At 50.6% G+C, this 56907-nt stretch carries 58 protein-coding genes (2 of these 58 cut by a window edge); 31 read left to right on the top strand and 27 right to left on the bottom strand.

The window, feature by feature from the left end; genetic code table 11:
- On the top strand, positions 1-427 hold the 3' portion of the coding sequence (locus J9260_RS03650) for an efflux RND transporter periplasmic adaptor subunit (RefSeq protein ID WP_246499617.1). It extends 359 nt beyond the left edge of the window; only the last 427 of its 786 coding nucleotides appear in the window; the start codon falls outside the window, past its left edge; it ends in the stop codon at positions 425-427.
- On the opposite strand, the gene mtgA is transcribed toward J9260_RS03650, so the two are convergent.
- Positions 424-1119 (bottom strand): monofunctional biosynthetic peptidoglycan transglycosylase, encoded by a 696-nt coding sequence (gene mtgA, locus J9260_RS03645; protein ID WP_210219701.1) that lies wholly within the window; start codon positions 1117-1119, stop codon positions 424-426. The two genes, J9260_RS03650 and mtgA, sit on opposite strands and share 4 nt — an antisense overlap.
- Before the next feature lie 112 nt (positions 1120-1231).
- On the opposite strand from mtgA, the gene J9260_RS03640 reads away from it, so the two are divergent.
- Complete coding sequence (locus J9260_RS03640; RefSeq protein ID WP_210219700.1) at positions 1232-2158, top strand: ABC transporter ATP-binding protein; 927 nt, start codon at positions 1232-1234, stop codon at positions 2156-2158.
- Entirely contained in the window at positions 2155-2928 is a 774-nt protein-coding gene (locus J9260_RS03635) for an ABC transporter permease (RefSeq protein WP_210219699.1), read from the top strand. Before J9260_RS03640 ends, J9260_RS03635 begins: the two co-directional genes overlap by 4 nt.
- Here the strand turns inward: J9260_RS03635 and J9260_RS03630 are convergent.
- The 3 genes from J9260_RS03630 to J9260_RS03620 form a co-directional block, all read right to left on the bottom strand.
- On the bottom strand, positions 2896-4458 hold the full coding sequence (locus J9260_RS03630) for a tyrosine-protein kinase domain-containing protein (RefSeq protein WP_210219698.1): 1563 nt from the start codon (positions 4456-4458) through the stop codon (positions 2896-2898). The two genes, J9260_RS03635 and J9260_RS03630, sit on opposite strands and share 33 nt — an antisense overlap.
- Before the next feature lie 11 nt (positions 4459-4469).
- Positions 4470-6125: an EAL domain-containing protein gene (locus J9260_RS03625; RefSeq protein WP_210219697.1), complete on the bottom strand. Its 1656-nt coding sequence runs from the start codon at positions 6123-6125 to the stop codon at positions 4470-4472.
- An 85-nt stretch (positions 6126-6210) separates the two neighbouring features.
- A complete protein-coding gene (locus J9260_RS03620; RefSeq protein WP_246499615.1) occupies positions 6211-7866 on the bottom strand; it encodes a hypothetical protein in 1656 nt (551 codons plus the stop codon).
- Between the two features lie 140 nt (positions 7867-8006).
- Here J9260_RS03620 and J9260_RS03615 point away from each other — a divergent pair, with 140 nt between their 5' ends.
- From J9260_RS03615 to J9260_RS03600, 4 genes are read left to right on the top strand one after another with little or no spacing between them, the layout of a single operon-like run.
- Positions 8007-8609: a Uma2 family endonuclease gene (locus J9260_RS03615; protein ID WP_210219695.1), complete on the top strand. Its 603-nt coding sequence runs from the start codon at positions 8007-8009 to the stop codon at positions 8607-8609.
- 2 nt (positions 8610-8611) lie between these two features.
- Positions 8612-9193, top strand: a complete 582-nt coding sequence (locus tag J9260_RS03610; protein ID WP_210219694.1) for a Uma2 family endonuclease — start codon at positions 8612-8614, stop codon at positions 9191-9193.
- A 1-nt stretch (position 9194) separates the two neighbouring features.
- Positions 9195-10388: a multidrug effflux MFS transporter gene (locus J9260_RS03605; RefSeq protein ID WP_210219693.1), complete on the top strand. Its 1194-nt coding sequence runs from the start codon at positions 9195-9197 to the stop codon at positions 10386-10388.
- A gap of 33 nt (positions 10389-10421) precedes the next feature.
- Entirely contained in the window at positions 10422-10664 is a 243-nt protein-coding gene (locus tag J9260_RS03600; protein ID WP_425520114.1) for a SixA phosphatase family protein, read from the top strand.
- 79 nt (positions 10665-10743) lie between these two features.
- Here the strand turns inward: J9260_RS03600 and J9260_RS03595 are convergent, their stop codons facing one another.
- Complete coding sequence (locus tag J9260_RS03595; RefSeq protein WP_210219691.1) at positions 10744-13197, bottom strand: ABC transporter permease; 2454 nt, start codon at positions 13195-13197, stop codon at positions 10744-10746.
- Positions 13194-13862 (bottom strand): ABC transporter ATP-binding protein, encoded by a 669-nt coding sequence (locus J9260_RS03590; protein ID WP_210219690.1) that lies wholly within the window; start codon positions 13860-13862, stop codon positions 13194-13196. Before J9260_RS03590 ends, J9260_RS03595 begins: the two co-directional genes overlap by 4 nt.
- Before the next feature lie 19 nt (positions 13863-13881).
- Here J9260_RS03590 and J9260_RS03585 point away from each other — a divergent pair, with 19 nt between their 5' ends.
- Complete coding sequence (locus tag J9260_RS03585; RefSeq protein WP_210219689.1) at positions 13882-14502, top strand: arylesterase; 621 nt, start codon at positions 13882-13884, stop codon at positions 14500-14502.
- Here the strand turns inward: J9260_RS03585 and J9260_RS03580 are convergent.
- On the bottom strand, positions 14496-15086 hold the full coding sequence (locus J9260_RS03580; RefSeq protein WP_210219688.1) for a DUF938 domain-containing protein: 591 nt from the start codon (positions 15084-15086) through the stop codon (positions 14496-14498). The two genes, J9260_RS03585 and J9260_RS03580, sit on opposite strands and share 7 nt — an antisense overlap.
- Positions 15083-16033, bottom strand: a complete 951-nt coding sequence (gene rluD / locus J9260_RS03575) for a 23S rRNA pseudouridine(1911/1915/1917) synthase RluD (RefSeq protein WP_210219687.1) — start codon at positions 16031-16033, stop codon at positions 15083-15085. Before rluD ends, J9260_RS03580 begins: the two co-directional genes overlap by 4 nt.
- A 63-nt stretch (positions 16034-16096) precedes the next feature.
- On the opposite strand from rluD, the gene J9260_RS03570 reads away from it, so the two are divergent.
- The 8 genes from J9260_RS03570 (at position 16097) to J9260_RS03535 (ending at position 22791) form a co-directional block, all read left to right on the top strand.
- A complete protein-coding gene (locus J9260_RS03570) occupies positions 16097-16909 on the top strand; it encodes an outer membrane protein assembly factor BamD (RefSeq protein ID WP_210219686.1) in 813 nt (270 codons plus the stop codon).
- Positions 16910-17101: 192 nt separating this feature from the next.
- Complete coding sequence (locus J9260_RS03565; RefSeq protein ID WP_210219685.1) at positions 17102-17710, top strand: outer membrane beta-barrel protein; 609 nt, start codon at positions 17102-17104, stop codon at positions 17708-17710.
- A 36-nt stretch (positions 17711-17746) separates the two neighbouring features.
- A complete protein-coding gene (locus J9260_RS03560; protein ID WP_210219684.1) occupies positions 17747-18454 on the top strand; it encodes an outer membrane beta-barrel protein in 708 nt (235 codons plus the stop codon).
- 23 nt (positions 18455-18477) lie between these two features.
- Entirely contained in the window at positions 18478-19083 is a 606-nt protein-coding gene (locus J9260_RS03555) for an outer membrane beta-barrel protein (protein WP_210219683.1), read from the top strand.
- A gap of 96 nt (positions 19084-19179) precedes the next feature.
- Positions 19180-19878, top strand: a complete 699-nt coding sequence (gene rpe / locus J9260_RS03550) for a ribulose-phosphate 3-epimerase (RefSeq protein ID WP_210219682.1) — start codon at positions 19180-19182, stop codon at positions 19876-19878.
- Between the two features lie 70 nt (positions 19879-19948).
- Positions 19949-20623 carry a phosphoglycolate phosphatase gene (locus J9260_RS03545; RefSeq protein WP_210219681.1) on the top strand — a complete coding sequence of 225 codons (675 nt, stop codon included), beginning with the start codon at positions 19949-19951 and terminating at the stop codon, positions 20621-20623.
- 90 nt (positions 20624-20713) lie between these two features.
- Positions 20714-22195, top strand: coding sequence for an anthranilate synthase component I (gene trpE, locus J9260_RS03540; RefSeq protein ID WP_210219680.1), 1482 nt, complete (start codon positions 20714-20716; stop codon positions 22193-22195).
- An 11-nt stretch (positions 22196-22206) separates the two neighbouring features.
- A complete protein-coding gene (locus tag J9260_RS03535) occupies positions 22207-22791 on the top strand; it encodes an anthranilate synthase component II (RefSeq protein ID WP_210219679.1) in 585 nt (194 codons plus the stop codon).
- 42 nt (positions 22792-22833) lie between these two features.
- Here the strand turns inward: J9260_RS03535 and J9260_RS03530 are convergent, their stop codons facing one another.
- A complete protein-coding gene (locus tag J9260_RS03530; protein WP_210219678.1) occupies positions 22834-23364 on the bottom strand; it encodes a hypothetical protein in 531 nt (176 codons plus the stop codon).
- Between the two features lie 18 nt (positions 23365-23382).
- Positions 23383-24447, bottom strand: a complete 1065-nt coding sequence (locus J9260_RS03525; protein WP_210219677.1) for an OmpA family protein — start codon at positions 24445-24447, stop codon at positions 23383-23385.
- Positions 24448-24697: 250 nt separating this feature from the next.
- On the opposite strand from J9260_RS03525, the gene J9260_RS03520 reads away from it, so the two are divergent.
- On the top strand, positions 24698-25114 hold the full coding sequence (locus J9260_RS03520) for an RDD family protein (protein WP_210219676.1): 417 nt from the start codon (positions 24698-24700) through the stop codon (positions 25112-25114).
- 7 nt (positions 25115-25121) lie between these two features.
- Here J9260_RS03520 and J9260_RS03515 read toward each other — a convergent pair whose 3' ends face one another.
- The gene (locus tag J9260_RS03515; protein ID WP_210219675.1) at positions 25122-25667 is read right to left on the bottom strand and encodes an NUDIX hydrolase; all 546 of its coding nucleotides are present in this window, start codon (positions 25665-25667) and stop codon (positions 25122-25124) included.
- Positions 25668-25766: 99 nt separating this feature from the next.
- Between J9260_RS03515 and J9260_RS03510 the strand changes: the two genes are divergently transcribed.
- The 5 genes from J9260_RS03510 to J9260_RS03490 all read left to right on the top strand — a co-directional run bounded on the left by J9260_RS03510 (position 25767) and on the right by J9260_RS03490 (position 32218).
- Positions 25767-27248: a leucyl aminopeptidase gene (locus J9260_RS03510; protein WP_210219674.1), complete on the top strand. Its 1482-nt coding sequence runs from the start codon at positions 25767-25769 to the stop codon at positions 27246-27248.
- Positions 27245-27673: a DNA polymerase III subunit chi gene (locus tag J9260_RS03505; protein ID WP_210219673.1), complete on the top strand. Its 429-nt coding sequence runs from the start codon at positions 27245-27247 to the stop codon at positions 27671-27673. The genes J9260_RS03510 and J9260_RS03505 overlap by 4 nt, the downstream gene beginning before the upstream one ends.
- A 17-nt stretch (positions 27674-27690) precedes the next feature.
- On the top strand, positions 27691-28023 hold the full coding sequence (locus J9260_RS03500) for a hypothetical protein (RefSeq protein WP_210219672.1): 333 nt from the start codon (positions 27691-27693) through the stop codon (positions 28021-28023).
- Between the two features lie 89 nt (positions 28024-28112).
- Positions 28113-29156: an efflux RND transporter periplasmic adaptor subunit gene (locus tag J9260_RS03495; protein WP_210219671.1), complete on the top strand. Its 1044-nt coding sequence runs from the start codon at positions 28113-28115 to the stop codon at positions 29154-29156.
- The gene (locus J9260_RS03490) at positions 29153-32218 is read left to right on the top strand and encodes an efflux RND transporter permease subunit (protein ID WP_210219670.1); all 3066 of its coding nucleotides are present in this window, start codon (positions 29153-29155) and stop codon (positions 32216-32218) included. The genes J9260_RS03495 and J9260_RS03490 overlap by 4 nt, the downstream gene beginning before the upstream one ends.
- A gap of 58 nt (positions 32219-32276) precedes the next feature.
- Here J9260_RS03490 and J9260_RS03485 read toward each other — a convergent pair whose 3' ends face one another.
- Positions 32277-32939, bottom strand: a complete 663-nt coding sequence (locus J9260_RS03485; RefSeq protein WP_210219669.1) for an SH3 domain-containing protein — start codon at positions 32937-32939, stop codon at positions 32277-32279.
- A 186-nt stretch (positions 32940-33125) separates the two neighbouring features.
- Between J9260_RS03485 and miaB the strand changes: the two genes are divergently transcribed.
- A complete protein-coding gene (gene miaB, locus J9260_RS03480) occupies positions 33126-34487 on the top strand; it encodes a tRNA (N6-isopentenyl adenosine(37)-C2)-methylthiotransferase MiaB (RefSeq protein WP_210220703.1) in 1362 nt (453 codons plus the stop codon).
- A gap of 19 nt (positions 34488-34506) precedes the next feature.
- On the top strand, positions 34507-35037 hold the full coding sequence (locus tag J9260_RS03475; protein WP_210219668.1) for a GlcG/HbpS family heme-binding protein: 531 nt from the start codon (positions 34507-34509) through the stop codon (positions 35035-35037).
- A 75-nt stretch (positions 35038-35112) separates the two neighbouring features.
- On the opposite strand, the gene J9260_RS03470 is transcribed toward J9260_RS03475, so the two are convergent.
- The 14 genes from J9260_RS03470 to J9260_RS03405 form a co-directional block, all read right to left on the bottom strand.
- Positions 35113-35751: a tetratricopeptide repeat protein gene (locus tag J9260_RS03470; RefSeq protein ID WP_210219667.1), complete on the bottom strand. Its 639-nt coding sequence runs from the start codon at positions 35749-35751 to the stop codon at positions 35113-35115.
- Positions 35752-35769: 18 nt separating this feature from the next.
- The gene (locus J9260_RS03465; protein WP_210219666.1) at positions 35770-36525 is read right to left on the bottom strand and encodes an SDR family NAD(P)-dependent oxidoreductase; all 756 of its coding nucleotides are present in this window, start codon (positions 36523-36525) and stop codon (positions 35770-35772) included.
- Entirely contained in the window at positions 36515-37186 is a 672-nt protein-coding gene (locus J9260_RS03460) for an iron-containing redox enzyme family protein (protein ID WP_210219665.1), read from the bottom strand. The genes J9260_RS03465 and J9260_RS03460 overlap by 11 nt, the downstream gene beginning before the upstream one ends.
- 2 nt (positions 37187-37188) lie before the next feature.
- Positions 37189-38574, bottom strand: coding sequence for an AMP-binding protein (locus tag J9260_RS03455; RefSeq protein ID WP_210219664.1), 1386 nt, complete (start codon positions 38572-38574; stop codon positions 37189-37191).
- The gene (locus tag J9260_RS03450) at positions 38571-39278 is read right to left on the bottom strand and encodes a thermostable hemolysin (protein WP_210219663.1); all 708 of its coding nucleotides are present in this window, start codon (positions 39276-39278) and stop codon (positions 38571-38573) included. The genes J9260_RS03455 and J9260_RS03450 overlap by 4 nt, the downstream gene beginning before the upstream one ends.
- 199 nt (positions 39279-39477) lie before the next feature.
- Positions 39478-40779 (bottom strand): NAD(P)/FAD-dependent oxidoreductase, encoded by a 1302-nt coding sequence (locus J9260_RS03445; RefSeq protein WP_210219662.1) that lies wholly within the window; start codon positions 40777-40779, stop codon positions 39478-39480.
- Positions 40780-40791: 12 nt separating this feature from the next.
- Positions 40792-41091, bottom strand: coding sequence for a c-type cytochrome (locus tag J9260_RS03440; RefSeq protein WP_210219661.1), 300 nt, complete (start codon positions 41089-41091; stop codon positions 40792-40794).
- A gap of 144 nt (positions 41092-41235) precedes the next feature.
- A complete protein-coding gene (locus J9260_RS03435; RefSeq protein WP_210219660.1) occupies positions 41236-42546 on the bottom strand; it encodes an ATP-binding protein in 1311 nt (436 codons plus the stop codon).
- A 1-nt stretch (position 42547) separates the two neighbouring features.
- Positions 42548-43216, bottom strand: a complete 669-nt coding sequence (locus J9260_RS03430) for a response regulator (RefSeq protein WP_210219659.1) — start codon at positions 43214-43216, stop codon at positions 42548-42550.
- Positions 43217-43225: 9 nt separating this feature from the next.
- The gene (locus tag J9260_RS03425; protein WP_210219658.1) at positions 43226-43837 is read right to left on the bottom strand and encodes a cytochrome b/b6 domain-containing protein; all 612 of its coding nucleotides are present in this window, start codon (positions 43835-43837) and stop codon (positions 43226-43228) included.
- Between the two features lie 12 nt (positions 43838-43849).
- A complete protein-coding gene (locus J9260_RS03420; RefSeq protein WP_246499610.1) occupies positions 43850-44398 on the bottom strand; it encodes a diheme cytochrome c in 549 nt (182 codons plus the stop codon).
- 11 nt (positions 44399-44409) lie between these two features.
- Positions 44410-44823 carry a DUF1924 domain-containing protein gene (locus J9260_RS03415; protein WP_210219657.1) on the bottom strand — a complete coding sequence of 138 codons (414 nt, stop codon included), beginning with the start codon at positions 44821-44823 and terminating at the stop codon, positions 44410-44412.
- A gap of 95 nt (positions 44824-44918) precedes the next feature.
- Positions 44919-46169 (bottom strand): NAD(P)/FAD-dependent oxidoreductase, encoded by a 1251-nt coding sequence (locus J9260_RS03410; protein ID WP_210219656.1) that lies wholly within the window; start codon positions 46167-46169, stop codon positions 44919-44921.
- Positions 46170-46218: 49 nt separating this feature from the next.
- Positions 46219-47247, bottom strand: a complete 1029-nt coding sequence (locus J9260_RS03405; RefSeq protein ID WP_210219655.1) for a c-type cytochrome — start codon at positions 47245-47247, stop codon at positions 46219-46221.
- Positions 47248-47485: 238 nt separating this feature from the next.
- Between J9260_RS03405 and J9260_RS03400 the strand changes: the two genes are divergently transcribed.
- The 3 genes from J9260_RS03400 to J9260_RS03390 all read left to right on the top strand — a co-directional run bounded on the left by J9260_RS03400 (position 47486) and on the right by J9260_RS03390 (position 50307).
- On the top strand, positions 47486-48010 hold the full coding sequence (locus J9260_RS03400; protein ID WP_210219654.1) for a helix-turn-helix transcriptional regulator: 525 nt from the start codon (positions 47486-47488) through the stop codon (positions 48008-48010).
- A 102-nt stretch (positions 48011-48112) separates the two neighbouring features.
- On the top strand, positions 48113-49729 hold the full coding sequence (locus J9260_RS03395; RefSeq protein WP_210219653.1) for a phosphoethanolamine transferase: 1617 nt from the start codon (positions 48113-48115) through the stop codon (positions 49727-49729).
- Between the two features lie 53 nt (positions 49730-49782).
- Complete coding sequence (locus J9260_RS03390; RefSeq protein WP_210219652.1) at positions 49783-50307, top strand: helix-turn-helix transcriptional regulator; 525 nt, start codon at positions 49783-49785, stop codon at positions 50305-50307.
- Here the strand turns inward: J9260_RS03390 and J9260_RS03385 are convergent.
- On the bottom strand, positions 50304-50846 hold the full coding sequence (locus tag J9260_RS03385) for a cytochrome b (protein WP_210219651.1): 543 nt from the start codon (positions 50844-50846) through the stop codon (positions 50304-50306). The two genes, J9260_RS03390 and J9260_RS03385, sit on opposite strands and share 4 nt — an antisense overlap.
- A 179-nt stretch (positions 50847-51025) precedes the next feature.
- On the opposite strand from J9260_RS03385, the gene J9260_RS03380 reads away from it, so the two are divergent.
- The 4 genes from J9260_RS03380 to J9260_RS03365 all read left to right on the top strand — a co-directional run.
- Positions 51026-51529 carry a helix-turn-helix transcriptional regulator gene (locus tag J9260_RS03380; protein ID WP_210219650.1) on the top strand — a complete coding sequence of 168 codons (504 nt, stop codon included), beginning with the start codon at positions 51026-51028 and terminating at the stop codon, positions 51527-51529.
- Positions 51530-51642: 113 nt separating this feature from the next.
- A complete protein-coding gene (locus tag J9260_RS03375) occupies positions 51643-52698 on the top strand; it encodes an efflux RND transporter periplasmic adaptor subunit (RefSeq protein WP_210219649.1) in 1056 nt (351 codons plus the stop codon).
- A 3-nt stretch (positions 52699-52701) separates the two neighbouring features.
- Positions 52702-55806 (top strand): efflux RND transporter permease subunit, encoded by a 3105-nt coding sequence (locus J9260_RS03370; protein WP_210219648.1) that lies wholly within the window; start codon positions 52702-52704, stop codon positions 55804-55806.
- Positions 55806-56907, top strand: the 5' portion of a protein-coding gene (locus J9260_RS03365; RefSeq protein ID WP_210219647.1) for a TolC family protein. The gene runs 149 nt beyond the window's last position; only the first 1102 of its 1251 coding nucleotides appear in the window; its start codon is at positions 55806-55808; its stop codon lies beyond the right edge, outside the window. Before J9260_RS03370 ends, J9260_RS03365 begins: the two co-directional genes overlap by 1 nt.

The following is a 56907-nucleotide window of genomic DNA, read 5'->3' as shown; positions in this document are numbered from 1 at the left end:
ATTAAAACAAGCCGTGGTAAAAACTGAAGCCGAATCCGCCAAAGCAGCGGAAGAAGCCGCTCAAGTCGCGTTGGATCATACCGAACTCAAAGCCCCGTTTTCCGGTATTGTCGCTGCCAATAACGCATGGCAAGGCGCGGTGGTATTTGCCAGCAAACAAGATCAGCCGCTGATTAGCCTCGCACCCGACGACCAAATGTTAGCGCGGGTCTTGGTAACAGCCGATGTTTTACGTCAATACCCGGTCGGAGCCGCCGCGCAAGTCTTGGTCAATGGCAACTCACGCAGCGGTAAGGTTTACAGTCGTGGCGTTGAAGCGGTACGCATCGAACCCGAAGGCGCGATTTACGAACTGGATATTATTTTCCAGCGTAACGCTAAGGAATTGCTGCGCCCGTCGGAATCGGTCAAAGTGGTGTTGCCTTAATCCAATCGCTGCAAATAACTCGCACCACCAATCGAGCGCATTTGCCGCAAAATGCGATTCTGCCGAGCGCGGACATACCCCGAAGGTTTTTGCACATTGAAACGATTGGGTGCGGGCAAAACTGCCGCCAATAACGCTGCATCCGTTGCACTTAATTTAGTCACGGGCTTGCGCAACAAGTTTTGCGCTGCTGCCCCCACCCCGTAATCTGCTGTGCCAAACTGCGCAGTATTAAGGTAAACCTCTAAAATGCGTTCTTTCGACCAAAATACTTCGATCAGGCTGGCAATGCTCCACTCCAAACCCTTGCGCACGTAACTACGCCCCTGCCACAAGAACAAGTTTTTAGCTAATTGCTGGGTAATCGTACTGCCACCGCCTTTACCACGCCCGCGCATTTCATTCGCAATGGCTGCACGTGTCGCGTCCACATCAATGCCCCAATGTTCCGCAAAGCGTTGATCTTCCGAAGCAATCACCGCAATTTGCACATGACGCGGAATCTCGTCCAAGCTCACCCAATCGTGACGTACAAACGGCACTTCTTTACTGAAAATCGCCGTGACATCCTGCGTCAGCATAAACGCCGAAGTCGGCACGGGCAGCCAACGAAATACCAATAATAATGCGCATAAAATAACCACAGAATACAGCGGAATGCGCCACAACCAAGACCAACCTTTTGCGAACATCGCTTCACTACACCACGAGGAGACAATGCGGGGTATTATGTCACAAGCAAACCACACTCGTCAGAGACATGGTAATATCAATACGCTTTTTACTCTTAGCCGGTAGCAACACATGACCGCAGCATTGGATATTCAAAATTTACACAAAACCTACCATAACGGCTTTACCGCGCTGCAAGGTATTAACTTGCGGGTTGAACAAGGCGATTTTTTCGCGTTGCTAGGGGCAAATGGCGCAGGAAAATCAACCACCATCGGCATTATCAGTTCCCTAGTCAATAAAACGTCGGGACAAGTCAGCATCTTCGGCTACGATCTTGATACCCAACGCGAGCAAGCCAAAGCGCAAATCGGTTTAGTGCCACAAGAATTCAATTTCAATATTTTCGAGCCAGTCGAAGAAATCATTGCCAACCAAGGCGGTTTTTACGGAATACCACGCAAACAAGCGTTTGAACGTGCTGCTAGTTTACTCAATCAATTAGGCTTGTGGGACAAACGCCGCGAACAAGCACGCAACCTTTCCGGGGGGATGAAACGTCGCCTCATGATTGCCCGCGCCTTGGTGCATCAACCGCGTTTGCTGATTTTGGATGAACCTACCGCCGGAGTCGACATTGAAATCCGGCGTTCCATGTGGGACTTTTTGGCACAATTAAATGCCAATGGCACGACCATTATTCTCACCACCCATTATCTGGAAGAAGCCGAAAGCTTATGCCGCAATATTGGCATTATTGACCGTGGGGAGTTGATTGAAAATACCAGCATGAAGCAATTACTCAACCGCTTGGATACGGAAAGTTATGTATTTGACTTAGCAAGCCCGATTACGGCACTGCCGGTTGCCAGTAACTTGTGTCACTTTCACTTACGTGATTCATTAACGCTGGAAGTCACGTTCCATAAAACCCATTACTCACTCAACAAAGTATTTGATTTTTTGAATACACACGCCGTTGAAATTCGCAGTATGCGCAATAAAACCAATCGTCTGGAACAATTATTCATGGACGTGCTGGAGAACAACAAAGTATGAATGCCTCACAAATCTGGACAGCTTATTACACCATCGTGGTGCGTGAAGTCTTACGCTTTAGCCGTATTTGGTTACAAACGATTATTCCACCCGTGATTACTACTGCATTATACTTTGTTATTTTCGGGAATTTAATTGGCTCGCAAATTGGTAATATGGATGGTCATACCTACATGGAATTCATTGTTCCGGGTTTGATTATGATGAGCGTGATTACCAATGCCTATGCGAATGTAGTGTCTTCGTTTTATGGCTCAAAATTCCAAGGGAATATTGCAGAAATGCTGGTATCGCCCACCCCTAACTGGATTATTTTGCTGGGCTATGTCACAGGTGGTGTGGCTCGCGGTATCGCAGTGGGTGCGGCAGTCACTCTAGTATCTTTATTTTTCAGCCACTTGCACATTGAACATCTCTGGGTAACAGGCACTATTATTGTGTTAACCTCTGCCCTATTTTCACTGGCAGGTTTAATCAATGCAGTTTACGCAAAAAGCTTTGATGACATTACCATTGTTCCCACCTTTGTGTTAACACCATTGACGTATTTGGGCGGGGTGTTTTATTCGATTAGTTTATTGCCACCTTTTTGGCAAAGTGCATCGTTAACTAATCCTATTTTATACATGGTTAATGGGTTTCGCTACGGCATTTTAGGCACTGCGGATATAAGCATCTGGGTCAGTTACAGCGTAATCATTGGGTTTATCGTATTGCTAGGCGGCTTTGCCATGTATTTATTGCACCGTGGCATTGGTATTCGGAGTTAATGCCAGATTTAAACCTTTACGCTTATTTTTAACAACTGCTGGCAAGCTATGCTGTTCGCTGGCGTATTGCTGATGTAAGCGATAATGGCGGTAATCCGGGGCATTTTCCGGTGACTTCAGCATTAAACAACCCACAATATTAGATTTTACCCGCTGCAATTGTTCAACCGTGTGCAATAATCGCATGGGATTAACATTTTCTGCATTGGTTACAATCAAAGTAGCATCGGCTAACGCGCTTAAATACAGCACATCGGCAAACCCCACCAAGGTTGATGCATCAATCACAATACTGTCAAAATATTGCGTCGCACGTTGCAATAACAGCGACAAACTGGGTTGTGAAAGCAAATTCGCCGGGTGTTGCACTTTGCCTCCAGCCGCCAGAAAATACAGCCCCTTCACCTGTGGTATCACCTGCGTCATCGCTGCCACTTCCGCATCGCCGCGTAAGTAATCACTTAAACCACGCCGATTCGCCACGCCCAAATAGCGATGTAACGATGGTTTGCGCAAATCCGCATCAATTAATAGCACTTTCAAGCCCTGACGCGCTTGCTGAATCGCAAGGTAGGCCGCCGAAGTCGACTTGCCTTCAGCGGTATTTACACTGGTCAACAGGGTAATCCGTGGCGCATGATTTGCCCCGCTAAAATGCAAATTTGCAGTGGCAACACGGTACGCTTCGGCGGCAGGCGAACCCACATTGCGCAATGCCGCCTGCACCAAACGGCGTTTCGCAAACCCACGCACACGCGGAATCGAACCCAATACCGGCAAGCCACTCATGGCCTGCAATGCATTGACTGACATCGGTTTTTTACCAAAACGTTCGCGCAATAATGCGAGGATTACTCCCAACAACAAACCACCGAGTATTGCGGCGATAATCGCCCCTGCGTACTGCGTATACCAAGGGGCACGCCACAAGCGGGCGCGTTCCACCACTTCCAGCGACGGCATGAAGGTATCGCTAACCACCCGCAAGGTTTGCATTTTACGCAATAAACTAATCGTCGGCGGCTGTGCTTCCTGATTTAACTGAATAAGCGTATCCACCACCCCATTCACCACCGCTACCGCTAGGGCAGAATCGGTACTTTCGTAATGAATTTTCAGCAATTGCGTCCGCGCAACCGGCTCAATGTGTAATCGCGATAACAAATCTGCCACCGGATCAGCCGCTGCTAAAGCCGTTACCGGCAAATTAACTTCGCGAATGACTTTTTCTGCCAACGCACGGCTTTTCAATTTCTCATACTGGGTATAAAGAAACGGGTCATCTAAAGCCATGCTGACTTTGCTGCGTTCCAGAATATTTGCTTCAGTAATCTTAACCCGCTCTTTTTCAAGCTGTAGGGTAGCAACCGCGCGGTAAACCGGCTCAGTCTGTGACACCCAATACATCACCGCGACGATTGCCAGCAACGCGCAACCAACGATTACCCAAGCTTGACGGAAGAGTCGCGCCCTCAGCGAATACGTCGGCAACACCGGGTGGTTGCGTGCCAAAAATATCGGGTCAGACATTAGCGGAATCGTCACTTCACACCTTCCTGTGCGACTTGCTGCTGCACGATACGTCCTTGTAAATATGCCGCCGAGGTCGCACACACCAGATTCAGGGTCGCAACATCGTGAACACCACTGATGATAACGCGGCTCCCGGCTTCGCTTATTTGGTGAGTTAATTTATGTAAATACCGCGCATCTTCAGTATCCACTGCAACATTCGCCGCCCATTCCGGTGACAACCGCACCAAGGCAGGTTTCACCGCCCGAATAAACGGCAATAAACGCGCGTCATCCACCACATTATCAATCGCCAGTAACACCCCTGCTTGCTTTAACAACATAACCACTTTGCCAACCGCACGCACGTCCAGCAAACAATCCCGATATTCCACTGCCACCACGATTTTGGCAGCAACTTGCGAGGCTGCCGTTAATAACCGTGCCAAACGTTTACAAGCTTCGTCTTGTTTAAAAATCCAACCTCCAACGGCTACCAAAACCCAATAAGGCGCACTGGTGGGTTGACGCGCCGCCACATGCACCAATGCCTGCCCGACATTCCAATAATCCAAGCGAAAACGGGCATTATTGGCGCGTAAACGCCGTACTAACGACGGATAACTAAATCGCCGCCCCGGTTGCGGTTGAAATACCGGCTCGGCAAAACACAAAGTGGGCAAACTCTCGCGCAACTTCATCGCTGGGGTAAACATCTCATGCATTCCATTCAAGGCAGGCATGGATACTTTCGGACGCGGCGGCGGCGCAACAGGTGTGGATAAAGCAACTGGCGCAATCGGTGGCGGCACCACGGGCACAACAGGTGGAGCTAATGGCACGGACGTTGCTGCAACTGCGGTCGGTGTTACCGCCTGATCCCACGGACTAACTGGAGTTTGCACCACCGCAGCCACTCGTGTGGGGCGTTCCAACGGGCGCACATGCAATTGATAACAACGTTTGCCTTTTAACACTGCCGGAATAAAGCGCACTTCTGCCCGCATGGATTCACCCGCCAAGGTGCGCAATGAAATCAACAAACGGTTTGACGGGCGACTGCCCACATCGGCTGCTCGCCCCAAGGCTTCAAAGGTTTTACGTTCATCCGTCGCCACTAATTGCGACACTGGCAACGTCCGCATCGCCGCAGGTGATGCAAAACCAAATAACGACAAATAAGCATTATTGGCGTAAAGATGTACGCCTTGCGCCACATACGCAATCGCTTCCCACGAATAATCGACCAGCCAATGACAGCGTAATTCCGCTACTCCCAACAAATGTTTGGATTGCCGAAATTCGTGTTTAAGCGTGGCGTAATGCAGTAAAAAATCAATGTATTGCGCGAAATAATCCACATCACGTATAGGCAACACGCACGATTCAACCCCCGCCAGCCAAGTGGTTAAACCTTGCCACTCATCACGAGCCACTTGCACTAATAGGGTATCAGGGGAATGACGTTGCAGCGTTTCCAGCAACACCGAAGCGGCCTCGGCATGGGCGGGCGGACAGAACAATAAATGCGGTTTTTGCTGGGTTAATGTCGGAATAAGCTGCTGCATGGATGCAATCCGCTGTAACTCATGCGGCGTATTGGCGTGACGCAACGCAGCGTCCAGCGACGCTGTTACCTCCACATCCCGGTCAATCACTAAACATTGTAACGTCTGTTTTTTCATACCCCGACAATACGCATTCATCGGGGGGAAACCTACATAGAGCCTGATTATCGAGTGGAAGCGGTTGACGAACTGCGACTACACCCTACAAAGACTGCCACAGTGCGGTAAAATCATCCTCAGCATCCACCGCTGGCTTCTCCGCCAAGGTGGTAAAACGAAAATACGCAAACACCCCCATGCACTCATCCAGCAACACCAAACGCACCCGCTCCTCACGTTCCGCAAACTCCAGACGCACTTCATCGCCCACCTGAAACATATACGCAGGCAATACCAACGCCGGATCAGGGCGCACCCCGGCAATACTGGGCAACATCAAACCTTGCACCGGCAATTTCTGACGCAATCCACGGTTCAGCACTTGATGCACCGTCAACACCATCGCCTTGGTGGATAGCAATTCCACTCCGCAACACAAACCCGTGCCGCGCACAAATTCCATCCACTTGATCACACCGATCATCCACACTGACATGTCTTTGGTTAAATCGCGCAACGCCACGATTTCCCCAACCCGCGCCCCGGACTCTTCCTTACCATCCCAACATAAACCGTAACCGCCCACGCTGCTGTTCAGCACCTGCCAAGTCTGAATCCGCGCACCCGCCTGCTCATCGGCTTGGGCGGCAACTGAATATTTCACATCCTCTTCGGTCGCATAATCGCCGGATACAAACACATTGAACAACATATCCTCTTCTTCGCTGTCCACCTCCTGCTTGCTGACTTCCTGCACAACTGCAAGTACATCGCTCATCCGCGTCACCATTCCAATCTTTTCCTTTTTCGGGAAACGATTAAAACTGCGGTTACGCACCGTGGTTAGATGAAAAATCATGCGTTTCGCCAGATTACGGCTCAAACCTTCGTGCAACACCAGCACCGACGCACCCACTTTATCCAATTGCCGAATGCTGGCATCCATCGTCGCGAGTAACGCATTCAAGTGCAAAACCCGCACCGTCGGCGATAACGGTAAATCACTTACCGGCATTAGCACGGCGGGTTCATCGCTGTTTAACATTGCAACGTGGGCATTCGCACCCACATCATCGCCCGCTTCACCGGAAATCCGCACCGCTGCGGTATGCGTGATGAAATAGTGCATCACGCGCTCGACTTCACCTTGGCGCAAGCTGTAAGGCTTGACCAACGCCAGCAAATTCATTTGCACATAACGCGCTTCAATTGTCGGCGCACCAGGGCTGGGGTCACGCCCCTTGATTTGATCAACGGCATTTTCCACCGCCAATAAATACAAATGGTGAATATCATGCCACAGGGTTTCACGGGTACGCGCATACACCGAATACGTCAGCAACAACACCCGCCCCATGTAATCCAAGGCTTGATAAATCGCCTGTTGCAACTGCTTTTTGTTGCCTTCCTTGCGGGTGAGAATATCGAGCGCGGTCACTTGCCACAAACCCGCGAATTCCAGCATCAGGGATTGGGCTAACTCAAAGATTTTCTGGCTTTTTTGGGTCAATGGAAAAGCGCGAGCCACCAAATGCCGTTGCAGATTTTCCAGCACCATATCCACCACTGGGCGCAATGACTCACCAATGGCTAAACGGGTTTGCGGCGGCACGGCACGGCGGTTTAAATCCACCAAACCGTGGAACAAGCGGCGCGTGGTTTCACCGGGGTCAGCCAGCGGCAACGCTGCCACCCACTCACGCGCTTTACTTTCCGACAAGGGAATACTCTGGTATTCGGAAACAGTTGCTGTTGCCATAGTTAATACGTCCATTATTATTTTTACAATGTCGCCAGAGTGTAGCAGCATCGGCTAAACGAGACGATAAGCAGGTGATAATCGCGCTGTTTTACCCCAATATGCTAACATCAGCACTAAATAAACCAGCGGGTGACGTTATGGCAGCAGTGGCAGAAAAATGCGATTACCTTTCCGTAGAAGACTATCTGGCGGGCGAAGAAGTTAGCGACATCAAACACGAGTATGTGGATGGTCAGGTTTACGCAATGGCTGGCGGTAGCCTCAAACACAACCTGATTGCCGCTAATATTTCTGGGCTATTGTGGAGTCATTTACGGAACACTGCTTGCGTTCCGCTCAGTAGCGACATGCTGGTAAAAACCTTCGGCAAACGCTTCCGCTACCCCGATGTTGTAGTGGTGTGTGATGATGATGCTTCAGACGATGAGCGTGTCAGGGAAAACCCCATCCTCATTATCGAAGTGCTATCCAAAAGCACCCGCAAAAAAGACAAAGGTGAAAAGCGTCTGGAATACCTCGCTATCCCCAGCCTGCTGGAATACGTGCTGATTGAGCAAGATTTTGCGGAAATCGAAGTGCAACGCCGCAGTGCCAGTTGGCAATCCACCTATTACTTCCTAGGGGATGAAGTGGTATTGGAATCGGTCAATGCCACGCTATCTGTCGAAACCATTTACGAACGGGTTCAGAATGACGATGTGTTGGCGTGGATTGAGCAGCAACAGAAAGAAGGAGCATAACAATGGGTGCAGCAGAAAAATTACAGGAACACTTTACCTATGCCGATTACGCCAAATGGCCGGAGGATGAGCGTTGGGAGCTGATTGAGGGTGTCGCATATGCAATGGCTGCTCCGTCACGGCAACATCAAAAGATTGTCCTGAAAGTAGGTAATCAGATAGACCGTTATCTGGAAGGCAAATCTTGCGAAGTTTATCCCGCACCGTTCGACATACGCCTCCCCAACCACAACGAAGCCGACAACGACGTAGACACCACCGTGCAACCCGACCTTGCCGTAATCTGCGACAAAAATAAGCTGGATGACAAAGGCTGTCGGGGTGCGCCGGACTGGATTATCGAAGTGCTTTCGCCTTCCACCGCGCTCAAAGATATGGACAAAAAACGCTGGTTATATGAGCGTCATGGGGTGAAAGAATATTGGATTATCCACCCCATTGACCGCTGGGTGATGGTGTATACGCTGAAAGATGACGGGCAATACGGCTTGCCGCTGATGTTTGGGATGGATGAGCCGACGGCGGTGGGGTTGTTTCCCGAATTGCTGATTGATTGGGGGTTTATGCAGGAAACCACTACCTAAAATGCCAACCAACCTCCCCCGCTTCGGCGAGTTCGTCGCCCTCATTGCCATGCTCACCTCCCTAACAGCACTGGCGATTGATGCAATGCTGCCCGCACTCGTCACCATCGGGCGCGAATTAGGCGTGCAACACGACAACGATGCGCAATTAATCCTCACCACCTTATTTCTGGGCTTGGCGTTGGGGCAGGTATTTTTCGGCCCTTTATCCGACGCGACCGGGCGCAAACCGCTGATGTACGTGGGCTTGGGTATCTTTATGCTGGGCAGTTTGCTCTCAATGTTCGCACAAGACTTTTCGCACATGCTGATCGGGCGCTTTTTGCAAGGGGTGGGCGCATCTGCCCCGCGTGTGTTAACAATGGCACTGGTGCGCGATTGCTATTCCGGGCGGGCAATGGCGCGTGTCATGTCATTCACCATGAGTATTTTTATCCTTGTCCCGATGATTGCACCGTCATTAGGGCAAGGTATTTTGCTTGTAGCAGGCTGGCGCAGTATTTTCACACTGTTTTTTGTGCTGGCGCTCAGCGTAGCGTTATGGTTTTGGTGGCGAATGCCGGAAACCCTACCCGCCGCGAAACGCCGCGCTTTCAATTTCCGTGAATTTTGGCAGGGGCTAAAAGAAGTCATCAGCAACCGTACCAGCATGACCTACACCCTCACCACCGGCATTGTGTTTGGCGCATTTCTCGGCTATTTGAGTTCCGCGCAACAAATCCTGCAAATCCAATACGGCTTGGGGGAACGCTTCCCGCTGTATTTTGCGCTGCTGGCACTGGCGATTGGCGGCGCATCGTTACTGAATGCCAAGCTGGTAATGCGCTACGGAATGCACTGGATTTCAAAGCGGGCATTGCTGCTGTTCACGCTGCTATCAGGCGCATTTTGGCTCGCCACTTACAGCAGCGCCGGACACCCCGCACTGCCATTGTTGATGGCATATTTCATGCTGGCATTTTTGGCATTAGGCATGTTGTTCGGCAATCTGAATGCGCTGGCGATGGAACCACTGGGGCATATTGCCGGAATTGGTGCATCGGTCATCGGCTCGCTATCCACCCTGATGGCGATTCCGCTAGGAACGTTTGTCGGGCAAGCCTACGATGGCACAATATTACCTCTAATCAGCGGCTTCTTAATTTTTGGAGTAGCCGCCACCGTCGCCCTATTTTCACAGCGAAAACCCGCATGACAACCACACTGACTTTTTTACGCCACGCCACCGCTGAAGATCACACCCGATGAAGCACGCCCCCTCACCCCCAAAGGTCACAAGCAAGTGCAACGGGTTGCCCGCTTTTGCCAACGCCACGCCTTACTGCCCAGCCACTTGCTGTGCAGCCCACTGGTAAGAGCGTTAGAAACTGCGCTACAAGCCGACTTACGCATCTACACCGGGATGCTAGGTGAAATGGCTGGCGTAGAAGACGACCTAGTACTACTAGAACAAGTCGGATCAGAAAACTAAAATCATTAGTAACTTACCGATCTTACCCCCTCGCCCCGGGGCTGGGGGTGAGAGGTAAAGCGAAGCGGCATAAATAACGTCAGGCTTTCAACAACCCCAACGGCAACACATCCAACAACCCACGCAGATTCCAATACCCCGCCACCCCAACCAACACACTGCCGCTCACGCCGCCCACCAATACCGGCCAAACACTCAAATGTACCGGCAAATCAAACAAGAAATACCCCACCACAATCCCCACGCTCATTGCCAAAGCCCCTGCGAGTATCCCCGCCAAACCACCCAGCAACAAGAATTCCCCCCAAATCCGCCGTTGCAACAACCCGCGCCGCGCCCCCAACGATTTCAAAATGGCAATTTCGCGCCGCCGCTCGGCCTGTTGTGATTGCAATGCTGCCACCAACACCACCACGCCGGATAACAGGGTAAATACGAAAATACCCTGCACTGCCATGCTCACTTGCTCAATTAACCCGCGTATTTGCGCCAATACCGCGCCCACATCAATCACCGTCACACTCGGAAACTGCCGTATCAACGCTGTCACCAACGGCTTTTTTTCACCCAAATGAATGCTGGTAATGTGAGTCTGCGGCATGTTATCGACACTACCGGGTGCGGCAATCACGAAGAAATTCGGCTGCATACTGTCCCAGCGCACTTCGCGCACGCTAGTAATCGGCTGCGTCACCTGTTGCCCCGCAATATCAAACGTCAGGGTATCGCCCATCCCAAACTTCAAGGTTTCGCCAATGCCTTTTTCAATCGAAAAACCACTAACGCCCGTATCAAACCACTGCCCTTGCAGCAATACATTACTGGCTGGAAAATCCGCCGACGACGACAAATTAAACTCACGCTCTAACAAGCGTTGCGCACGCTGGTCTTCCAAGGCTTGCGGCGTAACCGGCTTGCCATTCACCGCCACCAAACGCCCGCGAATCATCGGATAAAACGCCGCATTCACGCTTTGCGCAGCTAAAAATTGCTGCAACGGGGCGACTTCTGCCGGTTGAATATTGATGAGAAAATGATCCGGCGCATCTGCTGGTAAAGTTTCCTGCCAGCGTTCCAGCAAATCGGTGCGCACCGTCGTCAGCAACAGCAAGGCAAACAACCCCGTCGCAAACACCACCACCAATAAAATGGCACGCCGCGAACGCCCCAACGCAGGCATCCAACCCCAGCCAGCACGTTTCCCCAAGCGTTGCGCCGCCGTCAGCAACCACACCGCCAACACCCAAAACAGCGTGACTCCAGCCACCAAGCCCAGCAACACCATTCCCGCTAACGCTATATCGCGTGCCTGTAACCACAGCAAACCCAACACCGCCAGCAACACACTGACCACTGCTACCCACAAGGCTTGTGACGGCTGTTGCAATGCCCCCTGCAAAATCTGCATCGGCGAGGTATTCACCAAGCGCAACAACGGCGGCAACGCAAACCCCAGCAACAAAATCACCGCCGTCAGCAACCCATTTAACGCAGGCATCGCCCCCGGAGCAGGCAACACCTTACCCAAACTCTGCGCCAACCACAGCCCCAAACCCCATTGCAATAACAGCCCCAGCAACACCCCAACCGCTGCCGCCAGCAATGCCGTCAACAACAACGAAACAGCGTGATCCCACAACACCTGTTGCCGCGACATCCCCATCGCTTTCAACACCGCCACCGCCGACAATTGCCGCCGCATCAAACTGGTTGCGGTCAACACCACCGCAGCTCCCGCCAGCACCACACTCAACACCGCCGCCAAGCCCAAAAACCGGGTGGAACGCTGCAAGGTTTGCTGCACCGAAGCCAAATCCTCTTTCACCGTGCGAATCCGCTCCGTCGGTTTCAGCAAAGGTTTTAACGTCGTTTGCCACTGCTGAATTTTTCGCGCATCACCCGCAAACAATTGGCTAAAACTCGCACGACTCGCGGGCGACAACAATTGCGTCGCAGGCAAATCTTCCGCGTTCATCAACACCACCGGGGCTAACTGAAACAGATTATTGCCGCGCTCCGGCTCATGCGTTAACACCTGCGTCAAGGTAAAATTGCTACGCCCCACCTGCACTTGCGCACCGGGCTTTGCCCCCAATGCCGCGAATAAACGCGCTTCTGCCCACAATTCACCGCGCCCCGGCAACTGCCCCGTCACGGTGATTTCGGGTGAATCCGGTGCAGGTGCAACGCGCAATTCACCACGTAACGGATACCCACCAGAAACCGCTTTAAGCTGGCTCAATTGCAACTGTTCACCGAAAGACACCATCGTCGGAAAACTGGTGGTGTGCGCCGTTTCCAAACCCAATGCCTGCGCTTGCTGCAAATAATCGGGTGTAATCGGGCGCGAAGACACCAGCACGACATCCCCTCCTAACAATTGCCGCGCCTGTTGTTGCATCGCATTTTCCACCCTACTGGCGAAAAAGCCGACCGTCGTCACCACCGTCACTGACACAATCAAAGCAATAAACAGCAACCGCAATTCCGGCATCCGCCAACGTTGCCACCAATGACGCAACAACAGTTTCATAACAAACGCCCCGCTTCCAAACGGTAATGCACTTGGCAACGCGCCGCCAGCGACTCATCGTGTGTCACCAGCACCAGTGTGGTTTGAAATTTTTCCTGCAAGGCAAATAACAACGCACTGATTTCATTACCCGTAGCCCGATCCAAATTGCCGGTCGGCTCATCTGCAAACAACAACTCCGGGCGCGTCACGAACGCCCGCGCCAATGCCACCCGCTGCTGTTCGCCCCCCGAAAGCTGGTTGGGGTAATGACTCAAACGTTCGCCCAAACCCACCTGCTGCAACGCCTCCACAGCCAATTGCTCCTTCCCGCTTTGCGTCCCCAATTCCAACGGCAACATCACATTCTCCAGCGCGGTCAAATGTTCCAGCAAATGAAACGCCTGAAACACAAATCCTACTCGTCCCAAGCGCAAAGCCGCACGCTGATCTTCGTTCAAACCGTGTAACGTTTGCCCAAATAACACCACCGAACCGCTGGTAGGCGAATCCAATCCCGCCAGCAAACCCAGCAAGGTACTTTTACCCGACCCCGACAAACCGGTAATCGCCACCGATTGCCCGCTGTCAATCGTCAGGCTTACGTCACGGAGAATTTGCAATTCACGCCCCGCTTGAGGGATAGTTTTCACCAAATTGATGGTCTGAATGGCTGTGTTATTCATTTACTAAGGAATCCGCTAGATGTTGCGTGTACTTTACCTGATCTTTGCGTTAAGCGGCTTTTTACCGTCTGCGACTGTGGTTATGGCGGCTGACGCGCCGACCGTACTGGTGTGGGGCGACAGCTTGAGTGCCGCGTATGGCATTCCTGTCGACAAGGGCTGGGTCAATTTATTGCAAGAAAAACTCAGTGATAACTACCGCGTAGTTAATGGCAGTATCAGCGGGGAAACCTCAGCCGGTGGCCTGACACGTTTACCGGAGGCACTCAAAACCCACCAACCCGCCTACTTGCTGCTGGAACTCGGCGCGAATGACGGCTTACGTGGCATCGACTTACCCACCATGCGCAGCAATCTGGAAGCCATGCTTAAACTCGCGCAAGCCGCGAATGCCAAAGTGATTTTGCTCGGCATCCAATTGCCGCCCAATTACGGCAGCACTTTTACCGAAAAATTCGCCGCCATTTACACCGATCTCGCCACGCAATACAACGCGCCGCTCGTGCCTTTTTTGCTCGACGGCGTAGCGGATAACTGGGATTTAATGCAAGCCGACGGCTTACATCCCACCGCAGATGCGCAACCTAAAGTGCTGGAAAACGTCTGGAAGGTGTTGGAAACGGTACTGCCCGCTCACTGACGTTGCCACACCAAAACCCGGTTATTAACAGGCATTTCAATATCGTGCAGCAACACCATGCTCGCTTGCTGCGCGAGTTGCGTCAAATCAGCCACATCGCGAATGCCGCTTAACGGGTCGCGTTGTTTTAACCACTGATCAAATCGTTCATTGCTGGCACTGGTGTACGCACCGTCATAGTTAAACGGCCCGTATAACACGCACAAACCACCCGCCGCCAAACATTTCCCCACTCCTGCAAAAAATGCCTGCACCGCCACCCACGACATAATATGCAGGGTATTGGCAGAAAAAACTGCATCCACCAACAGTTCAGGCCAAGGATCACTCAATACGTCCAAGCGCAACGGCGGTTGCACATTAGGCAATGCTGCCTCATCCAACCAAGCTTGAATCCCCGCATGATGCATCGCCCTATCGCTGGTATACCACACCAAATGCGGCAGATGCGCGGCAAAATGCACCGCGTGTTGCCCCGTACCGCTACCCACCTCCAATACCGCACACGCTTCACGCAATAACGGCGTAAGCACACTCAAAATCGGGGCTTTGTTTTCTTCGCAAGCATCAGAAAACGGTTTCATGGCTGCTCATCCCTCAATACAGTTAACAGCGTTGCCATGTCTTCCGGCATCGCCACTTCCCACTGCATCGCTTCACCACTGACCGGATGCTTCAAGCCCAAACGGGTGGCGTGCAGTGCCTGACGTGGGAAACTTTGCACTGCCAAGCGTTCGGTTTCGGTAGCTCCGCGCGGCACACGCGGTCGTCCGCCATAAACCTGATCACCCACAATCGGCATGTGCTTTGAGCTTAAATGCACCCGAATCTGATGGGTACGCCCAGTTTCCAACGAAACCCTCAATAAGGTGTGGTGTGCAAAACGCTCTTCCACCCGATAATGGGTAATCGCCTCTTTACCGCCTTCGACCACGGCCTGACGCTTGCGATCTTGGGGGTGTCTGCCTAAATTCGCCACAATCGTCGCACCCGCAACCACATTGCCGTGTACTAACGCGAGGTATTCGCGGCTCACATCACGGATTTGCAAGGCCGCTACCAATGAAGTGTGAGCTTCCAAGGTTTTTGCCACCACCATTAAGCCGGAGGTGTCTTTGTCTAAACGATGCACAATTCCCGCACGCGGCAACATTTCCAATTGCGGATTGTGATGCAATAACGCATTGACCAAGGTTCCCGACCAGTTACCTGCCGCCGGGTGTACCACCAGACCAACGGGTTTATTGAGTACCATCAACGCGGCATCTTCATAAACAATATCGAGGGGAATGTCTTCAGGTGCGAATTCTGTTTGCGGTTCCTGTATCGCATTGATTATGATCTCTTCGCCCCCGGTTAAGCGTTCCTTGGGTTTAATGATTTTATCATCAACGCTCACGTGACCACCTTTGATCCATTTTTGGAGCTGGCTACGGGAATACTGGGGATACAGGCTGGCGACAACCTGATCGAGACGCTGACCATCCATTTCTGGTGGTACTTTACTGACAAACTGTTGGTTTAGGGGCATTCTTAATCCGGTTAAATACGCTATACTTCAAAACTCATTCTATCATCATGTGTTGTTAAGCAAATGTCGATAAGCACAAAAAGATCCAAAGCTGGACTCTATCTGGCAGGTATATTGGCTGTGACGGGTAGCTTCAGCGGTTGCTCGGTGTTCTCACAAGCCACTTCCGTCTTTTCGCAGACTGAAAAAGACCCCACTGAGGGTTGGTCTGCTAATAAGATTTACGGGACGGCGAAAGAAGCACTGAATGGCGGCGATTATGAACGCGCCATCACGCTCTACGAAGCCCTAGAAGCGCGTTACCCGCTCGGTCGCTTTGCCCAACAAGCACAGTTGGAAAAAGCTTACGCCTATTACAAATACGACGAATCGGATTCCGCACTCGATGAAATCGACCGCTTTTTGCGGATGAATCCGAGTAGTAAGGATGCCGATTACGCGCTGTATTTACGTGGTCTGGTCAATTTCAATCGTGGCAGCAGCATTGTAGACAAGGTATTCCCGCGTAGCATTGCGGATTTGGATACCGTGCGCCAAAAAGAGTCCTTCCAAGACTTTTCGCACCTGTTAACGCGCTACCCCGACAGCAAATACGCACCGGATGCACGTGACCGTATCCAACATTTGCGTAATAGCCTTGCCGCTGCGGAAGTCAATGTAGCCAATTACTACATGATGCGGGGCGCGTGGCTGGCTGCGTTTAACCGTGCAGAATACGCGATTAAACATTACCAAGGTTCACCGGGCGTAGTCGACGCACTGGAAATCAAGGTAAAAGCAGCTCATAAGTTAGGCAAGCCGGATTTAGCGGCTGATAGCTTGCGCGTGTTGGAAGCCAACTTCCCACAACGTGCCGCCGCGTTAAAGCTCAAGTAAGTCTTAACGCCGTACCTGATGCATCACCTTCCCTGCAACGGGGAAGGTGGTTATTGCGCTCGTGATTACCTTCACCGCTTGTCGGATGCTTCCCGCAAACCCTTCCAATACGTTTACTCCCATAAGCTATATCTATATCATAAACCTCAACTGATAGACCCACATTACAATAAATAACAAGCAAGGGGCTTTATGAAAACGATCAATATTATGGTGTCCGGCATCCTCATCGCAGGCTTATGCTCGGGCCACGCCGCAATCGCAGCAGGCAATTCCCAAGCCTTTTCACCTATCGCACCAAGCAGTACCGCAAAACCGGATAACTACATCGGTGGCAGTATCGGAACTAGCAATTCAGACGGTTTTTGCACCACTCTCGGCAACTGCGATGCGGATGGCAAAAGCTGGAAGCTGTATTCCGGCATCCGCGTCAATGACAGCGTATTGTTTGAAATGGGTTATGCCAACCTTGGCGAACAGCAAGGCCAAGATACCAACGGTGCGGTTTCACAAAAATCTACTGCCGTCACTGCTACGGGATTAATGACCTACTCCGTGAATGAGCAAGTCGAATTATTCGGCAAAGCGGGGCTGGCACGCTGGAGCAACACTTACACCGACAGCACCGGTTCCAGCAAAAGCAGCGGTAACGATATGCTGGTTGGTGCGGGCGCGAATTACGATCTCGGCGACAATATGGGCGTGCGTGCCGAGTGGGAACGTTTCAAAGACATTGGCAGTTCAACACATAAGGGCGATGTTGATTTGCTCAGTGTGGGGGTAACTTTTTCTTCGTTATAGTGAAACCCGGCTAACAGGGTTGATTTGGGGGCTTGAATGAAAACACACTTTTCCTACGCATTAGCAGGACTTATGCTATTGGCAAACACCGCTGAAGCGGGCGGCGGCATGGAAGGTTTCGGCGTTCCATCCAATATGGACTTTTACGGCGGTGGCAGCGTTGGCACGACTTCGCAAGATGGGGCGTGCGGGAGCATTGCCAATCCCACGGGTTGCGAAGATTCTGATAAGGGCTACAAAATTTTCGGGGGCGCACGCCTTAAACCCAATACCGAACCCGGTGCATTGCCTAGCCTTGGGGTCGAAGGTGGCTACATCAATTTCGGCGAAAGTAGTGCAACTGGCGATTTAATGAATGTACGAATGGGGCTTAGTGAAGATCAAGGCGATATTACTTCCAACAGTGAACTCAGCGGAGTTTACGCTGCGGGTGTTGCTTTCATGCCAGTTGCTCCAAAAACTGAAATTTTAGCTAAAGCAGGGGTAATGCGCTGGAGTCAAAAAAATACTCGCCAACAAACAGTTATTGATGCTGGTGTCGTTGATCCTTTGGATGAACGCAATATTTCGACCAGCACATCCGACAGCGGTTTCGGCGGTTTGCTCGGTGTAGGGGCACAGTATCAGATGACCGATAACTTAGCCGTGCGCGGTGAATACGAACGCGGCTTCGGTATCGGTAAAGATTCCAACAAAACCGACCCCAGTTTGCTGAGTGTTGGCGCGGTATTTTCCACCTATTAAACGGCATTGCACGGAGCAACTCCATGAAAAAAGCATGGCTATTGCTGCTGCTTGCCAGCAGTGCCTGCGCGGAAAATGCCGCACCCACAGGCGACTTTATGAGCGGAACCAAACTGTACGCAGGGGCAAGTATAGGAACAGGGCAACAGGGTGACACCTGCAATGACCCTTTTTTCAATGGTGCTTGTGACGATGCGGATGGTGCTTGGAAGCTTTTCGGGGGTGCGCGTTTCGACCCTATGTTCGGTGCAGAAGTCGCTTACAACCAACTCGGTAAAACCAGTAAAAGCGGCACGAGTGGTGGCAGTGCCGCCAGTATGAGTAACGCTTTGAGCGGTATTAGCCTTAGCGGGGTTGGTTATGTGCCTGTCACGCCTGAAATTGAAGCTTTCGGTAAAGCCGGGGTTGTGATGTGGGATCGTGAAACCACACAAACCAGTGCAGGCACGACAACCGCCAGTAAAGCAGACGGCACTAGCCCATTGCTGGGTGGAGGAGCGCAATACCGCTTAAATGACAATTTGCACCTACGGGGTGAGTGGGAACACATGTTTAATGTCGGCTCGGACTCCGCCTATGAAACCGATGCTGATTTGTACTCGGTGGGTTTAATGTACTCGACTCTGTAAACCTATCTCTACCGGACTGGCTGCATTAGCGCGGTCTTTCCGGTAAAGTGGCGGCACTTTTGCCTTTTTGATCGCCACGTTTTGAGGAGAATAGTTATGGCACGTCAAGCTGATTTCATCGCACCATCCATTTTGTCTGCTGACTTTGCCCGTCTGGGTGAAGAAGTGGTTAACGTTTTAGCTTCCGGTGCAGACATTGTGCATTTCGACGTAATGGATAACCATTATGTTCCTAACCTGACCATTGGCCCCTTGGTATGCGAAGCCCTGCGCAAGCACGGCGTGACTGCACCGATTGATGTGCATTTGATGGTTAAGCCGGTTGACCGCATCATCCCTGACTTCGCCAAAGCGGGCGCGTCTTACATCACCTTCCACCCGGAAGCATCTGAACACGTTGACCGCACCTTGCAATTGATCCGTAACGAGGGTTGCAAAGCGGGCTTGGTATTCAACCCTGCGACTCCACTTTCCATTCTGGAATACGTGATGGACAAGGTAGACATGATCCTGCTGATGTCGGTCAACCCAGGCTTTGGTGGTCAGAGCTTCATCCCTGCTACACTGGGTAAATTGCGTCAGGCACGTAAGATGATTGATGATTCCGGTCTGGATATTCGTCTGGAAATTGACGGTGGTGTCAAACCAGGCAATATCCGCGAAATCAAGGAAGCGGGTGCGGATGCATTCGTAGCCGGTTCTGCGATTTTCAACGTGGCGAATAAAGCTGACCCGAACCATTACAATACCGTTCTGGCTGAATTCCGCAAGGAATTGGCGGCGGCAAAAATCTAATAAACGCAGAAGCGACAATCCGGTAGAGACGCAAGATTTTGCGTCTCTACGTGTTTTAGGTGACAAGATTATGTTCAAACCAAAAATGGTGTTGATTGACGTGGATGGGACGCTGGTTGATAGCGTGCCTGACCTGACGTTTTGCGTCGATGAAATGATGAAGCAACTGGATATGCCAGTACGTGGCGAAGCGGCAGTGCGCCAGTGGGTTGGCAATGGTGTGCAACGTTTGACCGAACGCGCCTTGACCAACGATCTGGATGGCTACCCCGATGCAGATTTGTTTGCGCGTGCCATGCCGATTTTCATGGAACTGTACGCGGAAAACACCTCAAAGCGCAGCCGTTTGTACGATGGCGTGGTGGAAGGGTTGGATTTTCTGCAAAGCTGTGAAGGTTTGAAGATTGGTTGCGTCACCAATAAAGCAGAGCAATTCACCCTGCCCTTGCTGACTGATTTAGGTATTGTTGACCGCTTTGAAATTATTATTAGTGGTGACACGCTGCCTGAAAAGAAACCACATCCTATGCCATTGTTACACGCGGCAGAAAAACTGGGGGTGAAGCCGGAAGATGCGGTGATGATTGGCGATTCCAAGTCTGACGTAAAAGCAGCGCGGGCGGCGGGTTTCAAGATCATTTGTATGACATACGGCTATAATCATGGCGAAGATATTCGCAACTATTCGCCTGATGCTGTGATAGACTCCATGACCGAATTAAACAACCTGATCAACTGCGCATGATGAAACACTTTCCGACTAAAACGTGGCGATGGCGTTCCTGCTGATACCCTGCTGGAAGTGTTTTGTTGACCGTTTTATTTGGAAGTTCTCATGAATCAGGACATCTTTGATACCTATATCACCCAAGGCTACAACCGCGTTCCTGTCCGCCGTACCATTCTGGCAGACCTCGACACCCCGTTAAGTGCCTACCTAAAACTCGCTGATGCGCCCTATTCCTACCTGTTCGAGTCCGTACAGGGCGGGGAAAAATGGGGGCGTTATTCCATGCTCGGCCTGCCTGCGCAAACCATCATCAAGGTGTTTGGCTTGCATGTGGAAGTACATCGCGCTCATCAACCCGTGGAAAGTTTCGACGTAGCTGACCCGCTGACATGGATTACTGAATTCCAGCAGCAATACAACGTACCCGACATCGAAGACCTGCCGCGTTTTAACGGCGGGCTGGTCGGCTATTTCGGCTACGAAACTATCCGCTACATCGAGAAAAAGCTCGCTAAGGGGCGCGAAAAACCCGACCCGATTGGCACGCCCGACATCGTATTGATGGTATCGGATGAGGTCGTAGTATTCGACAACCTGCGCGGCGAATTGCACCTCATCGTGCTCGCGGAAGCCAACGGTTACTCGCAAGCCCAGCAACGCCTCGACGCACTCGAACGCCAATTGCAAGAAGCCCGCCGCCTCTACCAACCCGCCCCCAAAGCGACACAGGTGGAAGAAAGCGACTTCATTTCCGGCTTCACCGAAGACGGTTTCAAGCAAGCGGTGTTGGATGCCAAGGAGTACATCAAGGCGGGCGACATTATGCAAGTGGTGCTGTCGCAGCGCATGAGCATTCCGTTTGCCGCGCCACCGCTGGATTTGTACCGTGCCTTGCGCCGCCTCAACCCGTCGCCGTACATGTACTTCCTCAATCTGGGTGATTTCCACATCGTCGGTTCTTCGCCGGAAATTCTGGTGCGCCTCGAAGATGACGTGATTACCGTGCGCCCGATTGCCGGAACGCGCCGCCGTGGTGACACTGAACAGCGCGACAAGGAACTCGAAACCGAACTCCTCAACGACCCCAAAGAACTTGCCGAACACCTGATGTTGATCGACCTTGGGCGCAACGATGCCGGGCGCGTCAGCGAAATCGGCTCGGTCAAACTCACCGACAAAATGATCGTGGAACGCTATTCGCACGTCATGCACATCGTTTCCAACGTCACCGGCAAACTGCTGCCGGGGCTGGATGCGATGGACGTGTTACGCGCCACCTTCCCCGCAGGCACCGTCAGCGGTGCACCGAAAATCCGCGCGATGGAAATCATCGACGAACTCGAACCCGTCAAGCGCGGCGTGTATTCGGGCGCAGTCGGCTATCTGGCGTGGAACGGCAATATGGATACCGCGATTGCCATCCGCACCGCTGTGATCAAGGATGATGTACTGCACATCCAGGCAGGTGCAGGTATCGTATATGATTCCGTGCCGCAATCGGAATGGGACGAAACCATGAACAAAGGCCGTGCGGTGTTCCGCGCTGCCAGTGCTGCATTATCCGGCTTGAACGGCAAACATAAATAAGGAGGGTGAACATGAAATTGCTAATGGTCGACAACTACGATTCGTTCACCTACAACCTCGTGCAATACTTCGGCGAACTGGGTGCGGATGTGCAGGTAGTGCGCAACGACGAAATCCCCGTCGAAGCGATTGATGACATTGCCCCCGACAAAATCGTGCTCTCACCGGGGCCTTGCACCCCAACGGAAGCGGGTATTTCCATCCCCACCCTGCTCCGTTTTGCGGGCAAAATTCCCATATTGGGCGTATGCCTTGGGCATCAATCCATCGGGCAGGCGTTCGGCGGCAAGATCATCCGCGCCAAAGAAATCATGCACGGCAAAACCTCGCAAGTACACCACAAGGGTGTCGGCTTATTCACCGGCTTGCCCAGCCCGTTTGAAGCCACGCGCTACCATTCGCTGGTGATTGAGCAAGCAAGCATTCCCGACTGCCTAGAAATTACTGCGTGGACGGAAACGGCGGATGGCAAGCTCGATGAAATCATGGGTGTGCGCCACAAAACGCTGCCAGTGGAAGGCGTGCAATTCCACCCCGAATCAATCCTCACCCAACACGGGCATGACATGCTGCGGAATTTCCTGGAAGGGAAATAACCGCCATCCATATTCTGAGTTGCTTACTCATGAGTGGGCAACTCATAGTTTCTGGACTGCATTGTTAGCAAGTTTTTTCAGCAGTTCAAACTGCGGCGAGCTTTCCTGAATATCCAGCCTAACTGGAGACAGTGTTACCATGTAATCACCTTTTGCAAGCCCCAAAATAGCCACGCCTGTGGCAGTTCCATATTGGGGGTTTGCCTGTTGAATGGCTACTGCGGCTTGATCACCCAGCCCTTCCAAATCTATGACCTGATAGCTTTCCCCCGGATCAATGCTGCTATGCACGCTCGCTGGTGCAGGCAAGACTTGAAGAATGAAGCTGGGAATCCCGGTGGCAGGCCAGATACATCCCTGAACGTGAGGAACGGCTGAATCGGGTTTTCCTGCCCCGACAGATTTACCAAAAAGGCTGTCCACTTCTACTTGGGTCAAGAGGTTGCATACATCGACTGGTTTGATCTCACTCGCCTTTTCAGCCTGAGGTTCTGTTGCGCCTTTACCGCACGCAGAAAGGGGCAACAACGTCAGGAAAAATACAGTAGCGAAAATTTTATTATATTTTTTCACTATCACCTCTCCTTGGTTTTAACGCTTGACGATTTCAACCCGACGGTTTTTAGCGCGGCCTTCTTCGGCATCATTGCTGGCAACTGGAGCCGCCATCCCAACCCCTTGCGCAGTCAGACGCTTGGCATCAATGCTGTATTCCTTACCCAACGCCCGAACCACAGACTCTGCGCGGCGTTTGGAAAGGTCAGCGTTGTAAGCCAACTCGCCCTGATTGTCAGTGTGCCCGACTACCAGCACATTCAACGCGGTGTCTGCCTTGAGCATTTTGGCGATTTCTTCCAATTGTGGTTTGGAATCAGGCTTGAGGTCGGCTTTGTCGTAGTCAAAATAAATGCCGTACAGCGCGATATGCCCATCCGTGCCAATGCCTTTGCCCATGTCTTCGGCAGGAACAACCGTCACCATACGTTGTTCGCGGGGCTTGCTTTCACTCGTGGTCAGGATCAATACCGTGCGCCCGTTTAAGGCTTTGCAATACAGGTCGTCTTTCACGGTGTAGGCCAGCAAGGCCAAATGCACCTCGGTGTTATCCGCTGTGGTCATTTTCATCGCGGCATAACGCTGGCTGGAACGCCCGCTATTGAGGCTGCAATTGCCATTGGTGAACGCAGGTTGTTCCATGAGATTGGGCGGATACAGTAATTGAATCATGCCCGAATTATCGCCGCCCGAATCTGCACCACGGCTGGCATCCCCACCGCACTCCTCATCTTTACACTCAAACAGCACGCTGCCACTCTTGCCCGTCACTTCGTCTTGGTAGTTACGAATCACTTCCAAGGGGCTGCGCTCGGCAGGGGCAACGTAAATCGTGCGGGTCAATTTGCCTTCAAGCTTCACGGCTTGCGGCGGTAAGTACAGATGGTTGTTGTGCCCATCAAGCTGTTCGGTTTTTTCCAGCTTGGACGTGGGCAAACTGAATTCGTCGAACGATTGCTGCACCTGATCTACGATATACGACCCGTCATAACGTTTGAGGTAAGGTAAATCGGCAGTTTTTTTCAGGTCTACATTGGGGATGGTGGCATCAGCCATTGCCAACACAGGCAGCAACAAGCTGACTAACAACAAATTACGCATAATATTCCCTCGTTTTTCCGTATTCTATGGATGCATATGTGTCTGACCGACGCTTAATTATAGGCGTGAAACCCAGCTACCTTAAGGACTTAACTCAACAAAAGCGTTTAAATCCGCTATAGTCGGCAACCTGTGTCCAATGCAGCAAGGTATGGTCGATCATGCTCTGCTGTGACCCCGACGACAATCCTGACCCTTATTACAAAGAACGCCTCCAACTTATCCTTCTACAATTCAAGGACGACAACATTTGAACACTGCTGAACCCGCCACTCTCCTGCGTCGCCTCGGCGCAGTCCTATACGACACCGTGTTAGCTGGTTTCAGCGTGGTGATCGTTGCTGCGATTCCTGCTTATGCTTTCACCGCGTTGACTGGGGCGAAAGTGCCGGACGTGTTAATGATTTTGCTGTATATCGCGCTGACGTATGGCTTTTTCGGTTGGTTTTGGACGCACGGCGGGCAAACGCTGGGAATGCGTGCGTGGAAGTTGCGCGTCGTCACTGCCACCGGACAGCCGATCAACTGGAAACAAGCACAGTTGCGTTGCACTTGGGCTGTCATCAGTTGGGCTGCATTGGGCGTGGGGTTTTTGATTGCGTGGTTCGACTCCGACCATTTGACTTGGCATGACCGCTTTTCGCAGACACGCCTCGTAAAGATTTAAGCTCGACTTACTCGGCGGGTGATTTTGCCAAAAAGGCCAGATTGTGAACCGGGAAGCTGCCTTGTTTGCGGTCGTTAAAAAAGCATTCGAGTGTTTTGCGCACCGAAGCAAACGCCAGCTCTTGCCAAGGGATTTCGTGCTCGTAAAATAGGCGCGTTTCAAGGCTTTCTACACCGGGGGAAAAATCGGTGGAGGCCAGTTCACAGCGGTACAGCATATAAACCTGACTGACGTGCGGGATGCTAATCACGGTATACAAATGCAGATTTTGTAAGCGTGCGTTAGCTTCTTCGTGGGCTTCGCGGGCAGCAGCTTGTTCGGTGGTTTCACCATTTTCCATAAAGCCAGCAGGCAATGTCCACAAGCCGTGGCGCGGTTCAATCGCACGGCGACACAGCAACACCTGATCGTTAAATACTGGCAACGCACCTGCAATAATCTTGGGGTTTTGGTAGTGAATCGTGCCGCACGCATCACACACATGGCGTAACCGCTCGTCATTTTCGGGAATTTTGAGGCTGACGGTTGCACCGCACGCACTGCAATACTTCATGCTGAGTCCTTCGTGAAAAATGGCTGACGCTATCTTACCCGATTTGAGGTGTTTTTGGTGTAAACTCCCTACGCACAAGAACTATCGTAAGGATACTGCATGAACTACCATTTCGAGCCTTCCGCCAATGCTGCAACGCTGCACACTGACTGCGTGGTGGTGGGTATTTATAAAGATGCGAAAATGACCGCTGCTGCTGCCCAATTAGACACCGCAAGCAATGGCGCGATTCACAACCATTTAGCACTGGGCGATTTTAACGGCGAGAAAGGCCGCAGTGTGATGTTGTACCAACTCGCGGGCGTTACTGCCAAACGGGTACTGTTGGTCGGGATGGGCGAAAAAGACAAGCTCACCTTAGAAATTTTAGCAGCCGCCACCCAAGCAGCGGTCAATGCCCTGAAAACTGCAAAAGTCGCGAATGTCATTGCATTCTTGACCGATGAAACCCGTGCTGAATATGTCGATGCTGGGGTGCGCCAGTCTGTAACCACCATTGCCGACACGCTTTACAGCTTCAACACCCACAAAAGCAAAAAAGACGAGCCGCCCACGTTAAGCGCGTGGACTTTAGCGCACACCACCGCCGGGGATTTCAGCACAGCAGTCAATCAAGGTGTCGCTATTGCCAGCGGAATGCAGTTATGCCGTGACCTCGCCAATAGCCCAGGTAACGTTTGCACCCCCACCTATTTAGCCACGACCGCGCAAGCCATTGCCGACACCTCCGGCTTGGTGGAATTAACCGTACTCGAAGAAAGCGATATGGAAACCCTCGGCATGGGTTCCTTCTTGTCGGTGTCCAAAGGCAGCATTGAACCGGGAAAAATGATTGTGCTGCAATACAACGGTGGCAACGCTGGCGACGCACCCTTGGTATTGGTCGGCAAAGGCATTACCTTTGATACCGGCGGCATTTCGCTCAAACCGGGCGCGGCAATGGACGAAATGAAATTCGACATGACCGGAGCCGCCAGTGTGTTGGGGGCAATGCGTGCCTGCGTGATGATGCAATTACCGATTAACCTCGTTTGCGTGGTAGCAGCGGCGGAAAATATGCCCGGTGGCAAAGCCAGTAAACCCGGTGATATTGTGACCAGCATGTCGGGGTTAACCATTGAAATCCTTAACACCGATGCCGAAGGCCGCTTGGTGTTGTGTGACGCCCTGACTTACGTGGAACGCTTTAAACCGTTTGCGGTGATTGACGTAGCGACGCTGACCGGCGCGTGCATTACCGCATTGGGACACCACACCTCCGGGTTATTGAGCAATAACGACTCATTGGCAAATGAAGTTTTCCAAGCCAGTGAACAAGCCAGCGATGCGGTATGGCGTTTACCGATGAACGATAAATATCAAGACCAGCTCAAAAGCAACTTCGCAGACATGGCGAATATCGGTGGCGCACCGGGCGGAACCATTACCGCCGCGTGTTTCTTGTCACGCTTTACCGCCAATTACCCTTGGGCGCATCTCGACATCGCCGGAACCGCATGGCGTAGTGGTGCTGCAAAAGGTGCAACCGGACGACCCGTGCCGTTGTTGTGTCAAATTTTGCTGAATCACGCTAAACCATGACGCGCGTTGATTTTTACGTGGGGAAAACCACCAGCTTACAAGCACGGCTATTACTCGCTTGCAAGCTGGTGGAAAAAGCCCATGTGCGCAAAATGCACACCTACATCCACACCGATGCAGCCACTACCAGTGCGCAACTGGACGGGCTGCTGTGGACATTTAACGAACTGGCGTTTATTCCACACGCACTCGCGCCTTGCACTGATGACAGCGTTAAAGTGCGGATTGGGCATAACTTTGAACCGATGGAAAACTGCGATTTTCTGATCAATTTATCCAACGAAGTGCCGCCGTTTTTCTCGCGTTTCGAGCGTTTAGCCGAAATTCTTGATCAGGAAGAGCCGATATTGCTCGCTGGTCGTAAACGTTACCTGTTTTATCGGGATCGTGGCTATAATCTTGAATACCATCAACTTCAGCTTTAGCACGTAACACGGTTGCAATGAAACAGGACTTTGACAAAACCATCCGCATCCCGGTAATCACCGATTTGGTACGGGGTGGCGACCCAAAAATCATTGCGCAAAGCCATAATCCGCACGCCAAGCAACAACGCCGCGCCGCTTTTGAGCAACGTTTAAGGGATCGCATCTCGGAATTGCAAGCCGCTACCGGACAGGATGAATACGCCGGTTTAGCCCGCGCCCACGCTATCCGCTCCGAATCCAATAAAAACATTCCATTGGCAAATACTCAGATTGACCCAGCCTTCGAGCGACATATCGACAAAGCGCGTGATGAGCTAATCCGCGAATTATCCAGCCTGCTGAAATAACCCCGCCCTGCTTCCCTCCTTAACCACTTGCATCCAGCTACTCCACGCGGGTAAGATGTGCCTAAACAACTGACTGGCAGTCATTTAAGATGAAAATACCCTCCGTTTTAGCGTTATCCCTAGCGACTAGCTTGCTGTTCTCCTCCGCCACTTGGGCAGCGGATGAAGCCAAACCTAACACCCCAAACCCTGCGTTAGCGGTAACATTGACTACCCCTCAAAACGCGAAATGGGCAACACAAATTACCGCCAGCGGTACACTTGCGCCTTGGCAGGAAGCGGTAATTGCCTCCGAAATCAGCGGCTTGAGGATTACCGAGGTGCTGGTTGATGTTGGCGATCAGGTTAAAAAAGGTCAGGAACTCGTTAAGTTATCGCAAGCAGCAGTGCTGGCGGATGTCGCACAAAAACAAGCCAGCCTTGCCGAAGCACGCGCCAATGCCGAACGCGCCCGCCGTCTGAAAACCACGGGCGCGTTACCTGCGCAACAAATTGATCAATATTTAACGGGTGAAGCCGTGGCACAAGCCGCTCTCGAAGCCCAGCAAATCCGCCTTAACCAAACCCGTATTGTTGCCCCGGATAGCGGCGTAATTGCCAGCCGCGCAGCGACTTTAGGCGCGGTTGTACAAACCGGCACGGAACTGTTCCGCATGGTGCGTCAGAATAAGCTGGAGTGGAAAGCCGAAATCGCAGGCTCAGATGTTTCGCAAATCCAAGCAGGACAAAGCGCGGAACTTAAGCTTCCCAGCGATGAAACGGTGACAGGCGAAGTGCGCATGATTGCCCCCACACTTGACCCGAACACCCGCAACGCCATTGTTTATGTCAGTTTGCCAACCGATAGCCCAGCTAAAGCGGGGATGTTTGCCTCAGGCGTAATTCGCACAGGTTCCAGCCAAGCCTTGACCGTGCCACAAGCGGCGGTGATTTTGCGTGACGGCAATCATTACGTGTTTACACTGGGTGCTGAAAATCGTGTCAATCAACGCCTCGTAAAAACTGGGCGCACCTTACAAGGGCAAACCGAAATTACCGACGGGCTGGATGCCACTGCGCAAGTAGTTGCCAGCGGCGGCGGCTTCCTCAATGACGGCGATACCGTGCAAGTGGTCACTGGGGCTAAACCATGAACGTTTCCGCATGGTCAATCCGCAACCCTGTCCCGGCGATTTTACTGTTCGCGCTGCTGACGTTTTTAGGGGTTAAAGGCTTTCAAGCACTCGGTATTCAAAACTTCCCCGACATTGATTTACCGACAGTTATTGTCAATGCCTCGCTGGAAGGTGCAGACCCGGAACAACTCGAAAGCGAAGTTGCCCGCAAAATCGAAAATCAGCTTGCCACCATTACCGGGGTTAAGCACATCCGCACCACCTTGACCGACAGTTCGGCAAGTATTGCGACAGAATTTGACATTAACAAAGACACGGAAATTGCCCTCAACGAAGTGCGCAATGCCGTAGATACCATTCGTGCCAACCTCCCCGCGCAAATGAATGACCCGGTGGTTTCCAAAGTAACCACGGCGGGCAGCGCGTTAATTACATTCACTGTCGCCTCTGAAAACATGGATGAAGAGGCGTTATCGTGGTTTGTGGATAACGACATTACCCGTCAGGTCATGGCAGTCAAAGGCGTGGGTAAAGTCTCGCGGGTAGGCGGTGTCAATCGCGAAGTCCGCATCGACCTCAACCCCGCACTCATGGCGGGCATGGGTGTAACCGCTGCTGACGTTTCCAGCCGTTTAGGGCAAATGCAACAAGATTCCCCCGGCGGACGCGGAGATGTCGGCGGTGGAATTCAGTCGGTACGCACTTTGGGACGAGTCGGCACAGCGGCTGAACTCGGTGCTATTGAAATTCCGCTATCCAACGGACGGCATGTGCGGTTGGATCAAATTGCACAGATTAAAGACACTGTAGCAGAACGCTCTACCCACGCGCTGCTGGATGGCAAATCCGTGGTGGGGTTCCAAATCACCCGCGTCAAGGGTGCGAGTGAAATCGACGTAGTAGCCGGGGTGCGGGCAACGGTGGCGACATTTGCCACCGCTCATCCGCAGGTACAGATTGCTGAAGCTTACGACACCATTGAGCGGATTCAGGCTAACTACACTGGCTCCATGCACTTATTGTACGAAGGTGCGGCACTGGCTATTTTGGTGGTGTTTTTGTTCTTGGGGAATCTTCGCGCCACGTTGGTATCCGCCGCAGCCTTACCATTGGCGATTATCCCCACTTTTGCTGCAATGCAATATTTCGGTTTTTCCCTCAATATCCTCACTTTACTGGCTTTGGCCTTGGTCGTCGGGGTATTGGTCGATGATGCTATTGTGGAAGTGGAAAACATTGAGCGGCATTTGCGCATGGGTAAAACGCCCAAACAAGCCGCGATTGAGGCCGCTGATGAAATTGGTTTAGCGGTCATTGCCACTACGTTTACCCTGATGGCGGTGTTTTTACCAACCGCATTTATGGGCGGTGTGCCGGGTAAATTCTTTAAATCGTTTGGGATTACCGCTGCGGTCGCGGTGTTTTTCTCGCTGGCAGTGGCACGACTACTCACCCCAATGATGGCGGCTTACTGGCTCAAACCGCACCCGGAAAAACCGGTCGTCGACGGCTGGTTTATGCAGCGTTATATGCGAGCTGCGGGCTGGTGTTTACAGCACCGTGTTATTACGCTGGTGGTGGCGATTGCAATTTTTGTGGCTTCTTTGCAAATTGTGCCGTTATTGCCCAAAGGTTTCGTGCCGCCCGCAGATACCGCACTCACCTCGGTAACAATGGAATTACAACCGGGTAGCACGTTAGAAGAAACTTACGCGATTGCTGAACAGGCGCGGAAATTGCTGGAGCCGTTACCCGATGTGAAACAAGTATTCACCTTGGTTGGTGCAGCCAGCGGGGTCAGCAGCGGCCCAATCAGTGAAGGCGGCGGCTCGGATGTGCGCAAAGCCACCCTGACACTAGAACTCACTACCCGCGAGGAGCGTTCCCGTAAGCAAACAGCGGTGGAAGCGGAAATCCGTCAGACCCTGAAATCGTTACCCGGCGTGCGTTACACCGTCGGTTCTGGTGGTTCTGGCGATAAAATGCAGGTGGTGTTAGCCAGCGACGATGGCAATTTACTATTAAGCACTGCGCAAAGTGCTGAACGGGATTTGCGCACCTTGCAAGGTATTGGCAATGTGGTGTCAGGGGCGAGTTTACAACGCCCAGAAATTCACATTACCCCCAATTACGCACGCGCGGCTGAGTTAGGGGTGAGTACCGAAGCTTTGGGTAGCGTGGTGCGGATTGCTACCAGCGGGGACTTTTCCACACGTTTACCGAAATTGAATTTACCGCAACGCCAAGTGCCGATTCGGGTGCAATTTGATGAAGCAATGCGGGCAGATCTCGACACGTTAAGGCAATTGCGGATTCCGGGGCGCAATGGTTCCGTACCGCTGGCAGCCGTGGCGGAGGTGCAATTAGGCAGTGGCCCGGCACGCCTTGACCGCTTTGACCGGATGCGCAATGTCAGCATCGACGTGGAATTAAACGGTTTACCCGTGGGGCAAGTAACTACGATGGTGGAAAAATTACCGTCGTTACAAGCCCTGCCACCCGGCGTGATTCGCCAAAGCTCTGGCGATGCGGAACGTATGGCGGAACTGTTCGGCGGTTTCGGGGGCGCGATGTTAATTGGGGTGCTGTTGATTTACATTGTGTTAGTGTTGCTGTTCCACGATTTCCTGCAACCGATTACGATTTTGGCAGCTTTACCGCTATCGGTGGGCGGGGCATTTTTAGCCTTGCTGGTAACGGGCAGCAGTTTCTCAATGCCTGCGGTCATTGGGTTATTGATGTTGATGGGGATCGTCACCAAAAACTCAATTTTGCTGGTGGATTACGCAGTGATGGCGCGGGAACGTGACCAGAAAAGTCGCGTGGAAGCCCTGCTTGATGCTTGCCACAAACGTGCAAGACCTATCGTTATGACCACGATTGCAATGGGCGCAGGCATGATGCCGACTGCATTGGGGCTGGCGGCTGACCCTAGCTTCCGGCAACCGATGGCAATTGTGGTAATCGGCGGGTTGATTGCTTCGACGTTTTTGAGCTTGCTGGTGATTCCGGTGGTGTTCACCTTTATTGATGATATTTTGGGATTAACACGGCGGATACGAGGAAAGACGAGCGGGTAACGGCTATTTTTTACCCCTTGCGGGATACCCCGCAAGAGGCTAAAGCTGGCGATTGCGCTTAACGCTGAACCTTACAGCAACCCGAATACACTTTACGGTTATTGATCACCGCAGTAATCGCATAAGGGTATTTCACGTCTGACATACCGTCGCTGCACGCTTCCACTTTCTGCAAAAATGCCTGCGTAGTATTAACGCCACTTGCACCCGCAATAACGGCGATGGTTTGATCGTTGGCAGAAGTCTGGCGGAACGTAACTGGCACGGTGTAATCAGGGCCGTCCATCATATCGACTTTCAAATCACGCTCGGCAATCGTCATACCCCAAAACGGTTCAGTACCAGAACATTGCATGACTATGCCACCCGCTGATGCTGGCGGTTGTGGGCTAGGTTGCGTTGGCGGTAAATTGGTGCTGGTAGTGAGGTAAGTTTTGCTCACCCAACCGCCCTTGCCTGCCCAATACACTTTTGCCCAAGTGGTGTTACCCACCCGCTTTTCTTCGCCGGTAGCCACGACACCCGTAGCATTCGCAGGAATCTTAGTCACTAGCGAATTGTTCGTACCCGCACCAGAGCGCATATTCAAAAACTGCCCAGCCGTTACCCCACGCACTGAATAAACGACGACATCAGCCGCCTGCACAGGTTGGATGCTCACACCGACCGTTAGTAAAGATACGGCTAACACTGAAGCAGCCATCAACAAGGGTTTTTTCATAATAACCTCCGCGTTATCAAACAGTAAATTCCTGACACTATTGGGCATATAGGTGGAGTTTAGACGATTTTTCTCAAAAACCGACCATTCGTGCAGTATTTAAGCAACTGCACTCGCACGGGTTTTTGTTAAGCCGCTGTACACGGTATACAATGGCGCGTTTCAATGCTCAATATGACGGATACGATGGCTGGCAAAATCTTTATCGAAACCCACGGATGCCAAATGAACGAGTACGATTCCGCAAAAATGCTGGACGTACTCCACCACGCACAAGGTATGGAACTCACCGACGACCCGGAACAGGCGGACGTGTTGCTGATGAACACCTGCTCGATCCGTGAAAAGGCGCAGGAAAAGGTCTTTTCGCAACTGGGACGCTGGAAAAAGATCAAAGACAAACGCCCGCACGTGGTTATTGGCGTGGGTGGTTGTGTCGCCAGCCAAGAAGGTGACGCGCTGCGCACCCGCGCTCCGGTGGTTGACGTGGTATTCGGGCCGCAAACCTTGCATCGTTTGCCGGAAATGATTCGCCAAGTCCGCACCGATCACGCCCCCGTGGTCGATGTGTCGTTCCCCGAAATCGAAAAATTCGACAATTTGCCCGAACCTCGCGCCGACGGCCCTACCGCTTTCGTATCCGTGATGGAAGGTTGCAGCAAATATTGCACGTTTTGCGTTGTGCCTTATACCCGTGGCGAAGAAATTTCGCGCCCGTTTGATGATGTGCTGGCAGAAGTGGCACAGCTCGCAGCACAAGGGGTACGTGAGGTCAATTTACTGGGGCAAAACGTCAATGCGTATCGCGGTAAAATGCACGACGGCTCGATTGCTGACCTTGCGTTGCTGATTACTTATGTGGCGGCGGTGGATGGCATTGACCGGATTCGTTACACCACGTCGCACCCTAATGAATTCAACGACAGTCTGATTCAAGTGTATGCGGATGTACCGGAATTAGTGAGCCACTTGCATTTGCCGGTACAAAGCGGTTCCGACCGGATTTTGGCGGCGATGAAACGCAATCACATGGTGCTGGAATACAAATCCAAGATTCGCAAACTGCTCAAGATTCGCCCTGATTTATGCATGTCTTCCGATTTCATTATCGGCTTCCCCGGTGAAACGGATGATGATTTTGAAGCCACCATGAAACTTATCGAAGACTTGGGTTACGACAACAGTTTCAGCTTCATTTACAGCGCACGCCCCGGCACACCTGCGGCAAACTTACCTGATGATGTGCCGATGGAGGTCAAAAAAGCGCGATTACAACGCTTACAACAGCGCATTCTTGAGCAAACCCACGCGATTAGCGCAAGCATGGTCGGTACGGTTCAGCGCGTATTGGTAGAACGCCCCGCCCGTAAACACGAGCAACTAGCCGGACGCACCGAAAATAACCGCGTGGTTAATTTTGATGGACATCCGCGTTTAATTGGCAAATTTGTCGACATTCGCATTACCGAAGCCATGCCAAACTCGTTACGCGGCACGGTGGTCGCAGTGGAAAGCGCGGATACGCGGATGTTAATGCAAGCGGTGTAATGATTACTAAGGAGGCATCATGAACATCACACAATACACAAAAATCGCTACGGTGGCGGTATTACTACTCGGTTTAAACAGCACATACGCTGAAGACAGCAAAGACGCAGCCAAAGCCCCTGACATGCTTGCAGTCAAACAAATCGGCATGGAATTGGCTTTAGACATTGCGCGTGAATCCGTGCTGGCGTGCCGCGCTCAAGGTTACAATGTAGTAGCCGTCGTGGTTGATCGCAGTGCAGCGGTGCAAGCGGTCTTGCGTGACACCCTCACCCCGCGCTTTGCCCTGCAAATTGCCGAGGAAAAAGCCAACGCAGTGATTATGTCTGGGGTCAATTCTGGTGAGTTCCGTAGCAGCCGCGCCGACATTAAAGACGAAATGAACGAAGTCGACGGCATCACTATGCTGGAAGGCGGTTTGGAAATCGAAAGCGGCGGCTCATTACTGGGTGCAGTGGGAGTCAGTGGTGCGCCCGGCGGTGATAAAGATGCAGCCTGCGCTCAGGCGGCGTTGGATAAGCTTGCGGATCGGCTGGAGTTGATGGATTAAAACCACTGAATCACGTGAAAACGGAGGGCAGTGTTTGCCCCCGTTCCGCGTTGACTGACGATCAGAAGTGGCAGTTTACTTTTGTGCTTTGGCTAAAGCCTGCTTGATTTCCTGACGACGACCCGTATCAGCCACCTGCCTACCGGGACGATCTGGGGCATTTAACGCCGCATTCAGATAAGTAACCGCTTCATCATAACGCTTAGCTTGCAACAGAAAATCACCGTAGAAATAGTTGGCGTCAATACTATTCGGGTTAATTTTCAACGCCGCTTTCAGATGCTCCTCAGCCTTAGTATCGTCCCCAAATGCCACAGGCCAACCCGGTACTTGGTAATACAATGATCCCAATGAAGCTTGCGCCGAACCATCCAATGCCGTCGGATTAAGTTGCAATGATTTCTCAAATAAGGCTTTGGCTTGTTTAACATTCCCTAACGCGGACATACCTTTCACAATGCCCGCATCCGTCGCCAGAATAATCCCCTGCCAAATCAGGAGTTCCGCACTGTTCGGATTAGCAGCAACGGCTTGTGCTGCTGTTTCTTCCAGTGCGTGAATGGCTTGTAATTTGGCATCTTTGCCAGATAGCTGGTATTTGATCCGCGCCCATTCTTGCTGTAATTCCGCGACATCACCGGCTGCATGAGCAAGTGTTGAAAAAGTCGTTACTGCTATCAGACACAAACCCAATAAGGTTCTGGTAAGTTTCATATCAATCGCTCCGTATAATTACACTTTGTAAAATTCAATGATCTCGTCAGCAATGTCGCGCTTGCTTACCAACGCGCGGTCAACCAAACCGGGTAGTACCGCATTCAGGCGCATGAAAAAACTTTCCGGCTGACCAATCGCCACATGCTTGCGCTTATGCACAATGGCATCGACAATAATTTGAGCTACGTGCTCTGGTGAGTCATTAATCACCTTGGTACGGCGATGTAATTCCTCAATCGCAGCATTGTTCAGCGGGGTCTTGACCGCGCGTGGGGAAACATGGGTAACGCTAATACCCTTGCCTGCGTATTCACGCCGCAGGGCTTCGGAAAAACCTTTCAAACCGGCTTTCGTTGCAGAATAAGTAACAAAATGCGGGAATGCTAACGCGCCGAACACCGAGCCAATGTTAACAATTTGCCCCTCCCCACGTTCTAACATGCCGGGAATAACGGCTTGTGCTAAGCGTATCGGCACTTCAAGGTTAACGATCAGCATGGTACTGAGATGTGCGGCTGGCTGTTCAGGGAAATGTCCGAAATACATCAAGCCTGCTAAATTGATGAGAATATCAACCTGATGCAGCCGTAATGTTTCACATAAGGCATCCAGTTCATCCGTATCCGCGAGATTGGTAACACGTGTATTATCGCCAGCAGTCCGGTCGATAATCAGGACATGCGCACCTTGCATCCGCAACAGCGAGGCCAATAACGCACCAATGCCGCCATTGCCGCCAGTAAGAACAATGCGTTTCCCGTTAAGCGGCATATTTAACCTCCGCATTCATCGGGATACTCTGCAACACATTGGCAAACAGCCGAAAGGTATTGCGAGCAACTTCAATAATCGCTGCTTGATCTGCTGCATCATCTATCCGGTTAACTAACTGCCGGAAAAATTCCATGTGGCTGATGTCCAGCGTTCCGTGCGATTGCAAGTAGGTGAACGCCGTCGCAGGCAAACCCAATGCAAGCTGGATAGTATTTGCACCTTGAGTAGCAAGTCGGATGGAGGTGCTTTCCAGCATAAATACCATACCCAGAAAACCCACCGGATTGTGGCGGTTAATGTAATCGTAGTTGTAGGCCACCAGCACTTGCGTTTCGAGATGAGGAATAGAACGGCGGGCAACCTCCTTATCGCCCCCTGCTGCTTCGATGTCATTTAGAATCCATTCCTCATGACCTTGCTCTTCGTTGATGTATTCGGCAATGACCGCGTGTAGCCATTTTTTCTCTTCTGGCAGCTGCACTCCCATAGCCATCAGGAAACGGATGGTATGCCTAACGTGGTGATAGGCTTGTGTCAGATAAGCGCGGTAAGTGTCAACACTGATTTCCCCGCTCAAAGCACTGATCAATTGCGGTACGCGGTATAAGACTTGACGTTCAGATTCAGTGGCTTGCACGAGTTGCTCGTAAAAATTCATGCTTATTTTCCTTCACAAAGTAAATGGTGATATTGCTTGGCAATGACTTCGCGACGCGGGCGACCATTGCCGGTTAAGGTTCCATCCGCCAAGGTAAAAGGCGCAGTTGGATGAAACACTTGGATGCGGGCATATTCTGGCAAATGGTGGTTTGCCCGCTGCACGGCCTGATTCAAATCGACTTGCGGACTTAGTGGGACAAGTAAGGCAGTCAAATACGGTTGCGCATCGCCAAACACGACTGCTTGAGCGATTTCGGGTTGGCTGAGTAAGGCACTTTCCACCCATTCCGGTGAGACATTACGCCCGAATGAGGTAATCAATAGATTTTTCTTGCGGCCTGAAATATGCAGAAAGCCATCGGCATCCACGTAGCCAAGATCGCCAGTGGCAAACTTGCCATGATGAGCTGATCCTAAATAGCCAAGAAATGCTGGGTTATGAATTAGAATCTCACCCTCCTCGCAGGAGAGCTCAATGTGTGGCAGTACTTTACCCACTGCCCCGGTCAACGCTTGCGCAGGTGTATTTAGTGCGACCACAGAAGCGCATTCGCTTAAACCGTAACCTTCATAAACAGGTAAGCCGACAGCCTGAGCCTGACATAGCAATTCCGGCGCAACCTTAGCACCGCCCACCGCTAAAAATTTCAGATCCGGTAACCTAACTTCGGCCTGCATTAGCGTATACGTTAGACCCCGTAACAATTCAGGCACGAGAATCGCGGAACTAATGCGCTTGGCGGTCAGATTCAATGCTAATTGTTGGAAATCGGGCTGAAACGGATTGCTCATACCGATTTTCGCAAGACTATAAACATGACAAGTTGCACCTGCGAATAACGCCGAATACACCCCAGCCACATTTTCCAGCAAAATAGCCAATGGTAAGATGGCCAGGTGGTCGGATGCATAATCAGCACCAATCACTGTTACCAAACTTTGTACAACCTGTTCCAAGTCTTGCTGCGACAAACACACCCCTTTGGGCGTACCCGTCGTCCCGGAGGTAAAGGTGATTTTGCCTGTACCTTGCGGCAAATCCACCGTATCCCGCAATCCGCTGGGAATCAAACCCTGCGCGGTCACAAGATGATCAATACCTGCACTACGGATAACGTGTTGGGTTTGCTGTTGCGTAAAAAAAGCAGGCAACGGTACGCAGATAATACCTGCTGCTACTGTCGCCAAATCCCACAGAACCCAGTCCGCACTGTTATCTAATTGAATACCAATAACACGGCACTGTTTGCTTTGAATCTGCGCTGCCTTTTCCGCAATGCGGTTGGGCAATTCAGCGTAGGTGATCTGATGATTACCGTCGGTCAAGGCAATACGTTCTGACAGGTTATGTGCATGTTGCCCCAGCTTTACCAGCAACATACTCATGAAAGCATCCCCGTGTGGTAACGCAGGGGCATTTGGTTTTCGTATACCGAACCCAAGGTACGATGTAAGCTTTCCACCCCACGTGCTACCGAACCTGTGAGGACACAAGGGCAAGTAGCGTAATAGCTGCCCCAATCGTCATTATCGGACTGTAATTGTGTTTGTTTAGCGTCACACACAGTTTGCGGTTGCAGACCCAACATTTTCAAATGGCGGTATAAATCCTGTGTACCCGTCACTACCGTGTATTGAATTTGTTTAAATGCCAAATAAGACGCTAATGCGGCGTACAAAAATACGGATGCGCCGCTACCCATAGAGGCAAGGCTACCGATTTCCACAATATCGCGCCGAGTAACGGATTTGCCGTATAAAACGCTCAGTTCCTGCTCAATCGGGGTGCTGGTGTATTGTTCCAGAAACAACGCTTCTTTATGCGCGTAACGAAAACCTGCCGCCGCTAGGATTTCTCCCACTTCATTACTAACGCTGATTAGGTAGGGATAATGGATGCTGATGTCTGCATGATAAGCTTCATGAAACACCCCTTTAATGAAACGTTCTACCTTTGCACGGTTAGGATCGAGATTACCGGTTATATCAATGGTCTTGGGGCTAATATGGCTGATTTTGGCAACCCGACGACTTTGAAAGCTCAGCTTTGCCGTCGCCAGGTCATTCTCACGTAGGTATAAAGACAACATCAAATTTGTTCCTTGTCAAACTGTGGCGAAGTTCATGCAAAGCAATCTAGTCTCCGACACAAGCCACAACAAGCGAACAAACGTCCCTATCAGACAGATGTTATAAGCGTGGGAAAATGGGGATGAATACGTAAAGCCATGTAGGTGGAATGACCTATAGGGAAAACGGAGACATGATGGTCATGCCTCCGTTGGCTTTTTAAGCGAAGGTATCAGACATCAAATTACTGAACCATTTGAGCATTTCTTCGTGGTTATCTTTATTGATACCACTGGATTCCGTAACACCATTACCTGTTGGCAACATCGTGCCTGTTGCAGGATCATAGCGATAAACCACGGACAGCCAAGAAGCCGTTGTGTTGGTAATCGGCGTGTAACAGGCGGAATTGGTCATGGGAGACGGGTTAACCGCTTCGCCACGTAACAAATGCACAATCGCATCCGCACACACTTTAGCTTCAGCATTAGCAATGTGCCCTGCTTTTGGCTGGGTAGTTGCAGCAGCATCACCGATAACGTGAATGTTAGGTACAGTATTAGATTCATAGCTCAATACATTTACCCCAGCCCAACGCCCGCCAACACTGGCAAGTAGTGGGTTATCGGTAATGATTTTGCCTGCTTTATGCGGCGGAATGGCATTAACAACCTTGCCGGAGAAACTACCTACGCTAGTGTTAACCTTGCTGATACTGGTAGTAGCGTCAATGCTGCTGATGACTGCATTTGGAACGTATGTAATGTTTTTGTGAATCGTTTTGAAGGCATATGTGAAGTTTTCCACTTCGGCTTGAATACCGGGATTGGCATCCAACACCAGTACTTTCGCGCCCTTGGTTTTTGCAGTGCGCGTCAAATAATCAGCCACCACACAAGCACGCTCATACGGCCCCGGCGGGCAACGGTAAGGCTTCGCCGGAATGGTCAGGATGAATGTATCCGTTTTGGTCATGGCCTTAATCTGGGATTGCAAAGAAGTGGTTTGCACCCCTGCTTTCCACGCATGTACCACCTTGGCTTGAGCAGCAGCAGTGCCTGACATCGGTAACGCATCAAAATCAATTCCCGGCGCAATCACCAAACGGTCATAGAGCAATTTGCTCCCATCGTTGAGCAGCACTTGCTGACCTGTCGGATCAATAGCCACCACGGATTTAGTGATGAGTTTAACGCCATACTTGCTGGTCAATGTGCCGTACTTGTACGACAACTGCGTCAAAGTACGTTCACCAGTCAGCACTTTGTTACTGAAAATATTGGAAATATAGGTGGGATTTGGCTCAACCAGCGTGACTTGCACCCCCGTTCCGCCCCACAAGCGTAAATACTTAGCGACAGTCGTGCCTGCCATGCCACCGCCAATAACGACAACTCGACCATTCGCGCCGGTATTACCTGGCATGGTGGGGCCCGTCGCCGCAAGAAGATTACCAAACGGAGCCATCATCCCCAGTGCAGCACCAGCACTGAGATAGTGTAAAAAGTCTCTGCGTTGCATATTGCGCCCCGGTTATTTTGGTTGTTTAGAAAAATAGTCAGCGATCAACTTGATCTCTTCAGCGGTGTAAGCCTGCGCGTGGACAGCCATAATGTCCTTGCGGGCAGGTTCAAACTGCATTTCCTGTAATTCATCGACAATTTCGGAAACTCTTTCACCTGCCAGATGTTCCATGCCGTAGCCATCAGTACCGTGGCATTGGAAACAGTTGGCGGCAAGTGTACGTCCGGGGTGATTAAGTGTGGCGGGGTTTGCATAGGCAAAAGCAGGCAACAGTAAGCATACTGTTGTGATAATCAACAATCGTTTCATGGGGTTTCCCTCGCTGGTATCATGGTCGAAGTGGCAAGTTTATTGGGGTCATTAATTACTTGCATCGGTCAAATAATACATTGAATAGCAATTGCGTATAGTCAAATCATATAGGCTATTTGTCCCATAACACTCGTTATCTGACTAAAAAGTGACAACAACACCCAAACCCTGTCCTTCAACCGAAGTCACCTGAACCTGCGCCTGATGAATTTCGGCGATACGTTGCACAATGGATAAGCCCAAGCCGCTCCCGCTAACCGATGTACCGAGAGCGCGGTAAAAGCGTTGGGAAATTTTCGCCAGTTCCGCTGCGGGCAAACCTTGCCCATCGTCACTGACTTGCAGAAACGGTTTGCCCGCTTGTTGCCCGATAGTGACTTGGACTTGCGTACCTGCGGGTGTGTAACGCACTGCGTTATCCAATAAGTTACGTAACAGCACTTGCAATAATGCAGGTAAACCGCGCACATGGATGTCATCACCCTCCAACAACGCCAATTGAATCCCCGACTCCACTGCTTGCGGGGCAATATCCGCGATGACACTCGCTGCTAAACTGCGTAACGAGCAATCTTGCAATAGCTGGGTATCGGCATGTTCCAAACGCGCTAACGTCAATAACTGCCCGATTAAATGCGTGGCGCGATTACAGCCGTGAATCGCATTATCCAATGCCCGCTTGCGTTCCAAGGGTGTGGTTGCACCTTGCGCCACCTGCACTTGGGCTTTGATCGCAGCAACGGGGGTGCGTAATTCGTGGGCGGCATCAGCCGTAAAGCGGCGTTCGTTTTCGATCAGTTTACTGGTACGGGCAAACAAGTGATTGAGGCGTTCAATCAGCGGCATCACTTCGCGTGGGGCTACCACCGTCAAAGGTGCAAGATTATCTGGTTGGCGACTGGCAACAGCTTGCGTCAACTTCACTAAGGGGCGCAGGCTTACCGCGACTATCCACCACAGCAAACCCGCGAGAACCGGTAAGGTTAGCAATAGCGGGAGTAACAGTCTGCCGGTAATGTCACGCGCCAATTCATCGCGCATTTCGACCAATTCCGCCACATGGATGAGCAATTCCCCGGAACGATCCCACTTACTAAACACGCGCCAATGTTGCCCGTCGATGAATGAATCACTGAAACCTTGTTCATTACCCGCGAACGGCACAGCCGGTGCATTGGCGGAATGCAGTTTTAGTTCGCTACCCTCTTCCCAGACCTGGAAAGCCACGCGACGGGAATACTTGTGTAACAATGGCGCGTGTTTCTCATCATCATCGTCTTCTAATTCGTGGGCAGATTGCGCAATCAACAGCGTGGCTGATTGCTCTAAGTGTGCATCTAACACTTCATTGAGTTCGTGCTGGGCATCGTAATACGTGAAAGTCGCTGCCCCCATCCACACCAACGTTACTGCCGCTAATACCAACAACAATAAACGTTGCCGTAATGACATCTCACACCGCCTTCGCACGAGGAATTAAGTAACCGACACCACGGATGGTTTCGACCAATCCGGGGTAAAGCTTGCGGCGCAGGTGATGGATGTGGACTTCCACCGTATTGCTTTCAACTTCTTGCCCCCACGCATAGAGTTTGTCTTCGAGTTGGGCGCGAGACAACACCCTGCCTGCATTCAGCATCAGTGCTTGCAACACCGTGAATTCGCGGGAAGCCAACTCCACCAGTTCCCCGCGATACCTGACCTGATGCCCAGCCGGATCAAGTTCTACCTCACCCACACACAACACCGGGGTAGCGTGACCATTAGCGCGGCGAATCAGGGCGCGTAACCGTGCAAACAGCTCACCCATATCAAACGGTTTCACGAGGTAATCATCCGCACCTTGATCCAAGCCCTGAATACGGTCTTCCACCGTATCACGCGCCGTCAGGATTAACACGGGTAACGTGGATTGACGTTGGCGTAAGCGTTGCAACACGTCCAGCCCCGATAACCCTGGCAAACCCAGATCCAACACCACTGCCGCATAAGCTTCGGTAGCCAATGCATGATCAGCTTGTAAACCATCGCGCACCCAGTCGACCGCATGACCATCCTGTTGCAGCCCCGCCTGAATCGCATCACCCAACAGGGCATCGTCTTCCACCACCAATATGCGCATGACCCCAACCTATTGCAGATAAACACCAAGAAACACCAGCATTACCACCAACATACTGATACCCAGCCAAGTGTAATGGTGCGGAATGCTAACCGCATTGATGGCTTGCTTGTAGCCGTTAAACATCGCACGTACCAGATTTTCCTTGTGCAACACGCTACTGACCAGCACTCCGGCAATATGCACGCCCACTACCAGCAACATCACATTGGCGGCGATTTCGTGTAATTCCTCAAACCAATCTTCGTCGCCAATTTCCCAATACAGCCCTAAGCCACTGACACTGATCAGCAAGCCCAAGGCCAGCAATAAGAAAATCGCCACGCCCCCGGCTGGGTTATGCCCCACGTAATGCTGCGGGTGTGGGCTAAGTAAAGCACGCAAGTAAGCAACGATTTCAGCCGGTTTAAACCAAAATGCGCGAAAACGCACATAAGCCGTGCCGACTAATCCCCACACCAAGCGAAACACCAGCATTCCTAAGAACACATAGCCCAACGCCAGATGGATGTCGCGGTAACGCTCGGATTCAGCCGTCAAATAAGCACCCGCAAAAGACAAGGCGAACGACCAGTGGAATACACGGGTGGGTAAATCCCAAACTAAAATACGTTGCAACATAACATTATCTCCTTACTTTGGGATGCGCACGTTATCTTCGTCAAAGTTGCCTTTATCCGCACTGGTATGGCACGCCATGCAGTTGGAGGCACTTTTGATGGAATCTCGCTTCCACGTCGCGGGGGATATTTCGTCGTGTTCATGCTTGAACCAACCCGTTTCGGTAATGCGCAACACTGGCTTTGCACCGCTATCGGCTTTACGTGATGTCCCCGCATTGGCCTCAAGGAAAGGTAGGATTTCAGCAATCGTCGCTTCATCCAAACTCGCATCCGTGTCGAAATGCTTATCCAGCGTACCCATCATTTCTTTCCACGAAGCGGCAGACAACAAGCCGGGCGGATAAGCCATGTGACAAGCACTGCATTCTGCTTGAAAGGTTGCATTGGTAGCGGTGAGCATACGCCCTTTTGTACCACCGTCGCGCCCTTCGTGTGATTCACTGCGTTCGCGGCCTTCGTGTTCGTCATCATCGGCTAATACTTGCATTGCGCCAAAACCGGATAACAATAAGACCGCCAACGTCACCGCAACCGTGGATTTTTTTGCGTTGAATAACATTGAGTAACTCCTTACTGAATTGCCATTAAATACGTCAACACATCGCCTTTTTCCAACGATGTACATTCACGATCCAGCACATCGCCGCAGTTACGCTTAAACCACTTTTCCACTTTTTTGATTTCAGTGAAACGTTCGGCATTAGCGGAAGGGGCTAACGGGTCAATCGCTTTATCCGTTTTAGCGTGTTTGCCCGGATCAGCAGGGTTGGACGTATGGCAACTGGCACAGCTCCAGTCATTACCGTGGGTATTATTGAAAAACAGCTTACCACGTTCGGCATTAAAGCCTTGGAAATCAGCCGCTTCGGTTTTGGCTTGTGCGCTGTAACCGTCAAGTATCACTTGTGGCGTTTCAGCAAATACGGCACTGGCTAAAAAAACGCTGCAAACAGTCGCAGCTTGTAAGTATCGGGGCAACAACATAATAACCTCTCTTGGGTATGAATCATGCTGCTATCTTGCGCCCCGACTCTTAAAGAAGCCTTAAGGAAAGCATCCTCTACGGCACAAGAGAATTGTTAGGCAAAAGTGTCAGCAAACAAACTATTAGCCCAATCTAACATCCTACGGTAGTTTTGAGCGGTGTGTGTTGTTGCTTCGCCGCTGGATTCAGGGACAACTTTCATCGTTCCCGTCGTTGCATCATAAGCGTAAACAGCCGTTAACCACGAAGCCGTTGTTGCTGTGATGGGGCTATAACAAGCCGAGTTAGTCACAGGAGCAGCGAATGGCGGTGCATTGTTTAGTAAACGTAAAATGGCATCGGCACAAACTTTCGCTTCTGCATTGGCAATATGACCTGCCTTGGGTTGTCCTGTACCTTGTGAGTCGCCAATAACGTGAATGTTTGCAATGGCGGTTGATTCATAGCTAAGCGGGTTAACGCCCGCCCACTTCCCACCAACATTGGCTAAACCAGTGGTATGAATAATTTCACCCGCACTTTGCGGCGGAATAACATTGAGGACATCGGCGCGGTAATCGCCCAAACTGGTATGCGCAATGCGTTGATCAGAGTCGACCGATTGGAGTACCGCATTAGGCACATACTCGATAATGCCGTTGTAAGTCACATTGAAAGCCTGACTAAACGTCTGGCGTTCCGCCACAATGTCGGCATTAGCATCTAAAATGGTGACAGTTGCACCGGGTTTATTAGTGCGCAAGTAATCAGCTATTACGCAAGCACGTTCGTAAGGCCCCGGTGGGCAGCGGTACGGTGCGGCTGGAATAGTCATCACAAATTTGCCGTTATTAGGCATAGCAGCCAATTGCTGTTGCAGTAAGGTGGTTTGTGTTCCGGCTTTCCATGCGTGAGGAATGCGATTGCTATCCAAACCGGCGACATTTAAAAATTGCACACCGGGAGCGATAATCAAGCGGTCATATCCGAGTGTTGTGCCATTGCGTAAGCTGATCGTTTGGTTTTGACCATCGACGCTATTCACCCAGTCGTTAATAACCCGGATACCGTATTGCTGCGCTAAGATATTGTAGTTAAAGGTAATTTGACCGAGGTTCATTTGATTATTCAATACCAAATTACTCAAGATGCAGGAGTTGTAATTGGCGTTGACTTCAATGAGTGTCACATCCACCGCTGTTGACCAGTGGCGCAGGTATTTTGCAGCCGTTGCCCCGGCAAAGCCGCCACCAATGACGACAATGTGTGGGCGGATAATGGCTGCTTTTACAATGTTCGGGAACGCTCCCGCTACAGATGCCAAGCTAATAGTTTTCAAAAATTGGCGACGATTAAAGCTATTCATGGTAATAAATCCGGTAAGTAATAAAGTTAAAGGTGATTGGTGTCAGAAATTAATCGTCGTCGTCACCATCGCCATCACTATCATTGCCACCTGTGCTATTTCCACCGTATCTGTTAGCAAAGTAAGCAGCAATAGCTTGAATTTCACTGTCGGAATAACCTTTAGCTTGGCGGTGCATAATGTCGTTTAGGTTAGTGCTGTATTTCATTTCTTGCATTTCACTGGCAATTTCACCAGCTTCACCTGCTAGTCCTTCAATGCGGCTGACTGAGCGGCCTTCAGTGCCATGGCACTGAAAGCATTGTGATGCCAGTAAACGTCCACCATCCGGTACAATAATATTGCTGTTACCGCCACCGACAGGGGTGTTGTCACCGTCGTTGTCACCATCATTATCGTCGTCTGAATCTTCGTCATCACCCAGACCATCATGGTCGCTGTCGAAGTCGTTATCCGTCAAATCCGGCGTGCCGTCACCGTCATCGTCGTCATCGTGACGGTTAGGAACGTGATCGCCGTCATCATCTTCATAGGTATCAATGATGCCATCCCGGTCGGTATCCATCGTATCAGCAAAGATACTATCAACAGTTGCGCTCGTAGGAGCATCAATATCAAACGGCGCATCCTCAACGCCGTCACTATTACTATCTGCCCGCATTGCTATGCGGCTCAATTTGAGATCGACATAACCCAAATTGACATCGCTACCCGCTACACCGCTGAAAGCAATACTGGTCGTCGTGCCACGTCGCAGACGAATAGGCGTTACGACCCGATTGTTCGGATCATTTTCGTTGGTTATCATGACAAGGCGACATTTGACACCCTGAGGCAAATTGAGGGTGAAAGGGTGTTGTGCACTACCGTTTTGAACAGATTGCGTACTGTAAACACGATTATCGGAGCAAAATGCTTCAATGAGAGTGCCGGGAACGCTGCCTGTAACCGCAAAAGTCGTTGTTGTGGGTGTCGTCGGTGTTGTTGTAGTAGTCGTTCCGCCACCGCCCCCACCGCCGCAGGCAACCATGAGCAGGCTAGTGGTGAGCATCAAGCCGGTGCTTTTCAAAGGTTTCATCGTTTCTTCCCATCATGATTATTCGATAGGTGAAACTGTATAATATGCTACCTTGATTAAACATCAGGCATATGGCGTTAATGTTCCGTGAGCTTATGCGCCATGTGTACTTAGGTGATATGTCTCATGACTAAGGCAAATGCTTCATTAACCAATAACCGCTCCGACTCTTAAAAAAGCCTTAAGGAAGGCATGACACACTGCACACTATGAAACGTTACTAGAGGAATAATCCACCATGCGCCACACCCGTGAAACCTTCTTCGTTGTCCTGCTGATTGTCATCACACTGCTCAATATTTACGACTTTTACAACGACTACCAAGAAAGCGACCATAGCTCGTTGCACCTCTGGGTTGAAGCACTGATTATTTTTGGTTCACTGGTGGGTATCAGTTCCCTAATCCACGAAAACCGCCAACGCCGCCAGGAAGCCGAAAATCTACGCCTGCAATTGAGCAGTACCCGTACCGACTTGAGCAACACCCGCAAAAACTTAAGCGAACTCAATGACAAGCTGAGCCAAGCCAGCCAGCAATACAGCGAGGTGATACAAGAACAAATGAGCGCGTGGGACTTCACCCCCAGCGAAAAAGCCGTGGCCTTGTTATTACTGAAGGGTTTGAGTTTTGATGAAGTAGCCGCCGTGCGTGAAACCAAAGAAAAAACCGTGCGGCAACAAGCCAGTACGATTTACCGCAAATCCGGTCTGAACGGGCGGCATGAGCTTGCTGCTTGGTTCTTTGAAGACTTTTTAAACTAATCAACCATCGGGCAAACCTCCTATAGGCGGCATTTGTCCTCTTCAAGAAAAGCACCCTACCCCCAAGAATACTCAACTTCTAATAAGTTGGGCGTTTTAGTTATGCTTTTCAGATTTCCTTGGCCTCCTGCTTTTCTGGCAACATTAGTCACAATGTTTTTAACTGCGGCTTACAACCACAGTTTGTTCAGTAAATTGAATGAGCGTTTGGCCGTGTTCTCATGGGATGGCGCGGGTTTTGTCACTACCTTATTTGCTTTAATGTTAATGCTACTGAGCGTGCCGGTACTATTATTTGTACCGCGTTTCCTGCTGAAAGCGGTATTGATCGCCCTAGTCATGCTCTCAGCGGGGTTGAACTATTTCACGCAAAACTTAGGTATTGTGTTCGACATGGACATGGTGCGTAACTTGGTAGAAACCGTGCGTGACCAAAATCAACAAGAAGCCCGCGAACTATTATCCTTGCCACTAATATTACACCTTGTACTGTGGGGTGTATTACCCAGCATCATCATTGCACTTATCCCGCTGCAAGCTGCACAAAAATGGTGGAAAAGTTTAGGGATACGCTTAATTTACACACTGATTTTAATAAGCATTGCCGTCAGTTTATTTGTGGTAAATAACAAATACGCCACGTTTTTCGCACGTGAAAACGGTGATTTGAAAGCCTATATCACCCCCTTGTTTGCATTAAATTCCACTTACCGTTACTTCAATACCTTTTACGCGCAACAAGAACAGCCATTCACCATACTGGGCAATGATGCTCATCAGCAAAAACCGACACCACGCCGTACTATCGGCATTATGGTGGTCGGTGAAACCGCACGAGCCGACCACTTTTCCCTGAACGGTTATGATCAACCCACCAATCCGCTGTTGAGCAAAGAAAACCTGATTAGCTTCCAAGCGGTATCTTCATGCGGCACATCCACCGCGTATTCCGTGCCGTGCATGTTTTCGTTTCTTGGGCAAAAAGATTACTCACCGGAAACGGCTGATAAGCAATCTAATAGCCTAGATGTGTTGCAAAAAGCTGGGGTAAAAGTAGTTTGGATCGACAATAACTCCAGTTGCAAAGGCGTATGCACCCGCATTGAAAATCGCAACTTACTGCAACAAGTGAACCACAGCGATGATCTGTACAGCGACAACGGTTATTACGATGAAGCCATGCTCAACAACTTAGAACATTACCTCGCTGGCAATCAAGACGTGCTAATTGTGTTACACACCTTGGGCAGTCATGGCCCCACTTACCACAAACGTTACCCGGCGGCATTTGCGCAATTTCAACCGTATTGCAAGCAAGACACCCCGCATACCTGCCCCCAAGCCGAGGTCATTAACGCTTATGACAATACGATTTTGTACACGGACTATGTGTTAAGCAAAACGATTCAGTGGTTGAAAACACAGTCACCACAGGCCGATACATTTTTGTTGTATGCGTCTGATCATGGTGAATCCTTGGGTGAGAACGGCATTTACTTGCATGGGCTACCTTATTTCCTCGCCCCCGAAGCACAAACACACATTCCTATGCTGCTGTGGTTGTCTGAGAGCTATCAGCAACAATACCCACAGGCATGGTCAACGCTGCAAGCGAAAATCAATGCGCCATTGTCTCATGACAATTTATCGCACAGCCTATTAGGGTTGTATGCGGTACAAAGTCAGGTCTACCAAAGCAACTTAGACCTTTTGCGTTAACCTGCCCTCAACCCGTAGAATGCCCGCAATTCTCTTACTTGCGGGTGTTTTGTATGTCTCGCTCAAAACAATGGTTTCTCGTTACGGTATTGTGTTTTATAGCTCTGCCTATGTTGCTGGAGGTTTTCCATGAAATACAAGAAGATGAGCACGATCTCGCTTACTTGATAGGGTTGGCTGTTGTGGGCACACTCGCCTTGTCTGGCTTAGCAGTATTAATCACTGAAATACGGCAACGTTACCGCGAAAACGCACGATTGCGAGCTACTTTGCAATCAACCCATCAAGATTTGCAGCAAGCGAATCAACACCTACACGCACTGACTGAAAAATTACGTGACACCGGTAAGCAATACAATCTGGTGGTGCAAGAGCAATTCACTGCATGGGGGTTAACGCCTAGTGAACGCGAAGTCGCGCTGTTATTGCTCAAAGGCTTGAGTTTTGATGAGGTCGCGAGTGTACGCGATACCAAGGAAAAGACGGTGCGGCAGCAGGCAACGACTATCTACCGCAAGTCAGGTTTGAATGGGCGACATGAATTCGCCGCCTGGTTCTTTGAGGACTTTCTGGCTTAAGAACGCGCAAGCAACATCCGTAGCAGGGTGCTGTCACCCTGAATGTAATGGTGGTACAAACTTGCTAATGCATGGAAACCAATCAGGAAATAACCCACCGTACCTAACGTACCGTGTATTTCTTCCAGCCATTCAGCTAAGCCTTCGTTCGGCATAATCAATGCAGGCAATTCCAAACCGAACCACATCACCGCTTTGCCTTCACCACTGAGCGTCGCCCAACCCAATAAAGGCATGGCTAATAACAAAGCATACAAAGCCACGTGCATCAACGTTGCAGCTAGACGTTGAGTGGAAGTCACACTGCTATCGGCGGCAGGTGTTGGATTCAGCCAACGTGCAATCAAACGCAAACCTGTCATCCCAAAAACCGTTATACCCAACATAAAATGCCAGCTTTTGAGTGCATTACGTGGGTCACTGCCCTTGGGGAAAAACTCACGTAACTCAATACAAGCGTACACTGCTATCAACAGCAGTAATGTGAGCCAATGGAAAGCAATGGGAAAAGTTCCGTAACGGGATACAGTGTTAGACATACATGTCTCCTTATGTCGATCAATGAAAGTTTTCAGTATCCTGAAGACTGACGCAAAAACCTTATATTACCAAGGGGCAAATCATCTATAAGCGCATGGCAAACCACTATAAGCGGTTTGTCTGATGTACAATCTCGTCTTAAAATTGCAAACCACTTTATTTCTAACAGGCGCACTTCATGTTTCGCACCCGTGATATTTTTGTCATTAGTCTGCTGATAGTAGTCGCTGTATTGCACAGCTACGGTTTTGGCCTTGATATTTCTCAAGCAGATCGCCCCTTACTGCATTTATTCGTTGATGCCGTCGTAGTGCTGGTATCCTTTGTTGGTGTTGGTTACTTAACATGGGAGAATCACCACAAGCGTAAAGAAATCGAGGCACTGCACACTCAATTGCACCATTCACACACCCGCATTTCAGACCTGCATAAAAAACTCCAACAAGCCAGCAGCAGCTACATCGAAGTTGTCCACGAACAATTGCAAGCATGGGAACTCAGCCCCACCGAGAAACAGGTGGCATTACTGTTACTTAAAGGCTTAAGTTTTGAAGAAATTGCGGCAATTCGAGCTACCAAAGAGAAAACTGTGCGCCAACAAGCCATCGCTATTTACCGTAAATCGGGCCTAAACGGGCGACACGAATTTGCCGCGTGGTTCTTTGAGGACTTTCTTGACTGATAAACGGTAGGGCAAATGCCCGAAAACCGCCCTTCCCGACCCTTTGCCGCCTAATCTTCATGAGCGAAGCCTAATACACTCTGGCAACAATCTAATCAGAGTGAATGCCCGCAATGCTCAACACAATCCCTAAGCTGCTCAGTCTAGCGTTATTGCTACCCACCTTGGGGTGGACAGCAGCACCATTACCCATACCTGAAGAACAACGCCAAAGCTTAGGTATTGAAGTGGCAGCCGTTGTTGCAACCGACGCAACCTTGGGGCTAACTGCGACGGCAAAAATCACCCTGCCACCAGCGAGTGTTCGGGTCATCGCTGCGCCAACCGATGGCCTCATCACCAGTGTCTTGCATCAATCCGGGGAACAAATTGCGAACGGACAGGCACTGATCACCTTATCATCCCCGCAATTAATTGAAGCACGTCGCCAATCCATTCAAGCCAATCTTAAACACAACCTTGCAGCAGATATGGCAGCACGTGACCGCAAATTATTCGCGGAAGGTTTAATTGCAGAAACCCGTTTAACCACCAGTAACAACGAAGCATCGCTTGCCGCCAGCGATGTGGAAGCCGCTCGCGCCACCTTGAAATTGTTAGGCGCGAAAGTCGAAGGTAAAGGCGCGGAAATCACCCTGACTTCACCGATAGAAGGTACATTGATTGAAACACTGGTCGAACCCGGACAGCGTGTAGATGCGAGTACTCCCTTAGTCAAAGTAGGTAATCTGAAACAGTTAGGTTTAGAAATTCCACTATCTCCCGAACAAGCTAACACGATTGCTATCGGGCAAAGTGTCAAGCTTGAAAACTCCACGGTAACGGGAGAAATTATTGCCTTACAACCTTCGCTGGATGCCGCACAAAACGTTCTGGTACGCGCCAAACTGACTCAAGCCACTGATCTACGTTTAGGACAGTCTGTCAATATTACGATTCTCGGCAAAACAGATACCAAAGCTCTCAGCATTCCCAGTGCGGGTTTAGCATGGCTTGGTAATAAAGCGTATGTCTTTGTTGAAAATGCGCAAGGCTTCACCCCTACCCCAGTCAACATCCTCAATCAAACCGACACCCAAGTCACGCTAAGCGGGCTTACCCCCAATGAACGCGTTGCGGTTAAAGGTCTTGCTGCCCTCAAAGCCAAGTGGCAAGAGGCAGAGGAATAAATCATGCTCAACTGGCTCACTGAATTTTCACTGGCGCAACGTTGGTTAATGCTGGCGTTGACGTTAGTACTCACGTTTCTGGGTATCCGTGCCTTTCAAGAACTGCCGATTGATGCTTTCCCCGATGTATCCACCACTCAAGTTAAGCTGATTCTCAAAGCACCGGGCATGACCCCTGAAGAAGTCGAAGCGCGTATTGCACAACCCGTGGAAACCGAGTTACTCGGCATTCCTAACCAAGTAGTGTTGCGCAGCATTTCCAAATACGCACTAACTGACATCACTATTGATTTTGCAGAAGGCACGGATATTTATTGGGCGCGTAGTCAAGTCGCTGAACGCTTTGCCAATGTTAAAGGCGACCTGCCCGAAAATGTCACTGGTGGTTTAGCCCCCATCTCAACTCCACTATCAGAAATTTTTATGTTCACGGTGGAAGGTGAACTGTCACTGCAAGAAAAACGCACATTGCTAGACTGGACAATACGCCCTCAACTCCGTGCCTTACCCGGCGTTGCTGATGTCAATGCCCTCGGAGGACGTGCAACAACGTTTGAAATCACCCCAAATCTTGCGGCTCTTAATGCCCGAAATCTCACCTTAGCGGATTTGCGCAACGCATTAGCCAGCAATATCCGTAATGACGGTGCTGGGCGGGTCAATGAAGGCGAAGAAACATGGGTGGTGCGTATCGAAAGCGGCATCAAAGCCCTAGATGATTTACGCACGATTGCGATTAAAAATATTGATGGTATTCCCGTAACCGTGGCACAAGTCGCTGAAGTAAAACTGGGTGAATTAGCACGTTATGGTGCTGTCACACAAAACGGGCAAGGTGAAGCTGTTGAAGGCTTGATTTTGAGTTTACGCGGCGCGAATGCTGGGCAACTTACCAAAAATATTAAAGCTAAAATCGCTGAAATCACTGCCAGCTTACCCGCAGGCGTGTCGATTGAACCGTTTTACGACCGCTCAACTTTAGTGGATAAAGCCATTCATACGGTCAGCAAAGCCTTGTTGGAAGCCTTTGTTCTCGTGGGAATTATCTTGTTTGCCTTTCTAGGTAACTTGCGGGCGGCTTTTGTCGTCGCTTTGATTTTGCCATTGTCAGTGTTGGGGACTTTTATTTTAATGCGCCAATTTGGGCTATCGGCCAACCTGATGAGCTTGGGCGGATTAGCCATTGCTATCGGCTTATTGGTCGATGCGGCGGTAGTCATTGTTGAAAATATTGTCGCGCACCTTGCTCACGATGATGACAAAGCGAAAACACCGCAACTGCAAAAAGTTTTGTGGGCAGTGCAGGAAGTAGCATCCCCCGTCACTATCGGCATCATTATCATTGCTTTGGTATTTTTACCCTTACTCACGCTGGAAGGCTTAGAAGGTAAGTTATTTTCGCCTGTAGCATTAACCATCGTATTCGCACTCTCTATCTCATTATTGTTGGCATTAACCGTTATTCCGGTATTTTCATCGTGGTTGCTCAAGCAAGCATCGCACACTGATCCGTGGTTATTACGCACCTCGCGGCGTATTTACTTACCCGTTTTGGATAATGCCTTAAAACGCCCGTTACCTGTTTACTTATTAACGGCTGCGGTCATGATCGGAGCTATCGCCACCTACCCCTTCATTGGCAAAACCTTTATGCCGACAATGGATGAAGGTGACTTATTGGTGCAATTGGAAAAACTCCCCTCCATTGCGTTGGATGAAAGCGTTGAAACCGATCTAAAAGTGCAACAGGCATTATTAGATAAAATTCCTGAAATTGAACGCATTGTCGCACGGGTCGGCTCAGATGAACTCGGTCTTGACCCCATGAGCCTCAATGAAACCGACAGTTTCTTGGTGTTAAAACCCCGTGAGGAATGGCGAATTGCTGATAAAGAATGGTTACAAGAAGAAATTCGTCAAGTCTTAGAAAACTTTCCGGGCGTAGGCTACAACTTCACGCAACCCATTGATATGCGTGTTTCGGAAATGCTCACCGGTAGCCGGGGTGACATTGCCATTAAAATTTTTGGCACCGATCTTGCTGTACTAGGAGATTTGGCTCAACAAATCGTCACCCTGTTAGAAAAAGTCCCCGGAGCTACCGATGTTTACACCCAGAAAAATGCCGGAGTTCAGTACCTAAAAGCGGAAATTGATCGTCAAGCTGCCGGGCGTTTTGGATTATCGGTGGATGATATTTCCAGCTTGTTACGTACTCAACTTGAAGGCGAAATTATCGGCGTTATTCAGCAAGAGGGGCGGCGTGTACCCCTGCAATTACGCGGGGCAGCGGAATTACGCAATGCACCACAGGCGTTACAACACATCCGACTCACCTTACCGGACGGACGGGTTATTAGCCTTGATCAAGTAGCTAAACTGATACGCACCGAAGGCCCGGTTGCCATCAAACGGGAAAATGCCGGACGCTTTGTGGTCGCGCAAAGCAATGTCACTGGGCGTGATTTAGTCAGTTTTGTGGAGGAAGCGCAGCGTGCTGTTGCTGAACAAGTCAAATTACCTGCCGGTTACAGCATTACTTGGGGTGGGCAATTTGAAAACCAACAACGTGCTGCACAACGTCTCCTGATTGTCGTGCCAATGGCATTAGCTTTAATCGGATTACTATTGTTTCTAACCTTCCGCGATTTACGCCAAACGGTGTTAGTCATGGCAAATGTACCACTGGCATTGATTGGTGGCATTTTTGGACTAGGCATTTCTGGGCAATATTTATCCGTACCCGCATCGGTGGGTTTCATTGCTTTATTGGGGATTGCGGTGTTGAACGGTGTGGTGTTGGTCACATTCTTTAATCAATTACGTCAACAAGGCTTCAGAGGCACGGCTGTGGTGCGCGAGGGCGCATTGCGGCGTTTACGACCGGTGTTAATGACAGCAAGCATTGCCACTTGGGGGTTAGTGCCGCTGTTATTTGCCACCGGCCCCGGCTCTGAAATTCAAAAGCCCTTGGCAACAGTGGTCATTGGCGGCTTGGTCAGCTCCACGACCTTGACGTTGATTTTATTACCGTTGTTGTACCGTCACTTCATCCTCAAGGGTGAAGTTTCCCGCATACCTGCGACCTCCCATGAGACTCATGCCTGATGAAAACCATCACTTTAACCTTATACAGCGCACTATTGCTAAGTACATCAACTGCTGTTTTTGCAGCAAACTATTTACCTAACCCTATGGAAGCACAACAAGCACTCTGGAAAGCTCCGGGGGTACACATGGCGCAACAGGAAGTTAGCGCGCAACAGCAGGAAAGTGCCGCTTTGCGTAAAGGACGTGAAGAATTTACCTTGGGTGCGGAAATGGCGCGTCGCACTATCGAAACACCGCCTCAAGAACAGTTTAAAGAATGGTCAGTTAATATCTCACGCCCGTTGCGTTTACCGTACCGTGCCAAAGCCGATCATCAGTTAGGCGAAAACAAAGTCAATTACGCGCAAGCCAACTTAGGTGAAACCGTTCACGAAACCAGCCGCCAGCTTTTGAGTCTTTGGTTTGAATGGCTCAATCAAGTGGCTCAAGTACAATTGATGGAAGAGCAAATGCAATTAGTACAGTCACAAAACGCACTGGTTTCGCAAAAGGTAAAACTGGGCGACGCAGCACGTGCTGAACAAGTAACAATGGATGCTACTTTTGCGCAAACAGCGGCTCAATTGCAACAAGCCGAACAAGGAATGCGCTTAACGCAAGGCAAGTTGCTGGCACAATTTCCTGATTTAACCGTGCCTGATTATTCCACTATTCAATTCCCTGATCCCAATGGCGTACAAGGCACTCAGGCCGAGTGGGTAAAACGCATTTTGGCGCATAACCACGAATTGCACCGTGCAAGAAGTGAAACCCAGTTACTCAATGCAGAAAAAAATCAGTTTGCCTCACGTCAATCGTTTGACCCGGAAATAGGACTTCGCTACGGCAAAGATCGAGCGGGTGAAGAAAATGTCGCCGCCATTAATCTTTCACTCACCCTCAATGGCGATGCACGTAAACACGATACCGAAGCCGCAAGAATTCGCGCAAACGCTGCTCGCGATAATGCTTCACTCTTAGAAGAAAAGCTCATTATTGAAGCGAAAGTTAATTATCAATTGGCTGAAAGCTCGTTTGCTGCTTGGCAACAAGCACATCTGGCAGCGAACAGTTTGCAAGAAGCGCATCGTCTTGCGGCACGTGCTTATGAATTGGGTG

The sequence above is a fragment of the Thiothrix unzii genome, assembly GCF_017901175.1.
Taxonomy (GTDB): Bacteria; Pseudomonadota; Gammaproteobacteria; order Thiotrichales; family Thiotrichaceae; genus Thiothrix; species Thiothrix unzii.
This window is presented reverse-complemented; position numbering and strand designations above follow the sequence as displayed.

What these genes read in the sequence shown, in the direction of transcription:
- J9260_RS03610 (WP_210219694.1), top strand. Translation starts at nt 8,612, where the DNA reads ATGGGTGCAGCAGAAAAATTACAGGAACACTTTACCTATGCCGATTAC.
- J9260_RS03485 (WP_210219669.1), bottom strand. Translation starts at nt 32,939, where the DNA reads ATGAAAAAACCCTTGTTGATGGCTGCTTCAGTGTTAGCCGTATCTTTA.
- J9260_RS03405 (WP_210219655.1), bottom strand. Translation starts at nt 47,247, where the DNA reads ATGAAACCTTTGAAAAGCACCGGCTTGATGCTCACCACTAGCCTGCTC.
- J9260_RS03590 (WP_210219690.1), bottom strand. Translation starts at nt 13,862, where the DNA reads ATGAATAACACAGCCATTCAGACCATCAATTTGGTGAAAACTATCCCT.
- J9260_RS03420 (WP_246499610.1), bottom strand. Translation starts at nt 44,398, where the DNA reads ATGTTATTCAACGCAAAAAAATCCACGGTTGCGGTGACGTTGGCGGTC.
- J9260_RS03465 (WP_210219666.1), bottom strand. Translation starts at nt 36,525, where the DNA reads ATGCCGCTTAACGGGAAACGCATTGTTCTTACTGGCGGCAATGGCGGC.
- J9260_RS03435 (WP_210219660.1), bottom strand. Translation starts at nt 42,546, where the DNA reads ATGTCATTACGGCAACGTTTATTGTTGTTGGTATTAGCGGCAGTAACG.
- J9260_RS03395 (WP_210219653.1), top strand. Translation starts at nt 48,113, where the DNA reads ATGCTTTTCAGATTTCCTTGGCCTCCTGCTTTTCTGGCAACATTAGTC.
- J9260_RS03510 (WP_210219674.1), top strand. Translation starts at nt 25,767, where the DNA reads ATGAACTACCATTTCGAGCCTTCCGCCAATGCTGCAACGCTGCACACT.
- J9260_RS03500 (WP_210219672.1), top strand. Translation starts at nt 27,691, where the DNA reads ATGAAACAGGACTTTGACAAAACCATCCGCATCCCGGTAATCACCGAT.
- J9260_RS03625 (WP_210219697.1), bottom strand. Translation starts at nt 6,125, where the DNA reads ATGAAAAAACAGACGTTACAATGTTTAGTGATTGACCGGGATGTGGAG.
- J9260_RS03605 (WP_210219693.1), top strand. Translation starts at nt 9,195, where the DNA reads ATGCCAACCAACCTCCCCCGCTTCGGCGAGTTCGTCGCCCTCATTGCC.
- J9260_RS03450 (WP_210219663.1), bottom strand. Translation starts at nt 39,278, where the DNA reads ATGTTGTCTTTATACCTACGTGAGAATGACCTGGCGACGGCAAAGCTG.
- mtgA (WP_210219701.1), bottom strand. Translation starts at nt 1,119, where the DNA reads ATGTTCGCAAAAGGTTGGTCTTGGTTGTGGCGCATTCCGCTGTATTCT.
- J9260_RS03460 (WP_210219665.1), bottom strand. Translation starts at nt 37,186, where the DNA reads ATGAATTTTTACGAGCAACTCGTGCAAGCCACTGAATCTGAACGTCAA.
- J9260_RS03445 (WP_210219662.1), bottom strand. Translation starts at nt 40,779, where the DNA reads ATGCAACGCAGAGACTTTTTACACTATCTCAGTGCTGGTGCTGCACTG.
- trpE (WP_210219680.1), top strand. Translation starts at nt 20,714, where the DNA reads ATGAATCAGGACATCTTTGATACCTATATCACCCAAGGCTACAACCGC.
- J9260_RS03565 (WP_210219685.1), top strand. Translation starts at nt 17,102, where the DNA reads ATGAAAACGATCAATATTATGGTGTCCGGCATCCTCATCGCAGGCTTA.
- J9260_RS03595 (WP_210219691.1), bottom strand. Translation starts at nt 13,197, where the DNA reads ATGAAACTGTTGTTGCGTCATTGGTGGCAACGTTGGCGGATGCCGGAA.
- J9260_RS03630 (WP_210219698.1), bottom strand. Translation starts at nt 4,458, where the DNA reads ATGTCTGACCCGATATTTTTGGCACGCAACCACCCGGTGTTGCCGACG.
- J9260_RS03440 (WP_210219661.1), bottom strand. Translation starts at nt 41,091, where the DNA reads ATGAAACGATTGTTGATTATCACAACAGTATGCTTACTGTTGCCTGCT.
- J9260_RS03585 (WP_210219689.1), top strand. Translation starts at nt 13,882, where the DNA reads ATGTTGCGTGTACTTTACCTGATCTTTGCGTTAAGCGGCTTTTTACCG.
- J9260_RS03515 (WP_210219675.1), bottom strand. Translation starts at nt 25,667, where the DNA reads ATGAAGTATTGCAGTGCGTGCGGTGCAACCGTCAGCCTCAAAATTCCC.
- J9260_RS03580 (WP_210219688.1), bottom strand. Translation starts at nt 15,086, where the DNA reads ATGAAACCGTTTTCTGATGCTTGCGAAGAAAACAAAGCCCCGATTTTG.
- J9260_RS03620 (WP_246499615.1), bottom strand. Translation starts at nt 7,866, where the DNA reads ATGGCAACAGCAACTGTTTCCGAATACCAGAGTATTCCCTTGTCGGAA.
- miaB (WP_210220703.1), top strand. Translation starts at nt 33,126, where the DNA reads ATGGCTGGCAAAATCTTTATCGAAACCCACGGATGCCAAATGAACGAG.
- J9260_RS03505 (WP_210219673.1), top strand. Translation starts at nt 27,245, where the DNA reads ATGACGCGCGTTGATTTTTACGTGGGGAAAACCACCAGCTTACAAGCA.
- J9260_RS03560 (WP_210219684.1), top strand. Translation starts at nt 17,747, where the DNA reads ATGAAAACACACTTTTCCTACGCATTAGCAGGACTTATGCTATTGGCA.
- J9260_RS03375 (WP_210219649.1), top strand. Translation starts at nt 51,643, where the DNA reads ATGCTCAACACAATCCCTAAGCTGCTCAGTCTAGCGTTATTGCTACCC.
- J9260_RS03640 (WP_210219700.1), top strand. Translation starts at nt 1,232, where the DNA reads ATGACCGCAGCATTGGATATTCAAAATTTACACAAAACCTACCATAAC.
- J9260_RS03425 (WP_210219658.1), bottom strand. Translation starts at nt 43,837, where the DNA reads ATGTTGCAACGTATTTTAGTTTGGGATTTACCCACCCGTGTATTCCAC.
- J9260_RS03635 (WP_210219699.1), top strand. Translation starts at nt 2,155, where the DNA reads ATGAATGCCTCACAAATCTGGACAGCTTATTACACCATCGTGGTGCGT.
- J9260_RS03615 (WP_210219695.1), top strand. Translation starts at nt 8,007, where the DNA reads ATGGCAGCAGTGGCAGAAAAATGCGATTACCTTTCCGTAGAAGACTAT.
- J9260_RS03415 (WP_210219657.1), bottom strand. Translation starts at nt 44,823, where the DNA reads ATGTTGTTGCCCCGATACTTACAAGCTGCGACTGTTTGCAGCGTTTTT.
- J9260_RS03430 (WP_210219659.1), bottom strand. Translation starts at nt 43,216, where the DNA reads ATGCGCATATTGGTGGTGGAAGACGATGCCCTGTTGGGTGATGCGATT.
- J9260_RS03475 (WP_210219668.1), top strand. Translation starts at nt 34,507, where the DNA reads ATGAACATCACACAATACACAAAAATCGCTACGGTGGCGGTATTACTA.
- J9260_RS03400 (WP_210219654.1), top strand. Translation starts at nt 47,486, where the DNA reads ATGCGCCACACCCGTGAAACCTTCTTCGTTGTCCTGCTGATTGTCATC.
- J9260_RS03545 (WP_210219681.1), top strand. Translation starts at nt 19,949, where the DNA reads ATGTTCAAACCAAAAATGGTGTTGATTGACGTGGATGGGACGCTGGTT.
- J9260_RS03490 (WP_210219670.1), top strand. Translation starts at nt 29,153, where the DNA reads ATGAACGTTTCCGCATGGTCAATCCGCAACCCTGTCCCGGCGATTTTA.
- J9260_RS03570 (WP_210219686.1), top strand. Translation starts at nt 16,097, where the DNA reads ATGTCGATAAGCACAAAAAGATCCAAAGCTGGACTCTATCTGGCAGGT.
- J9260_RS03495 (WP_210219671.1), top strand. Translation starts at nt 28,113, where the DNA reads ATGAAAATACCCTCCGTTTTAGCGTTATCCCTAGCGACTAGCTTGCTG.
- J9260_RS03470 (WP_210219667.1), bottom strand. Translation starts at nt 35,751, where the DNA reads ATGAAACTTACCAGAACCTTATTGGGTTTGTGTCTGATAGCAGTAACG.
- rluD (WP_210219687.1), bottom strand. Translation starts at nt 16,033, where the DNA reads ATGCCCCTAAACCAACAGTTTGTCAGTAAAGTACCACCAGAAATGGAT.
- rpe (WP_210219682.1), top strand. Translation starts at nt 19,180, where the DNA reads ATGGCACGTCAAGCTGATTTCATCGCACCATCCATTTTGTCTGCTGAC.
- J9260_RS03390 (WP_210219652.1), top strand. Translation starts at nt 49,783, where the DNA reads ATGTCTCGCTCAAAACAATGGTTTCTCGTTACGGTATTGTGTTTTATA.
- J9260_RS03380 (WP_210219650.1), top strand. Translation starts at nt 51,026, where the DNA reads ATGTTTCGCACCCGTGATATTTTTGTCATTAGTCTGCTGATAGTAGTC.
- J9260_RS03410 (WP_210219656.1), bottom strand. Translation starts at nt 46,169, where the DNA reads ATGAATAGCTTTAATCGTCGCCAATTTTTGAAAACTATTAGCTTGGCA.
- J9260_RS03535 (WP_210219679.1), top strand. Translation starts at nt 22,207, where the DNA reads ATGAAATTGCTAATGGTCGACAACTACGATTCGTTCACCTACAACCTC.
- J9260_RS03455 (WP_210219664.1), bottom strand. Translation starts at nt 38,574, where the DNA reads ATGAGTATGTTGCTGGTAAAGCTGGGGCAACATGCACATAACCTGTCA.
- J9260_RS03385 (WP_210219651.1), bottom strand. Translation starts at nt 50,846, where the DNA reads ATGTCTAACACTGTATCCCGTTACGGAACTTTTCCCATTGCTTTCCAT.
- J9260_RS03370 (WP_210219648.1), top strand. Translation starts at nt 52,702, where the DNA reads ATGCTCAACTGGCTCACTGAATTTTCACTGGCGCAACGTTGGTTAATG.
- J9260_RS03525 (WP_210219677.1), bottom strand. Translation starts at nt 24,447, where the DNA reads ATGCGTAATTTGTTGTTAGTCAGCTTGTTGCTGCCTGTGTTGGCAATG.
- J9260_RS03555 (WP_210219683.1), top strand. Translation starts at nt 18,478, where the DNA reads ATGAAAAAAGCATGGCTATTGCTGCTGCTTGCCAGCAGTGCCTGCGCG.